Annotated in this window: 40 protein-coding genes and 1 riboswitch (1 of these 41 running past the window's edge); of the genes, 15 read left to right on the top strand and 25 right to left on the bottom strand. The window is 71.1% G+C overall.

Annotated elements, in window-relative coordinates; genetic code table 11:
* From sph to ABZ434_RS19665, 6 genes are all read right to left on the bottom strand, one after another.
* Positions 1 to 862, bottom strand: the 5' portion of a protein-coding gene (gene sph / locus ABZ434_RS19690) for a sphingomyelin phosphodiesterase (protein WP_359138112.1). Its footprint begins 122 nt before the window's first position; the window shows 862 of its 984 coding nt (coding positions 1-862); the start codon lies at positions 860 to 862; its stop codon lies off the left edge, out of view.
* A 416-nt stretch (positions 863 to 1278) separates the two neighbouring features.
* Positions 1279 to 1923, bottom strand: coding sequence for a class F sortase (locus ABZ434_RS19685; protein WP_359138108.1), 645 nt, complete (start codon positions 1921 to 1923; stop codon positions 1279 to 1281).
* Between the two features lie 89 nt (positions 1924 to 2012).
* A complete protein-coding gene (locus tag ABZ434_RS19680) occupies positions 2013 to 2423 on the bottom strand; it encodes a sortase-dependent protein (RefSeq protein ID WP_359138106.1) in 411 nt (136 codons plus the stop codon).
* 258 nt (positions 2424 to 2681) lie between these two features.
* Positions 2682 to 3236: a hypothetical protein gene (locus tag ABZ434_RS19675; protein WP_359138103.1), complete on the bottom strand. Its 555-nt coding sequence runs from the start codon at positions 3234 to 3236 to the stop codon at positions 2682 to 2684.
* A gap of 4 nt (positions 3237 to 3240) precedes the next feature.
* Complete coding sequence (locus ABZ434_RS19670) at positions 3241 to 5301, bottom strand: ATP-binding protein (protein WP_359138308.1); 2061 nt, start codon at positions 5299 to 5301, stop codon at positions 3241 to 3243.
* 70 nt (positions 5302 to 5371) lie between these two features.
* Positions 5372 to 6106, bottom strand: coding sequence for a response regulator transcription factor (locus tag ABZ434_RS19665; protein ID WP_359138100.1), 735 nt, complete (start codon positions 6104 to 6106; stop codon positions 5372 to 5374).
* A gap of 136 nt (positions 6107 to 6242) precedes the next feature.
* On the opposite strand from ABZ434_RS19665, the gene ABZ434_RS19660 reads away from it, so the two are divergent.
* Positions 6243 to 7064, top strand: coding sequence for a maleylpyruvate isomerase family mycothiol-dependent enzyme (locus tag ABZ434_RS19660; protein WP_359138096.1), 822 nt, complete (start codon positions 6243 to 6245; stop codon positions 7062 to 7064).
* A 17-nt stretch (positions 7065 to 7081) separates the two neighbouring features.
* Here the strand turns inward: ABZ434_RS19660 and ABZ434_RS19655 are convergent, their stop codons facing one another.
* From ABZ434_RS19655 to ABZ434_RS19635, 5 genes are all read right to left on the bottom strand, one after another.
* The gene (locus tag ABZ434_RS19655; RefSeq protein WP_359138093.1) at positions 7082 to 8863 is read right to left on the bottom strand and encodes an AAA family ATPase; all 1782 of its coding nucleotides are present in this window, start codon (positions 8861 to 8863) and stop codon (positions 7082 to 7084) included.
* A 357-nt stretch (positions 8864 to 9220) separates the two neighbouring features.
* Positions 9221 to 11392: a hypothetical protein gene (locus ABZ434_RS19650; protein ID WP_359138090.1), complete on the bottom strand. Its 2172-nt coding sequence runs from the start codon at positions 11390 to 11392 to the stop codon at positions 9221 to 9223.
* A 55-nt stretch (positions 11393 to 11447) separates the two neighbouring features.
* Positions 11448 to 11927, bottom strand: coding sequence for a hypothetical protein (locus ABZ434_RS19645; RefSeq protein ID WP_359138087.1), 480 nt, complete (start codon positions 11925 to 11927; stop codon positions 11448 to 11450).
* Positions 11928 to 12418: 491 nt separating this feature from the next.
* The gene (locus ABZ434_RS19640; protein ID WP_359138084.1) at positions 12419 to 14371 is read right to left on the bottom strand and encodes a DUF262 domain-containing protein; all 1953 of its coding nucleotides are present in this window, start codon (positions 14369 to 14371) and stop codon (positions 12419 to 12421) included.
* Positions 14372 to 14667: 296 nt separating this feature from the next.
* Positions 14668 to 16248: an FAD-dependent monooxygenase gene (locus tag ABZ434_RS19635; protein WP_359138081.1), complete on the bottom strand. Its 1581-nt coding sequence runs from the start codon at positions 16246 to 16248 to the stop codon at positions 14668 to 14670.
* 56 nt (positions 16249 to 16304) lie between these two features.
* Between ABZ434_RS19635 and ABZ434_RS19630 the strand changes: the two genes are divergently transcribed.
* The 9 genes from ABZ434_RS19630 (at position 16305) to ABZ434_RS19590 (ending at position 29124) form a co-directional block, all read left to right on the top strand.
* Positions 16305 to 17009, top strand: a complete 705-nt coding sequence (locus ABZ434_RS19630; RefSeq protein ID WP_359138077.1) for a TetR/AcrR family transcriptional regulator C-terminal domain-containing protein — start codon at positions 16305 to 16307, stop codon at positions 17007 to 17009.
* Positions 17010 to 17244: 235 nt separating this feature from the next.
* Complete coding sequence (locus ABZ434_RS19625; protein ID WP_359138074.1) at positions 17245 to 19311, top strand: phosphocholine-specific phospholipase C; 2067 nt, start codon at positions 17245 to 17247, stop codon at positions 19309 to 19311.
* A 111-nt stretch (positions 19312 to 19422) separates the two neighbouring features.
* A riboswitch (SAM riboswitch) is annotated at positions 19423 to 19532 on the top strand.
* Positions 19533 to 19579: 47 nt separating this feature from the next.
* Entirely contained in the window at positions 19580 to 20020 is a 441-nt protein-coding gene (locus ABZ434_RS19620; protein WP_359138071.1) for a hypothetical protein, read from the top strand.
* Between the two features lie 201 nt (positions 20021 to 20221).
* A complete protein-coding gene (locus tag ABZ434_RS19615) occupies positions 20222 to 21520 on the top strand; it encodes a cytochrome P450 (RefSeq protein WP_359138066.1) in 1299 nt (432 codons plus the stop codon).
* Positions 21517 to 22761: a cytochrome P450 gene (locus ABZ434_RS19610; RefSeq protein WP_359138062.1), complete on the top strand. Its 1245-nt coding sequence runs from the start codon at positions 21517 to 21519 to the stop codon at positions 22759 to 22761. Before ABZ434_RS19615 ends, ABZ434_RS19610 begins: the two co-directional genes overlap by 4 nt.
* Positions 22762 to 23250: 489 nt before the next feature.
* Positions 23251 to 24225, top strand: coding sequence for an arabinan endo-1,5-alpha-L-arabinosidase (locus ABZ434_RS19605; RefSeq protein WP_359138059.1), 975 nt, complete (start codon positions 23251 to 23253; stop codon positions 24223 to 24225).
* Entirely contained in the window at positions 24207 to 25658 is a 1452-nt protein-coding gene (locus tag ABZ434_RS19600) for a family 43 glycosylhydrolase (protein ID WP_359138056.1), read from the top strand. The genes ABZ434_RS19605 and ABZ434_RS19600 overlap by 19 nt, the downstream gene beginning before the upstream one ends.
* A 122-nt stretch (positions 25659 to 25780) precedes the next feature.
* On the top strand, positions 25781 to 27844 hold the full coding sequence (locus ABZ434_RS19595; RefSeq protein ID WP_359138054.1) for a pectinesterase family protein: 2064 nt from the start codon (positions 25781 to 25783) through the stop codon (positions 27842 to 27844).
* A gap of 269 nt (positions 27845 to 28113) precedes the next feature.
* Positions 28114 to 29124, top strand: coding sequence for a LacI family DNA-binding transcriptional regulator (locus ABZ434_RS19590; RefSeq protein WP_359138051.1), 1011 nt, complete (start codon positions 28114 to 28116; stop codon positions 29122 to 29124).
* Positions 29125 to 29208: 84 nt separating this feature from the next.
* Here the strand turns inward: ABZ434_RS19590 and ABZ434_RS19585 are convergent, their stop codons facing one another.
* From ABZ434_RS19585 to ABZ434_RS19555, 7 genes are all read right to left on the bottom strand, one after another.
* The gene (locus tag ABZ434_RS19585) at positions 29209 to 29922 is read right to left on the bottom strand and encodes a hypothetical protein (RefSeq protein ID WP_359138048.1); all 714 of its coding nucleotides are present in this window, start codon (positions 29920 to 29922) and stop codon (positions 29209 to 29211) included.
* A 40-nt stretch (positions 29923 to 29962) separates the two neighbouring features.
* Positions 29963 to 32215 carry a glycoside hydrolase N-terminal domain-containing protein gene (locus tag ABZ434_RS19580; RefSeq protein WP_359138045.1) on the bottom strand — a complete coding sequence of 751 codons (2253 nt, stop codon included), beginning with the start codon at positions 32213 to 32215 and terminating at the stop codon, positions 29963 to 29965.
* The gene (locus tag ABZ434_RS19575; RefSeq protein WP_359138042.1) at positions 32212 to 34188 is read right to left on the bottom strand and encodes a beta-galactosidase; all 1977 of its coding nucleotides are present in this window, start codon (positions 34186 to 34188) and stop codon (positions 32212 to 32214) included. Before ABZ434_RS19575 ends, ABZ434_RS19580 begins: the two co-directional genes overlap by 4 nt.
* A 22-nt stretch (positions 34189 to 34210) precedes the next feature.
* The gene (locus ABZ434_RS19570) at positions 34211 to 36457 is read right to left on the bottom strand and encodes a 1,4-beta-glucanase (RefSeq protein ID WP_359138039.1); all 2247 of its coding nucleotides are present in this window, start codon (positions 36455 to 36457) and stop codon (positions 34211 to 34213) included.
* 57 nt (positions 36458 to 36514) lie between these two features.
* Positions 36515 to 37486, bottom strand: a complete 972-nt coding sequence (locus tag ABZ434_RS19565; RefSeq protein ID WP_359138036.1) for a carbohydrate ABC transporter permease — start codon at positions 37484 to 37486, stop codon at positions 36515 to 36517.
* A complete protein-coding gene (locus ABZ434_RS19560; protein WP_359138033.1) occupies positions 37483 to 38592 on the bottom strand; it encodes an ABC transporter permease subunit in 1110 nt (369 codons plus the stop codon). Before ABZ434_RS19560 ends, ABZ434_RS19565 begins: the two co-directional genes overlap by 4 nt.
* Positions 38593 to 38692: 100 nt before the next feature.
* Complete coding sequence (locus tag ABZ434_RS19555; protein WP_359138030.1) at positions 38693 to 40366, bottom strand: extracellular solute-binding protein; 1674 nt, start codon at positions 40364 to 40366, stop codon at positions 38693 to 38695.
* 457 nt (positions 40367 to 40823) lie between these two features.
* On the opposite strand from ABZ434_RS19555, the gene ABZ434_RS19550 reads away from it, so the two are divergent.
* Complete coding sequence (locus ABZ434_RS19550) at positions 40824 to 43697, top strand: glycoside hydrolase family 3 C-terminal domain-containing protein (RefSeq protein ID WP_359138026.1); 2874 nt, start codon at positions 40824 to 40826, stop codon at positions 43695 to 43697.
* Positions 43698 to 43764: 67 nt separating this feature from the next.
* Positions 43765 to 46035, top strand: a complete 2271-nt coding sequence (gene yicI / locus ABZ434_RS19545; protein WP_359138023.1) for an alpha-xylosidase — start codon at positions 43765 to 43767, stop codon at positions 46033 to 46035.
* Positions 46036 to 46099: 64 nt separating this feature from the next.
* On the opposite strand, the gene ABZ434_RS19540 is transcribed toward yicI, so the two are convergent.
* The 3 genes from ABZ434_RS19540 to ABZ434_RS19530 form a co-directional block, all read right to left on the bottom strand.
* A complete protein-coding gene (locus ABZ434_RS19540) occupies positions 46100 to 46636 on the bottom strand; it encodes a DUF4232 domain-containing protein (RefSeq protein WP_359138021.1) in 537 nt (178 codons plus the stop codon).
* Positions 46637 to 46851: 215 nt separating this feature from the next.
* Positions 46852 to 47094: a hypothetical protein gene (locus ABZ434_RS19535; RefSeq protein WP_359138018.1), complete on the bottom strand. Its 243-nt coding sequence runs from the start codon at positions 47092 to 47094 to the stop codon at positions 46852 to 46854.
* 163 nt (positions 47095 to 47257) lie between these two features.
* Complete coding sequence (locus ABZ434_RS19530) at positions 47258 to 48625, bottom strand: cytochrome P450 (RefSeq protein ID WP_359138016.1); 1368 nt, start codon at positions 48623 to 48625, stop codon at positions 47258 to 47260.
* Between the two features lie 368 nt (positions 48626 to 48993).
* Between ABZ434_RS19530 and ABZ434_RS19525 the strand changes: the two genes are divergently transcribed.
* Positions 48994 to 49563, top strand: a complete 570-nt coding sequence (locus tag ABZ434_RS19525; RefSeq protein WP_359138013.1) for a WHG domain-containing protein — start codon at positions 48994 to 48996, stop codon at positions 49561 to 49563.
* A gap of 49 nt (positions 49564 to 49612) precedes the next feature.
* The gene (locus tag ABZ434_RS19520; RefSeq protein WP_359138011.1) at positions 49613 to 50788 is read left to right on the top strand and encodes a GDSL-type esterase/lipase family protein; all 1176 of its coding nucleotides are present in this window, start codon (positions 49613 to 49615) and stop codon (positions 50786 to 50788) included.
* Between the two features lie 270 nt (positions 50789 to 51058).
* Here the strand turns inward: ABZ434_RS19520 and ABZ434_RS19515 are convergent, their stop codons facing one another.
* The 3 genes from ABZ434_RS19515 to xylB all read right to left on the bottom strand — a co-directional run bounded on the left by ABZ434_RS19515 (position 51059) and on the right by xylB (position 54742).
* A complete protein-coding gene (locus ABZ434_RS19515) occupies positions 51059 to 51883 on the bottom strand; it encodes a hypothetical protein (RefSeq protein ID WP_359138008.1) in 825 nt (274 codons plus the stop codon).
* On the bottom strand, positions 51883 to 53157 hold the full coding sequence (locus ABZ434_RS19510) for a VWA domain-containing protein (RefSeq protein WP_359138005.1): 1275 nt from the start codon (positions 53155 to 53157) through the stop codon (positions 51883 to 51885). The genes ABZ434_RS19515 and ABZ434_RS19510 overlap by 1 nt, the downstream gene beginning before the upstream one ends.
* 94 nt (positions 53158 to 53251) lie before the next feature.
* On the bottom strand, positions 53252 to 54742 hold the full coding sequence (gene xylB, locus ABZ434_RS19505) for a xylulokinase (RefSeq protein ID WP_359138002.1): 1491 nt from the start codon (positions 54740 to 54742) through the stop codon (positions 53252 to 53254).
* A 256-nt stretch (positions 54743 to 54998) separates the two neighbouring features.
* On the opposite strand from xylB, the gene xylA reads away from it, so the two are divergent.
* Positions 54999 to 56168 (top strand): xylose isomerase, encoded by a 1170-nt coding sequence (xylA, locus tag ABZ434_RS19500; protein WP_359137999.1) that lies wholly within the window; start codon positions 54999 to 55001, stop codon positions 56166 to 56168.
* Positions 56169 to 56256: 88 nt separating this feature from the next.
* Here xylA and ABZ434_RS19495 read toward each other — a convergent pair whose 3' ends face one another.
* Positions 56257 to 57501, bottom strand: coding sequence for an ROK family protein (locus ABZ434_RS19495; protein ID WP_359137996.1), 1245 nt, complete (start codon positions 57499 to 57501; stop codon positions 56257 to 56259).
* Positions 57502 to 57671 lie beyond the last annotated feature (170 nt).

Raw genomic sequence — 57671 nt, 5'->3', positions numbered from 1 at the left:
CCGGCTTCGCATGGCCCGTACGGTGCAGGACGTGGTCGAGGTCCTCGCGCGGGTCGTCGGGGTAGCGGTCCGCGGCGATCGAGTTGTCCTGTGTGTCGAAGGAGTACGGGTGGCCGCTGCGGGCGTCCGCCCCGGTCAGCCCGGCGTTCGCGAGCAGCGACGCGTACTCGGGGGAGTGGGAGTCGACGTTGAGGTCACCGGCGACGATGACCTGCTCGGACGCCGGGATGTTCTTGGCGTCGAGGAACGCGTCGATCTGGCGGAACTGCCGGCCCCGGATCTCTGCCGCCTCGCCCGCGCCGCACCCCGGGTCCGTCGACTGGGTGTGGGTGCCGACGATGTGCACCCGGGCGCCGTTCACCTTCAGTTCGGCGTAGGCGAATCCCTTGTTGGACCACCAGTCGCTGCCGCAGGCGTCCTTGTAGATGTGCTGCTCCTGCCGGACGATCGGCCACTTGCTGAGGACGGTGACGCCGCCGTCCTCCGGCGTCGCGGCGGAGTAGGAGCCGCTGGTGGCGTCCCATCCGCTCCTGCTCCGGCCGACCACCGGGGTGTGGAACGGGTACTGGGCCGACGCGTCGGCCGTCAGCGCATCCGAGGTGGCGTTGTCGAAGGCCTCCTGGAGCACGACGACGTCATTGCCACGGAAGAACGCGGTCTTCGGTATCTCCGCCGCCCGGTGGGCCTGGCCCCAGTTCGGGTAGAGGGTCGTGCTCATCAGGAACGTGTTGTACGTGAGCACCCGCAGGGACGGGGTGCCGGCGGCGGCCGACGCGTGCGGGGCGCCGACGGTCAGGGTGACGGCGGCGAGTGCGGCGGAGAGGGTCACGCCGGAGATACGGCGAAGAGCGGAGTGGGGCACCTGGACTCCTGTTTCTGCTGCTGCAGTTGGGGGGCGGTGAGGTACGAGCCCCATGAAAGCAGGGGGAGTTACCCGTGGGTAGACGGTGGGTGCCGGGAGTCCCTCCGGCCGTCGTCCATCAGGTGCCGGCCGGTGCGCGGACTCGCTCGCCCCCGGACCGGCGTCACCGCGTCACCCGGAGGCGCGGATGGTCGGACCACTCCGGGTCCCCGTACACCTGCGTCGTGCAGCCGCGGCCGATCGCGACCATGGTGGGGCCTTGGGAGAGCGGACACCGGGGCGCTCCTCCTGTGACGGCTGCTCCTGCGGACACCGACCCCGGGACGTGCGGGCCGATGTCGACGGGGCGGGGCGGAGTCGTACGGGACAGGGGCGAACGCCACGTCCGCCTCTGACAGCGGCCGCCGCAGTGTCCGTCACCGCCGCGTCGCGTACACGATGAGGTTGTCGACGGGGTGGCCCTGGGCGTCGAACGCGCCGTCGCAGGTGATCAGTCGCAGGGCCCGGTCGTCGGTGGGGCCGTAGACGCGAGCGGTGGGGAACGCGGTCTTGCTCGCCGTCTCACGGCCGGTGACCTCGAAGCGGACCTCGGTGCCCTTCTCGTCCCGGACGGTGATGTCCGCACCCTTGACGATCTTCTTCAGGTCGTGGAAGACGGCCCGGCCGAAGCGGGTGTCGTTGTGGCCGATCAGTACGGCCGGCCCCGGTTCGCCGGGCATCGAGCCGCCCGTGTACCAGCCGACCGTCATGCCCTTCTCGGCAGGCGGCACTTCGACCGTGCCGTCGCTGTTGAGGCCGAGGCGCATGATGTCGCTGTCGATGCCCAGGGAGGGGATCGAGACGTGGACGGGGGGCTGGACGCGGGCCTTCGCCGAGGGCGTTCCCGTGGCTCCGGGGTCGGGCCGGCCGGCCGTCGGGGAGGCGTGTGCCGCGGCGGCCGGGGACTTCGGCGGTGAGGCGTCCGAGCAGCCCGCCAGCGCGGGAAGGGCGGCCAGTGCGAGGCAGGCGTACACCGGAAGAGCGGTGCGGACGCGCAAAAGGGACGAGGACGTACGGGACATGGGAACGGACTCCGGAAGGGATCGGCCGACGGCAGTGGCGCCGCCCGGTGAAGGACGACGCCACTGCGGGCTGTTCGGGTAGGGGTGGGTCAGCCGTTGCGGCGGCCGGTGTGGCGGCGGCGCAGGACGACCGTCCCGGCACCGGCGACCAGAAGGGCCGCCACGGCGGACCCGGTGACGGCGGCGGTGTTGCCGCCCGACGTACCGCCGGGCTCCTCGCCCGCCGCGACGCCGCCTCGGGGTGCCTCCGAGGGGGCGGCCGACGGGGTGGCCACCGGGGTCGGGTTGTCGCCCGCGGCCACGCCACCACGCGGCAGTTCGGAGGGGGTGGCGGTGGACGGCGCCCGGCTCGGCTCGGCGCTCGGTGAGGCCGGCGCGGCCGACGGCGTGGCGGTGGGTGTGGGGGAGGAGTCGGCGAAGGCCGCGGTGGCGGGGACGCAGACCGCGCCGAGCGCGACCGCGGTGAGGACGGCGGTACGCAGAGACGTACGCAGGGGCATGAACATGGCTCCGTTCCAGGTCGGCCTCGACGGCGCCGCGGTGCGGAGGCGCACCACGGGGCGAGGCGTACCGACAGGCTGGCGCGAAGTTATGAAGAAGCTGTCAGAACGCTGTGGTCATCGCATCAGGGCCGCTCGGCGTGGGCCGACGGAGAGGCTGCGGGGCCGCCGGTCCGGGGCGCGCAGTTGCCGTGTCCTCGGGCCGACGCGCTGGCCACGGTCCGGTGCGGGAGCGGCCGGAGGGATGTGCCCGGCGACTCATCCTCCTCCCCACACGGGGTTCGCGGCTCGGTTCTTCGCGATGTTCCGTATCTTCCTGGTGCTGCCCGATTCGGCGAGCAGGGCGAGTACCGCCGGCGCTGTCGACTCCTCGGCGACGAGACGCTGCATCCAGTTCGTGACCTTCGCGCACTCGTCCGCCGACGGTACGTGGCCGTCCTGGAGGGACAGGTGGAACAGCCAGTCGTGGATGCGGCGGTGGACGAACATGCGGCAGCCCTCGTCCTGGAGCCGGTCGATTTCGGGCAGCAGTCCGGCCGACCACTGCCGGAAGCCGGCAGGACCCGTCACCTTCAGCGCGATGGCGTCCACGAGGGCGACCACCGCCGTCCTGGAGCCCAACTCGTGGGGATCACGCAGGATCGTGGCCACCATCGCGCGGTCTCCGGCGCGGCTCGGCGAGGAAGCGGCCACCGAGACGACGCGTCGGTACGCGGAGGTCCGGACGTGCTCATCCGCGAGGGCGTCGTCGATGTCCACGTCGTGGATGCCGGCCCCCGCGAGCAGGCCGGCCAGGTCGTCACGCAAGGTCATTGCTTCACTCCTGGCCGCCCGGTGGGATCGTCCCGCTTTCGTGCCGCTCCGGATCAGCCTCTTCCTCCGCGGTCAGCGGAGCGGCCGGCCGGCCGTCACCGGCAGGGAGCCTCTTCACCGTTACGGCGGCCGGCAGGCACAGGGTGAACACCGACCCCTCGCCGGGTACGCTCCCCGCCGTCGCCGTCCCGCCGTGCGCCTCCACGAGTTTCCGTACAATCGCCAGCCCGAGCCCGCTGCCTCCGGTGCGGCGGCTGCGGGACTTCTCGCCGCGCCAGAAGCGGTCGAAGACATGGACGAGGTCCTCGGCCGGGATACCGGTGCCGGTGTCCGAGACCTCCACCGTGACCGTGTCGCCCGGCTCGGAGCCGTACGCGTGCAGGGTGACTTTCCCGCCGGGCGGGGTGTGGCGGATCGCGTTCGACACCAGATTGCCGATGGCCTGGCGGAGCCGGACGGGATCGGCCGTCAGCCCCGGCACAGGTCGGTCCGGCGCTGACGGCGGCACCGTCAGCGCCACGCCGGCCGTCTCGGCGCGGGCCTGATGCGCGGCGGCGACCTGGCCCAGCAGCTCTTCGATCCGTACCGGCTCGGCGCGCAGTCTCAGCGCGCCCGCATCGGCCTGCGCCAGGTCCTGGAGGTCGTCGATGATGTGCTGCAACTGCACGGCCTCCTCGTGCAGGGAGGCGATGAAGGCGCCGTCGGCATCGGCCACCCCGTCCTGTGCGGCTTCCAGCCAGCCGCGGATGTTGCTGAGCGGGGTGCGCAGTTCATGGGCGACATCGCTGACCATGGCCTTGCGCTGGGCCTCCAGCCGTGCGCGGTGGGCGGACATGTCGTTGAACGTGGCGGCGAGCCGCCCGATCTCGTTGTCCGCGGTGACCAGCACGGGCGCGGTGTCCTCCCCGTCACGCATCCGCTGGGCGGCACCCGTCAGGGCGCGCAGGGGGCGGACGAGCCGGGCGCCGACGAGCACCGACGCGCCGACGGTGAGGGCCAGGACGAGTGCGGCCGCGCCGGCGATTCGCGCGGTGTTGGCCGGGGAGAGGTCGAAACCCGGGACGGTGGCGCCGCCGGTGTCGCTGATGAAGAGCAGGGCGGGCGAGGCGACGTACGAGCTGAGCTGTTCACGACGTGCCGTGCCCACGCAGGAGGCGATGGCCCGGTCGTCCTCGCCGGTACCGGCGGTGGGTGCGGGGGCGGTGCTCGGCATGGCACTGGGCGTCTCGGTCGGCGCCGCGCTCGGCGCGGGCTCCGGTTCGATGCCGGGTGCGGCGCCGGGCACGTCGCTCGGCGGCACGGTGGGGACCGCCGTGGGCACGGGTTCCGCGCTCTGCCCCCAGGACAGGTCGAGCTTCAGGTGCACGCCGTCGCGGTCCTGGCGCTTCAGACAGGCGTCCGTCAGCTGGTTGAGTGCCTTGAGCGCGCGCTTCTCCGTGGCCGTCGGGGTGTCGAGGGCGTCGGTCGTGCACCGGGTTCCCTGAAGCCGTTCGGGGTCGTTGCCCACGACCTGGATCACCGGGCGTCCGCTCTCGGTGCGGACGACGTCCGAGGCGATTCCGGAATCGCCGAGGCAGGCCACGCCCCGGTCCGCGATCTGCCGCAACGCCGTCCGTTCCGCGGCCGGCAGCCGGAACGGCCCGACGGCGCGCGGATCGACCCGGTCCGCCGGGGTGCCGGAAGGCCCGGCGTTCTCGGCCGCCAGCGCGGTGTCCACGGACAGCGGGTCCACGATGGCCGAGGCCTGCGCCGGGAGAGCGGCGGCCTTCTCAGGGGCGGCGGAGTCGGCGAGCGGCGCGCGCTGCTCGGTGGTCAGCGCGATCCGCCGGCCGGACTGCTCGGCCAGGTCGCGCACGGTCTCGTCGACACCGTCCCAGGTGGGATGAGCCGCCGCGTAGCCGAGCAGACTGTGGTAGATCCGGGCGTCAGCGGTGAGGTTCTGCCCCTGTTCCTGAAGGATCGCGCCGGAGGTCGTCTGAACCGCGATCCAGGCCGTGGCGGCCACCGAACACGCCGCCACCAGTGCCGATACGGCAAGCAGCCGGGCGAGCAGGCTCTTGCGCAACGGCAGTCGCGCCCGCGAAGCCCCGGGCTCCGGCGCGGCACCGCGCGTACGTCCGAGGAGACCCGGCGTGTCACGACGACGCACGTGCCGCCGCCTTCGCCGGGTCGGTCAGTTTGTAGCCGACACCGAACACGGTGAGCAGCCGGGCGGGCCGCCTCGGTGCCGGTTCGATCTTCTTGCGGAGGTTCATGACGTGCACGTCGACCGTGCGGTCGCTGATGTACCGGTCGAAGCCGTGCAGTTCCGCGAGCAGTTGCTGCCGGGTGAAGACCCGGTCGGGCTCGGCCGCGAGAGCGGCGAGGATCCTGAACTCCCCCGGGGTGCACTCCACGGCCTCGCCGTCGACCGACACCACGTGCCGGGTGGGATCGACCACCAGCGCCCCCACCGTCAGGACGTCCGCATCCGCAGGACCGGCCTCGGCGGCGCCTGCGGCGTGCCGGCTGCGGCGCAGCAGCGTGCGCACCCGGGCCATCAGTTCGCGCGGGCTGTACGGCTTCGTCACGTAGTCGTCCGCACCGAGGTCGAGGCCCAGCAGCAGATCGTCCTCCGTGGAGCGGGCCGTCAGCATCAGCACCGGCAACTCGCGGCTCTCGGCGCGCAGCACACGCACCACGTCCAGACCGTCGGCCCGGGGCATCATCACATCGAGGACGAGCAGGTCCGGCTCCCGGTGGCGGACCGCGTCGAGAGCCGCGAGGCCGTCGACGACGACGGTGACGGCATGGCCCTCCCGTTCGAGGTAGCGGCGGAGAAGTTCCGCCTGTTTCTCGTCGTCCTCGGCGATGATCACATTTGCGCACACGCGCTCGATCGTAGAGGGGTTCGAACGCCGGGCGTCGACCTCTTGCCGGGAAGGCATGCGAGCTGCTCTTCTGTACCCGCAGGTAACAGCAGCGGACAGCAGACGCCCGGGCGGCGTTCACGAGGACGGTGGCGGAGTGGAGTCAGCGGCAGGGCAGGAGGTACGTGGCGTGCTGCCCGAGGGACTGGCCGAGGCGATACGTACGACGGCCGAGGACATCGCGGAACTGTTGCGCGCCGCCCCCGACACCGGTGCTCCCGTACCGGGACTGACGTGGACGGTGGGCGAGGTGGCCGCTCATCTGGCGCAGGCCAACGCCCTGATGGCCGACGTGGCGGCCGGGCGTCAGCGATCCCACGGCGACGGAACCCCGCAGGGCATCGCCGCGGCCAACGAGGAGGCACTCGCGGCCTTCGGTGAGCGTACGGCGGAGCCGCTGGCAACGATGATCGTCGCGCAGGCAGCCGCCTGCCTGGACGCGGTGTCCGGACATCCGGCGGACGAGACGCTGATGACGCCGATGGGTCCGATGAACCGCGTGGTGCTCGGCTCGTACCTCCTGACACACATGCTGGGCCACGGCTACGACCTGGCCCGCGCGCTGAGGCGCCCGCACATGGTCGACCCCGCCCGGGTCCGTCTGGCGCTCCCGTTCATGGTCCAGGCCATGCCCCGGGTGACCGATGCCATCGCGACCGCAGGGCTGAACACCCGCTACGCGGTACGTCTGTGGGGAGGCGGCCGCTTCGGGGTGACGTTCACCGACGGGGCGGCCGCCGTGGGCCACGAACTGCCGGACCGCCCGGACTGCACGATCTCCATCGAGCCGGTCACGTTCCTGCTGATGGCGCTCGGCCGCAGCTCGCCGGTGGGTGCGATGGCCCGGGGACGCGTCTTCGCCTGGGGCCGCAAGCCGTGGATGGGGCCCCGGTTCCCGGCGTACTTCAAGGCGCCCTGAACGGGAAGGGCCTTCGGCTACGCGCCGCTCCCGCTTCCGTGGGACTCCATGAGTTCCTGGTGCGCGGCGGCCACGTCCTCGGCGAGCACGGTCACCATCTCCTCACGGGTGGGTGTGCTGTCGGTGTGCGTGGCGTACAGCCGCAGATCGCGTTGCGCGGAGGCCTTCTGGCAGAGCTCTCGCGCGAACCGGGCATTGCCCACCATGTCGGCCTTGCCGCCGTCCACGATCGCCGTGCAGAAGGCTTCCAGGACCTCCACCGCCCCCGCGTCGGGTTCGTCGCCCTGGGCGCCCAGGACGGAGCGGGCGATGAGGACCAGCTCCTGCGCGGAGTAGGAGGGGAAGTCGACGCGCGTGGTGAAGCGGGACACGAGCCCCGGGTTGGCGGCGAGCAGGCCGACCATCTCGTCGCGGTAGCCGGCGAGTACGACGACGAGCCGGTCCCGGTCGTCCTCGGCCCGCTTCAGGAGCACCTGCAGGGCCTCGTCCCCGAACGCGTCGCCGCCGCTGTACCCGCTGTTGGACAGCGCGTACGCCTCGTCGATGAACAGCACCCCGTTCAGCGCCGAGTCGATGACCTTGCTGGTCTTGATGGCCGTGGACCCGAGGTGCTGCCCGACCAGGTCGACGCGCTGGGCCTCGATGACATGCCCCGAACTCAGCAGCCCGAGCCCTGCGAAGACCTTGCCGATGATGCGGGCGACGGTCGTCTTGCCCGTACCGGGCGGCCCCGCGAAGACGAAGTGCCGGGGCCGTGCGCCGCCGGGAAGCCCCTGCTCTGCGCGGAGCGCGGCCATGCGCAACTGGGCGATGAGCGTGAGTACCTGGCGTTTCACGGGTTCGAGCCCGATCATGCCGTCGAGGGACTTCTGCGCCTCGGCGAGCAGCCGGGCCCTGGTCTCGGCATCGGGCTGGGCGCTGTCGGTGTCCCCCGAAGACGGCTGGGCCGGTGCCGGGACGGTGGGTGAGGGGGAGGGCACGGCCGGCTGCTCGGGGCGCGGCGTGACCAGGTCCTGAGCGGTGGGAGCGGGGGCGGAAGGAGCGGGAGCCGGCCGGGCCTGGGCACGGGCATCGACGTCGAAGAGCCCCGGCGCGCAGCGGAAGGCGTACTGATACCGCTTCAACGCCTCCTCCTTGCGCCCCAGTTCCTCCAGAGAACGCCCCATGAAGTACTTGCACTCGGCGTCGAACCGGCTGCCCGTCTCCAGCTTCCGTGGCAGCGGCGCCAGGACGTTCAGTGCCTCGTGGTGGACGCCTTGGGCGAAGAGTGCGGCACCGACGTACAACTGCGCCTCGTCCTGCAGGAACGCGTCACCGATACCGGTGGCGAACCTCAGGACGAGGGCCCAGTCCTCCTTGACGAAGGCGTAGCGCGTACAGACGAACTTGGTCTCGTCGCAGTCGAGTTGCGCGGTCGCGAGCCCGGCCCACGCCTCGTCCACCTGCTTCTTGTCCAGCAACGAGGACATGGCCGCCAGCCACAGGTCGCGCGCGTTCTCCAGCCGGAAGGTGACGTAGTGGCCGATCTGGAACGTGGACCGCAGCGGCAGCCCGAACTTCGTCCGCAGCGCACCGAAGGCCCCGGAGGACCGGAGCATTCCCGCCAGTGCCTCCTGCTGCCGCTGACCGGTCGCGTGCAGCCCCAGCCACGCGTCGGCGGCAGAGGGATCGTGGGTCGTGGCGAGCGTGAACTGGATGCCGGCGGCCGTGGTGTCCCCGCGCTGCATCAGCGCCATCGCCTGGCTCCACGCCTGCTCGGCCTTCCTGACCGAACCCCGGCTCGCGGCTGGACCCTGCACGTGCTCTCCCCTCGACGGGCGCGCGGCCCGAGCCGGCGGCCGACGGGGCACACCGTGATGACCTGGAACGGTGGTCAGGATAACAACGTGCGCGCGTCGGGTTCCTGCGCGTGTCCGTCGCGCGCGGGGCAGGCACACGCCGCCCGGTCCGGCTGTGACGGTGCCGTACGGGTCCAGGAGCGGAGAGGCCGTCCCCGCTGCGGGCAGCGGGGCGGAAAACGATGCGGGCGGCGCTCGCGCGGTGAACGCGGACGCCGCCCGGAGCGATGTCGAGGGCCGGGAAAGCGAAGGAACTCGGTGTCAGAGAGGAGTGAGAAGGAAGCCCCTTCATGGCCTGGCCGTGGCCAACGCTAGCACTCAGCCCGGGATCAAGTCGCGCAGATTCTCGGGGGTGATGACCAGGGAGTCCGGGTGCAGTCCTTCGGGGCGTTCGAGGCCGATGTACGTCACCGGCTCCTCCGGAGGCGGCCCGGCGTCCCACAGATCCACGGCCGGGGAGCCGGCCGGCCTCAGGCCGATCAGATACCTCACGGTCAGGTACTCGCGCTCCACGACGGCGCGCACCACCTTGGACACCGACACCTGGTTCTCCTCGACCCGGTTGGCCGACGAGATGCCCCTCAGGTACAGGTGCAGCCACTTCGCACGCCAGCGGCCGTCGTCCTCGCGCCGGAACACCAGGGGCAGTGCCACCCGGCCCGCACCGCGGAGGTCCGACTTCATGCGTACCGTGCGCGGCTCGAACGGCCGGCCCTTCTGCTCGCCGTCGCGCAGCATGAAGCCGAAGAACGACTCCTCGACCTCCTCGAAGTTCTCGCCGGAGAAGATGTTGACCTGCGGAACGATGCAGGCGCTGCGTACCCGGTCCAGGGACAGGCTGATGAATTCCGAGGCCCCCTCGGGCGCCTCGGTGACATCGCCCGAGTGCTCGCCCCCGACAGCCGTGAGAGAGGTGTAGGAGAGCCAGGAGTCGGTGCTGTAGTCGGTGTGGAGGAGCAGCGCCGAGAGGTCGTAGTCGGTCCGGTTCCCGGTCTCCTTCCAATACACGAAGAAGCGCAACTGGTCGCCGTCGACCGCCGAGACCGAACCGCGCGGCAGCACGCCGAGGCCGCCCGCGGTCGCTCTGCCGCTGAGCGGCAGCGCCACGTCGAACACGGCGGGGTCGACCAGCAGCCGGCCCGGCGCAGGGAGCCGGCGGCGTATCTCGGCGTCGAGCGCGGCGATCAGACGATCGCGGTCGGCTGCGGGGACCGGGGGCCGGAAATCGGGAGCGACCCAGCCGCCGCCCCGGCGGTTGACGAAGATCCGGGGCGCGTCGGTCTCACCTGTCCGGTTCTGGAAGTGCTCACGGACCGAGAGCACGACCCGCCCGGACACCTCGGGAGCGACCTGGACCGCGAGGGCTGTCACCGCGTCCCGTTCCTCCTGGTCGGCGGCGATGCGCAGCAGGAGGTCCAGGGTGCGGAACAGCTTGCCGGGAGCGGAGCTCAGCAGTCGTGCCGCGCCGAGGACGTCGTACTCGTCGAGGAGTTCCTCGACACGGCTGTCGAAGGTCCGCGCCTCCTTCTCTCCCCGCGCCACCGCGAACACCTCGGCGGCGTGCGGCCAGCGCGGGTACTCGTGCGGATGGAGACGTTCACCGAGGCGCTTGAAGGGCTCGCGGTACGCGTGCACATCGGCCAGCTTCGCGGGGTTCGCCGCGATCACGGCATCCAGGCCCGCGAGCAGGGCACGGCGGACCGGCCGCGACAGGGAGCGGAAGCGCGTCGGCTGCTGGAGCGTCACGTCGCCGTCCGACAGTGCGCAGGCCAGCCGCAGCACATCAACAACGGTGTCCAGGAGAAGGCCGGCGCCCACGGAGAGACGGGCCTCGTTGACGACCGCCCGGTTCTCCCGGACCGGGATCGCCTCCGGCTGGGGGCCGGGTGCGCACTGCCCGGCGAGCGCCCGGAGGTCGAGCAGGTGCTCCTCGCCCAGCGGTGTCGTGCTGCCTGCCAGGGACAGGTAGAGGGCCGTGAGTTCGTCCTCCAGGTCCCGCCCGGGGTGCAGAACGGTCACCCGGTCACCCGCCGACGCGATCAGCTCGGGCTGCGCCGCGAGCATCTCCTCGTAGGTGTGCTGGTAGCGGCCGTACGAGGGGAGGCTGAGCAGGTTCAACGCCCCGTGCGCCAACTGCGTCAGCACACTCTCGCGCGAGCGGTCGTCGCTCAGCGCCTTCGTCACGCACGACATCCAGAACTCTTCGGTGTCCGGCACGTTCGCGGGAAAGTCGATGAAGTAGGGGTTGTGCCGGACGTGGTCGCCGGCCATCTCGCTCACGGTGTGCAGCGTCTGCCCGGCGATGCGTACGACTGTGGGCTCCGACAGCCCCGACAGCCGCTCCAGGAGCTCCGCCGACAGCTTGAAGCCCGCGAACGTCAGCGCCGCGTCCAACCTGCGTGCGGCGCTGCTTCCTTCGCCGGCGGGGCCCTCGGGCAGGGGGAGTCGGTGGGTGTGGCGGATGACCAGCGATTCGAGACTGTGGGACATCCGTGGATGGTCGCAGACGTGTGCGAGCCGGCGCGCGGGAGTTTCTGCGCGCCGCTCAGGCAGCCATGGCCACGGACGCCTTGCCGAACGACGCCTTCCGCGTCCCGCCCGCCTTGCGCTCCCCGAAGACCACCACCCGCAGCAGCGCGAACCGTCCGGCGCCGGCGATCGCCGACGCCGACAGGTAGACACTCTGCTGAACGAGAGCCGATGGCTCGGACCGGACCGCGTACAGGCAGAACAGCGCCCCGGTCGTGAAGGCGTAGCTCACCGCGACGGTGAGCCCGGACTGAAGATGGACGCCCCACCCCCTGCGGTCGCTGCGGAACGAGACGCGACTGTGCAGTTCGGTCGCGATCACGGTGGAGACGACGGTGACGAGAGCGTTGGCGACGACCAGCGGAATCCGGTCGTTGAGGAGAACCAGCACACCGCTGGAGGCAACCCCGACCCCGCCACCGCAGATCACAAAGCGCACGAAGGCCGCGAGGGCCGGGTGAAGCGTGCGCGTCGGCTGGAGCGAAGGGGCGGTCACGAGTGGGCCTCCGAAGGCTGGTTGATGCGGTGTGCTCATTCCACTCCAGAACCTACGGACCCGGCGTCCTCCGGACGACCCGGTTTCTCCCCGACGTTTCTGGGGGTTGTCCCCCAGGGGAAGGTGGGGGTGCCATCAGTGCTGATGGATCCGGCTTCCGCCACCGGCCGGCCGGAGGAGAAGGCGCGGCGTGACCTTGGTGCCCGGTCGTCGACGGACGTGGCATCGTGACGGCCGACCGGTCCGCAGCCTCCTCACGGCCTCCTCCGCCGCAGGCCGTCCTGGAAATGGCGCGACAGCCGGATGCCGTGGTGGTTTCCATGGAGGACCTGACCCGGTCCCGGGCCCCCATCCCTGGGTGACGGAGGCCGGACGTTCCGTGAAGCAGGCCCGAGTCGAGTGGAACCGGTTCCGTGTACGGCCAGTTGGGCCGACCAGGGCCCCGGCACGCGCAGAAGCCGGGGGACCTGGGACGCCGGGCAGGGCAGCCGTCAGGACGCGGTCTGCTCCGCTCGCAGGTGGCCGATGTAGCGCCGCAGCGCATCGGTGCTGTGGAACACGCGGTAGTTGCCGGCCTCGAGCGCCGCCAGCTCGTCGGCAGTGGTCTCCGGAGCGAGGACGACCGGAATCCCTACTTCCTCCTGGAGCCCCTGGGGCCAGTAGGCGGCGGCGACGACGATGGCTGCACCCGTGCGCAGGTCGTTGACCTCGCAGTCCAGTTCCGGGGCCGCGAGGTCGGCATCCGTCAGCTCGGTGAGGAGACCGGCCAGACCCGGCACCTCGTCCTCGTCGCGTGATGCGGTGGCGGGCGCGGACGCCTGGGCGGGGATGAGTGCCCTCGCTGTCTGGAGTTCCACGGGGGACGGGCCGTCGTGGAGGGCCTGGAGAAAGCCGTTCGCGGCTTCTGCCAGGAGCTCACGGCGGGCCGCCAGGAACTCCGGGTACTTCTCGATCCGCCAGAGGTCGCGGTCCATCGGAACCCACTGGGTGGCCAGCGTGCCCGGCATCCGGTCCTCGACCTCCTGCAGATACTCGGCCGGGTCCTTGGCGCCGATGTGCAGGTTGCTGTCCTGGGTGAGGAAGCAGAAGTTGGCCACCGCGTTCACCTCGGCGCGGCTGTGACCGTGCTTGTAGAGGCGGGCCTTGGGGAAGATGTGGTGGACCTGCAGAGAGCTCAGCCGGCCGAGCATGCCGTCCTTCAGCGGCACTCCGCTCACGAAGTCCTGGGCTCCGTACACCCGCGTCAGCAGGTAGAGCAGGGGATAGAAGCGCGAGCCCATGCTGGACCCGATGAAGTCATCCGCGCGCACATCGAGCCGGCCACCGCGGCTTCGCCGCAGCACGTCGATCAGTCGGTCGATTCCGCCGTCGTCCAGTGCCTGGAGGTCCTGGTTCAAGGCCGTTTCGGTGGCTCCCGTGTGACGGCCCCAGAGGAAGCTGTGCACGTACCAGTGGAAGAGGCGGTCGCGGGTCATGGCATCGGGGAACCGCCCGCCGTGCCGGTGAAGCAGCCGGCTCATGACGGGGAACGCGGCGGTCCGGCCGTTCAGCACCCGTCCGTGGTCCAGGCCGAGCCTGCCACCGAGCGCGTCGAGCAGGTACGAGACCGAGTCGATGGTTTCCGTCAGGCCGGTCCGGAACTCCGGCACGCTCACCTTGTCGAGCTTGGAGAACTGCGCCTCGCCGGTGAGTACCGCGTTGGCGTTGCGCAGGAGCCAGTCGAGCTTGAAGTCGTACCCGGCCGCAGACCAGTGGGCCAGAGCCCGGTTCATCGTCGGGCGTGCTTCGGGCCATGCCGCACAGATGGCTGCCAACGCCAGATCGCCCTTGGAGAGTTTGGTCCCACCGGAGTTCACGCGGTTGAAGATCTCGACGACGACGTCGATGGTCTTGTCCTCACCGGTGACCTCGTCGATGTGAACGATGCGTTCCTTGATCTGTGTGATGCGATTGAGGCGCTCGATGTACGTCGACTGGAGTGCCGTGTCGCCTTCGGCGAGTTGTGTGACAGCCAGCAGCTGACTGCCCAGCCCGCCCTGGCACAGGGCCGTGACGTCCACCCAGACGGGATTGCCCTTCATCTTCGTCGGCGCGTAGAACTCGAACGTCTCGTCCTGCAGATTGAAGTGCAGGCCCGTCAACGTGGAGGGGTTGCCCTCGAAGAAGCGGGGCGGCCGGCCACGCGTCACCCCGTACAGGGTGGTAACCCGCTGCTGCCCGTCCAGCAGCAACTGGATGGTGCCGTCCTTCCCCGACGACTCCCCTCGCGTGTCGGCACTCTCTGCCTTCGTGCTCCAGGTGAGGAAGCCGCCGATGGGGTAGCCGCGATACAGGGACTGGAAGAATCCGCGTACCTGGTCGCGGGTCCACACATACCCGCGCTGGAACTCGGGGAGGGCGATGTCGCCGGCGTCGACCTTGTCCAGGATCTGTGAGATTTGCACGTACGCAGCCCGCCCTCTCGACCCGACGGCACCCCCGCCGGGACCAACACGTGATCAGTCGCAAAATTATCAGTGTTGGTCCCGGTGCCGGATCGGAGCGAAGTGGGGCCCTGAGTGGTCCTGTGCGTTGCGACGCCCGTGGAACTGCCTGAACTCAGCGCGGTGGAGGGGTCAAAGCCGCCGAAGCGTTGGCCCTCCACCGATGGCGACCGCGTACCGGGCGGAGGGCGCCGCCAGGGCGGTCTCTGCCCGGCCGCCGGGCCGCCGGCTTCCGCCCTCGTCCAGGGCGCCGTCCCTCAAGCGCTCGGCACCCGGGCCGGCCTGGCCAGCACCTGGTCCAGGGCCTCGGTGAGGCAGCGCACCGGATCCGTCGCCGGCGCCGTGGCTCGCATCGCGACGATTGCGTCCGGACGGACGAGCAGCGCCCCTTCGTCGGGGAGCCACGGGGCCGCGACGTGATGTGCGGGGAGTCCGGTCTCCGCCCCGGCGGCGAGCCAGGTATCGCCGGCGACGCCCACCAACAGGGTCCACCGGGACGCCACCAGGTCGAGCGTGGACACCCCGTCGACCCACGCGTGGGGCACCCGTGAGCCCGGTGACCCGTCCAGGACGAGGTCCACGGTGGACGGAAGTTCCGGCCGGGGGCCGATGACAGCGGCCGAGTCGTACCGCTGGCCGAGGTGTACGACCGGCGCCGCCCACACCCCCGCCGCCGCCCTGGCGGCGTCGGCCTCGGGTCCGCGCCCCCAGTGCAGCTGTGGGTCGGCCATCCGGCGCATCGCCTGGTCCAGCGTCGCCGCGGCGACCGGCTCACGCTCCCGCGCGTAGGTGTCGAGCAGTCCGGCACCGGCCTCGCCGTGGTGGACGGCGGCCAGCTTCCACGCCAGGTTGTGCGCGTCGGCGACCCCGGTGTTGAGGCCGAACGCGCCCATGGGCGGCACGGTATGCGCGGCGTCGCCGACGAGGAAGACGCGGCCGACCATGAAACGCTCGGCCGCTGCGCTCCGGGGCCGCCACGGGAGCACGCTGCGCACCTCGACATCGAGGTCGGGATCACCGACCGCCAGCCGGACAATTGCTGCGCAGCGCTCGTGAGTGAAGTCCTCGGGGCGTTCTCCGGCATCGACGTCACACGCGACGTGGAAGACCCAGTTCGTCTCACCGTCCACGGTGGCCAGCAGGCCGGGCGCCTGAGGCGTGGTGATCGTGCAGGTGGCGAAGGACATCCCCCGCAGGTGTGGCCGGAGGTCGGCACGGAACAGGATGTTGACCTTCGACGTGCCCAGGTCGCCCGGCCCGGAGATGCCCACGCCGAGTGCCGTCCGCACGGTGCTGTGCGTGCCGTCGGCTGCGACCACGCGCGCACACCGCAGGGAGTAGCGGCCGTCGGGCCCCTCCAGTTCGACGTCGACCCCGTCGGCGTCCTGTGCGATGCCGACCAGACGGGTCGACCAGCGCAGGTCCGCTCCGCGGCGTGCCAGGTCGGCTGCCACGACGGCGTCGAGCCGGTCCTGGGCGCAGACGCCGCGCAGTCTGAACGGAGTCACGTCCAGCCCGTCCGCGGACGGGGTCGGCATGGGCACGGTCACGACGTCGCCCGCACCCATCGCGACGACGGTAGGTGCCACCGCCTTGCCCGCGGCGCCCCGGAGGTCGACCGCGGCCGCGTCGACGGCGGCGTCGAGTCCGAGCTCGCGGAGCACCTCGACGGAGCGCGGCCCGATGCCGGTGGCACGTGGGTGCACCGACGGCCCGGACCGGCGTTCGACGAGTACAGCGGGGACGCCGTGGTGGGCGAGCAGCGCCGCGGTCAAAAGGCCGACGCTGCCGCCTCCGACCACGAGCACGGGGACGTTTGGGTACGCCGTAGCTGTCATGGCTACACCGTAGCCAGAAGATAGGATGGGGGTCAACGAGGAAAGGAGCCGCCCCGATGACCGAACCCGTTCCCTCGTCGGTGTGGACCCGGCCGCGCCCCGAGCCGCGTCGACGCGCGCCCGGGGTGGACCAGTACGTGGCCGCCGCGCTGGCCGTCGCGGACTCGGAGGGACTCGCGGCGGTGTCGATGCGGCGGGTCGCGGGTGACCTCGGTTCCGGGACCGCCACGCTCTACCGGTACATCACCAACCGCGACGAGCTGGTGGACCTGATGGTCGACGCGGCACAGGGCGAGGACCCGCTGCCCGAAGCCGCCGGGGACTGGCGTGCCGGTCTGGCGGCGGTCGCGCACGCGTCCCGCGCGACACTGCTGCGGCACCCCTGGCTGGCGGGCGAACTGACGGGGAGACCGGCGCTCGGCCCCAACTCTTTGCGGCGCTCCGAGTCCGCACTGCGGGCCGCCGTCGCGCTCACGCCCGACATCAACCTGGCCGCGCAGGCGCTCGGCGCCGTGCACGCCTACGTGCTGGGATCGGTCGCCGCCCAGCAGGCCCTCCGGCGCACGGAGCAGCGCACCGGGCTCAGCGAGGAGGAGTGGCAGCGCAGCGTCGGCCCGTACATCAGCGAGGTTCTCGCGGCAGGTGAGCATCCGATGCTCGCCCGCCGTGTCCTCGAGGCGGAGGAACCCGACCCCGACGTCGAGTTCGCGTTCGGCCTGGACTGCGTGCTCGACGGGCTCGCGGCCCGGCTGGGGCGCTGAGCGACCGGCACGCGTGGATGCCGGGACGGACCCGGCCCACGGCCGGGGTTCCGGCCAGGACCCTCGCAGGCGAGGCGTGGCGGACGGGATCGTGGTCCGTTCCGTTCCGTCGCCGGCTGTTCGGCCGATCGCCATCGCGTGCACACTGCACGGGTCTTCCGCAGGACGTGCCGGTTCTGGGACACTCCAGTCGCTTTCGTCGCCATATCCCCTCACCCCACAGAGGCCCCCACCCATGGCAGAACTCAACCGTCGCCGCCTCCTGCAACTCGCGGGAGGCACGGCCGCGTACACCGCCTTGTCGAGCAGCATCGCCCGCGCCGCGTCCCTGCCCGCGCGGGGTCGTACGGGCTCGCTCCAGGACGTGGAGCACATCGTGGTCCTGATGCAGGAGAACCGTTCCTTCGACCACTACTTCGGCACCATGAACGGCGTACGCGGCTTCGGTGATCCGCGGCCCGTCACGCTGCCCAGCGGGAAGCCGGTCTGGCACCAGAAGGACGGGCTCGGCAAGGAGGTGCTGCCGTTCCGGCCGCCCGCCGACAGGCTCGGGATGCAGTTCCTGCGCGACCTCAACCACGACTGGGCAGGCGGGCACCGGGCGTTCAACAAGGGTGCGTACGACCAGTGGGTGCCGGCCAAGACCGCGACGACGATGGCTCACCTCACTCGTGAGGACATACCGTTCCACTACGCCCTCGCCGACGCGTTCACCGTCTGCGACGCGTACCACTGCTCGTTCATCGGCAGCACCGACCCGAACCGCTACTACCTGTGGACCGGATACACGGGTAACGACGGCTCCGGTGGCGGTCCCGTGCTCGGCAACGACGAGGCGGGGTACGGCTGGACCACCTACCCCGAGCGGCTCGAGCAGGCCGGGGTGTCGTGGAAGGTGTACCAGGACATCGGGGACGGGCTCGACGCCGCCGGGTCATGGGGGTGGATCGCTGATGCGTACAGGGGTACGTACGGCGACAACTCGCTGCTCTACTTCAACAGTTACCGCAACGCCGAGCCCGGGGATCCGCTCTACGACAAGGCGCGCACCGGCACCGACCTCAAGAGCGGTGGCGGGCTCCTCGACGACCTGAAGGCCGATGTCCGGGCCGGGACGCTGCCGAAGGTCTCGTGGATCGTCTCTCCGGAGGCATACAGCGAACACCCCAACTGGCCCGCCAACTACGGTGCCTGGTACATCTCGCAGGTACTGGACGCGCTGACGGCCGATCCCGAGGTCTGGGGGCGGACCGCCCTCTTCATCACCTACGACGAGAACGACGGCTTCTTCGACCACGTCGTCCCGCCCTTCGTGCCGTCCGGGCCTGCGCAGGGGTTGTCCACCGTGGACACCTCGGCCGACTACTTCCCCGGTGACATCCGGTACACCGCCGGGCCGTACGGGCTCGGCCAGCGGGTTCCCATGCTGGTGGTCTCCCCCTGGAGCACCGGCGGGTTCGCGTGTTCCGAGGTCTTCGACCACACCTCCGTCATCCGGTTCATGGAACAGCGCTTCGGCGTGCACGAGCCCCATATCTCGCCCTGGCGGCGCGCCGTCTGCGGTGATCTCACCTCCGCCTTCGACTTCGGGCGTACGGACACCTCGGACACCCCGCTGCCGTCGACCGACGCCTACGAGCCGCCGGACCGCCTCCGGCACCCCGACTACGTCCCCGTGCCGCCCACCACAGGCAGCGTGCCCAAGCAGGAGAAGGGGGCCCGGCCCACCCGGCCGCTGCGCTACGCGCCCTTCGTCGACGGGGCCGCCGACACGTCCACCGGGAAGTACCGCCTCACCTTCAGTGGGGGCGCCGCCGCCGGCGCGCAGTTCCTGGTGACCTCGGCGAACCGCACCGACGGGCCCTGGACCTACACCACCGAGGCCGGAAAGTCCCTCTCGGACAGTTGGAACACCACCTACTCCAAGGGAGTGACCGACCTCACCGTGCATGGCCCCAACGGCTTCCTGCGCAGCTTCCGAGCCGGTGGGAAAGTGACGGGGCCCGAGGTGACGGCCCGTCACGACGCCTCCGCCGGCAGCCTTCAGCTGACCTTCGTCAACGGTGGATCCGCGACCGTGAGGCTGACCGTACGCAGTGCCGTCGGATACGGGGGAGGGGTGCAGACCCTCGCGGTCCGAGCGGGCGAGACCGTGAAGCACACGCTTGACCTGCGAGGAAGCAAGTACTGGTACGACCTCACTGTCGTCTCCGACACGGACGCCACCTTCCTGCGGCGCTTCGCCGGACACGTCGAGACAGGCCGCGCCGGTACGAGTGACCCGGGTCTCGTCACCGGCTAGGGGCCTCGGCCCGACGGGTCGTCCGGGAGGGCGCGGTGCCCGTGGCCGGGCGCCGCGCCCTCCTGATCACCCGTCGGGTCGCGTGGTCCGCTTGGGCTAGAGTCCTGTACGGGTCATGAGTTCCAGTGTGCAGCCCCGGCTTGCTGGACGGCACCCCGCTCCGCTGCGGGTGCTCCGGGTGACGACCCGCCCCGTGCGCAGGGTACGGGGAACAGCGGACCGCGGTGCAGGCGCTCGGGGTCCTCGTCCCGGAAGGCCAACCCCCCTCATGCTGCGTCATCTCACCCAGAACGACTCCGTGCGGAGCGGCGAGTGCTCCCGCTACGCCGCGGGCCACCGCGTGCACTGGATCCACGCCAAGAAGTGCAGGCAGGAGCCGGGGCAGGCCGTCGAGGTCCTGCTCACCTCCGGTGATGTCCGTGAGGACGGATGGCTCGAACTGCGGGCCGCTTTCGACTATGCGGGTGACCTCCCCGCGGTCTGGACGCACACCCCCGGCGCGCTGCGGGAGGCCCTCGCCGGTCACCGTGGGCGTGTGTACTGGCTGGCGCGCTGGCATGCGCTGAAGCTGGAGTACGGCGATGGTGCGGGTGACGGAACGGGGCGGGCTGCCGGGCTGGTCAACGTGGCGATCGAGGGCGGTCAGCTCTGTGAGTCCGAGGGGCAGAGCGAGGCCGGTTGCGCCGGAGGCCGCACCTCGTCGGCGTAGTGGGGGACTGCGCCGTCCTGTGCGGCCGTGCGGTACATCGCGATGCTCATCAAATGTGTTGAGTTGTCGACCTGTTGTTCCGTTCAGGGTGTGGGATTGATCGCTGTTGACCGTTCCGGCGACACACAAAATCCTTATAGTGAACATGCGTTGATCGCATGATCTTGACGCGTGCAGCCTTCGCCACAGGAGTCAGGACTCATGACGACGCGCCCTTCTTCCACAGAGCCCGCGCTGGCCTCTCCTCCTCCACCCCCCGGCTGCCCGGCACACACCGGGGCGGTGCCGCTCGGCGGGCCCGGGTTCCAGACCGAGCCGCAGGCCGTCTACCGCGCCATGCGGCGTGACCACGGGCCCGTCGTGCCCGTGGAGCTGCCGGGTGGGTTCCCCTCCTGGCTCGTCATCGGGTACCGCGAGCTCCATCAGGTCACCAGCGACGCGGAGCTGTTCCCCCGCGACGTGGGCCTGTGGAACCAGTGGCCCCACATCCCCGACGACTGGCCCCTGCTGCCGATGGTGGGGCGCCCCCTGCCCTCCATCTACTTCAGCGCGGGGGAGGAGCACCGACGGCACGCCCGTATGGTGGGGCCGGCCCTCGAAGGCGCCGATCCCTTCGAGATCCGCAGCCACTGCGAGCAGTTGGCCGACCGGCTGATCGACGACGTGTGCAGCCGCGGCACGGCCGACCTGGTCGCGGACTTCTGCGAGCCCCTCCCCGTCCTCGTCCTCGCCCGCCTGGTCGGTTTCCCCGACGCCGAAGGCGCGGACATCGCACAGGTGTTGAAGGACCTGGCCGACGGCGGGCCGGACGCGCAGAGCGCCCATCTGCGGTTCGGGGAACACATGGCCCGGCTGGTGGCCGCGAAGAGGGCGGCACCCGGGGACGACGTGACCTCCCGCATGCTGGCCTTCCCCGAGGCGTTCACCGACGAGGAGTACATGCTCGACCTGATGGCCGTCACGGCCGCCGGGCACCTCACCACCGCGGACTGGGTCAGCAACTCCCTGCGGCTGATGCTCACCGAGGACACGTTCGCCGACTCCATGGCCCGTGGCCGGCGCAGCATCGGCGAGGCCATGAACGAGGTGCTCTGGGAGGACACGCCCACCCAGATCCTCGCCGGACGGTGGGCCGCACGCGACACGCAGCTCGGCGGACAGCGGATCAAGGCCGGGGACATGCTGCTGCTCGGGCTCGGCGCCGCCAACACCGACCCGCTCATCCGTCAGGACCTGGCCGGCTCCGGAGCGCCCGCACAGGGCGGCAACGGTGCCCATCTCGCGTTCAGTCACGGCGAGTACCGGTGTCCGTTCCCCGCACAGGAGATCGCCGAGATCATCGCCCGTACGGGCATCGAGGTCCTGCTCGACCGGCTCCCCGATCTCCAGCTCGCCGTCGCCGTCGACGACCTCGTACGACGGCCCTCCGCGTTCCTGCGTGGCACCACTTCGCTCCCCGTTCGGTTCACCCCCGTTCGTACGACAGGAGACCTCTCGTGAACTGTCCTCACGCCGCCGCCTCGAACGGTGCGACCGTCGTCATCGACCCGATGGTCCAGGACCTGGACGGAGAGACCGCGCGGCTGCGCGACGCCGGACCGCTGGCCCGGATCGAGCTCCTCGGCGTACCGGCATGGGCCCTCACCCGGCACGCCGACGCACGGCAGCTCCTGCTCGATCCGCGACTGGTGAAGGACCTCGACGCCTGGGGGCTGTGGCAGAGCGGTGAGGTGACGCACGCGTGGCCGCTCATCGGGATGATCGACGCCGGCCGGTCCATGTTCACCGTCGACGGCGAAGAGCACCGCCGGCTGCGGACCAAGACCTCCCAGGCGCTCACGCCCCGCCGGCTGGAGGCGATACGCCCCGAGATCGAGAAGTTCACCGAGGAACTGCTGGACGCGCTCGCGGAGGGTGGCAGGGACGGGGCCGTCGTCGACCTCAAGTCCGTGTTCGCCCAGCCACTGCCCATGCGCGTCGTCGGCATGCTGATGGGTGTCGACCCCGCGTCGAACGCCATGCTGACCCGCCAGTACAAGGCCTTCTTCTCGATGCTCACCCCGCAGGACGAACGCCTGGCTCTCCTTGCCGACCTGGACGTCTTCTATGCCGGACTCGTACGCGAGAAGACCGCGCAGCCGACCGACGATCTGACCTCCGCGCTCATCCTCGCCGACGAGGGCGGCAAGCCGCTGACCGAGGAGGAGGTGATCGGCAACCTCAAGGCGATGGTCGCGGCCGGGCACGAGACCACGATCGGACTCATCCTCAACGCCGTACGCGCCCTGCTGGCCCACCCCGACCAGCTGCGCCTGGTCCTCGACGGGGAGGTCTCCTGGGAGACCGTGATCGAGGAGACCCTGCGGTGGGACACCCCGACCACACACCTCCTGATGCGGTTCGCCACCGAGGACATCCAGGTCGGTGACGGCGTCATCGCCAAGGGCGAGGGCGTGGTCATCTCCTATCGCGTGATCGGCCGCGACCCCGAGCAGCACGGCCCCGACGCCGAGGCGTTCGACATCACCCGCGCCACCCCCATCCGGCACATGACGTTCGGTCACGGTCCGCACATCTGTCCCGGTGCGGCGCTCTCCCGCGTCGAGGCGGGCATCGCCCTGCCGGCGCTCTTCGGGCGCTTCCCGGATCTGCGGCTCGCGGTGCCGGACGCGGAGATCCGCAAGCTGCCGGTGATGACGCAGAACGACATGGAGGCGTTTCCCGTTCTGCTCGGCATCTGAAGGCAACGCTCCACCCCGCTCACCGATCTCCCGCGCATCCACCCCTGACGCGGGAGCGCCTTACCGCGCCCCGGCCACGCGCGCCGGCCCTGCCCTTCGGTCTTCTGAGCACCAGGTGCTGCCCGACGCCGACTCCGTACGCGCTCGCGCGGGCGACAGCGCTGGAGGCCCGGCACGGCGCGAGGTCCAGACGCTCGGCGGCGAGCGTCGGACAGTAGCCGGACCTCCGTCCGCGGTCCTCGGCGCCGTGCTGCGCCCATCGCCTTGCTTCCTGCCGCGGGCGCGCGCGACCCGTTGACGCACGGGCCGTTGGGCCCTACGTTCCGTTCGAGGTTGCGGGCGGCATTCGATATGTCGAACACGGTGGCGTTCTGTCGAGTCGGCGAATCTCCCTCAATCTGGCATGGGCATGGCAACCATTCGTACCGCGGTGGCGACTGCCGTACGAGCCCCACGCTCCTCCCGTAACCGGACACAGGAGGTCCCCTCATGAGTCGCACCACCCGCCGAAGGACCCTCGCGGTACTTCCCGCCGCACTGCTCCTCGCCCTCGTTCCGGGCAGCGCGTCCGCCTACCCCAACCCCGGCACGGTCACCGGTGACATCGTCGTCCACGACCCGTCCATGGTCCGGACGTCCTCGGGGCAGTACCTGCTCTACTCGACCGGCGACAAGCTGCAACTGCGCACCTCCACCGACCGCACGGCGTTCGGCCGCTCGGGATCGGCCTTCGGCACCCCGCCGGGCTGGTGGAAGAACTACTCATCGGCGTCCGACCCCTGGGCGCCCGACATCTCGTTCCACGGCGGCAAGTACCTGATGTACTACGCCGTCTCGTCCTTCGGCTCGAACACCTCGGCCATCGGGCTGGCCGGCTCCACCACCGGGCAGCCGGGCAGCTGGACCGACTACGGCACGGTGTACACCTCGAGTTCGTCCAGCGACTACAACGCCATCGACCCCAACCTCTTCGTGGACGACGACGGGAAGTGGTGGCTGTCCTTCGGCTCCTGGTGGACCGGGATCAAGATGATCCGGATCGACCCCGCCTCCGGGAAGCAGTACGCCGGTGACACGGCGCGCCGTTCGCTGGCCTCCCGCCCCACGGGGACCAAGGCCGTGGAGGCGCCGACCGTGGTGAAGCGGAACGGCTACTACTACCTGTTCGCCTCGTACGACACCTGCTGCGCGGGCACGAGCTCCACGTACAAGGTCAAGGTGGGCCGCGCCGCGAGCGTGACCGGGCCGTACAAGGACCGCAACGGTGTGAGCATGCTCAGCAACGGCGGGACGCCGGTGCTGGAGTCGCACGGCAGGTACATCGGGCCCGGCGGGCAGTCGGTGCTCGCCGACTCCGACGGCGACCTGCTCGTGTACCACTACTACGACGGGCAGGACAACGGGACCCCGAAGCTCGGAGTCAACCTCCTGAACTGGAGCAGCGGATGGCCCGTCGCCTACTGACCCTGCTGAGCGCCCTCCTCCTCGCCCTGGTACTTGCGCAGCCGGCACCCGCGTCGGCGGCCGAGGGGCGTCCTTATGCCAACCCGGTCAAGGCGCAGAAGGGTGCCGACCCCTGGATCTCGTACCACGACGGCAACTACTACCTGGTGACGACGAGTTGGACCGACGTCATCACCATGCGCAAGTCGCCCACGCTGGCCGGTCTCGCGGCCGCCCCGAGCGTGCAGGTCTGGCAGGGCGACGCGGCCTCCCGCTGCTGCAACATCTGGGCGCCCGAACTGCACTACTCGGGCGGGCGCTGGTACCTGTACTACGTCGCGGGGCAGAACATCGCCGACTACAACCCGACCCAGCGCGTCCATGTCCTGGAGAGCGCCGGTACGGACCCGATGGGGCCGTACACGTACAGGGGCCGGCTGGGCGGTGACTGGATGCTCGATCCGAGCGTGCTCACCGTGAACGGCAAGCTGTACCTCCTCGGCAGCGCGAGCGGCGGCGGCACCCAGAACCTGGTGATCGCGCCGATGTCGAACCCGTACACACTGAGCGGGTCCTTCTCGACGATCTCGACGCCCGTGTACGGCTGGGAGAAGTCCGGGGCGGCCGTCAACGAGGGGCCGGAAGTGCTGCAGCGGGGCGGGAGGACGTACCTCGTCTACTCCGCCAGCGGCTGCTGGACCCCCGACTACAAGCTCGGGTTGCTCACGCTCGCCGGTTCCGATCCGCTGTCCGCGTCCTCGTGGACGAAGAAGGCGGATCCCGTGTTCCAGCGCAAGGACTCGGCGGGGGTCTACGGGCCGGGGCACAACGGCTTCTTCACCTCGCCCGACGGGACGGAGAGCTGGATCGTCTACCACGCCAACGACGCCGCCTCGGACGGCTGCGACAACGGGCGTACGGCCCGGGCCCAGAAGTTCACCTGGAACGCCGACGGCACCCCGAACCTCGGTACACCCGTCGCGCTCGGCACCACGACTCCCGGGCCCGCCGGGGAGACGGCAGCCACCCCCACCGCCTACACCGTCGTCAACCGGGCCACCGGGAAGTGCATGGACGTGGCCGCCGGTTCGGACGGTGACGGGGCCGGCGTCCTCCAGAGCACGTGCGACGGCGGCAGCCGGCAGCGATGGCGCGTCGAGGACCGGGGCGACGACACCAGCCGGCTCGTCAACGCCGCCACCGGGAAGGTCCTGGACACCGCGGACTGTTCCGCGGCCGACGGAGCCGACCTGCGGCTGTGGTCCTGGCTGGACAACACCTGCCAGCGCTTCAGGTTCCTGGTCACGGGGCCGGGCGGCTGGGTGCGCATCGTCAACCAGGCGTCGGGGAAGGTCGCCGACGTGGCCGACTGCTCGACGGCCGACGGGGCGGAGATCCGGCAGTGGTCATGGCTCAACAACCAATGCCAGCAATGGCGGTTGAAGCCCGTCTGAACGGGTGCGGGCAGCAACCTTTCGGCCGGGCGGCGGCAACCCATACCTGAACGGCATCCTTCCTCGACGGAATGGTTCAGGTCATGACAGCGGAACGCCGAACGGCGCAGCACACCCCCCACATGCCCGCAGGCACAAGCCACCGCAATCGCAGCCGCCGGGCGCGGCTGGGTGTGGCGACAGCGGTCAGCACGGCCCTGGTGGCCGGATTCGCCGCCACCGCGGCGAACGGTGCGACAGAGCCACGGAGCACCCCCTACCCCGCCTCGTCGGCCGCCTCCCCGGTCCGGGCCGACGAGGCGGCCGACGGCTTCGCCTCGGTCGACGCGCTGGGGCAGGACGGGACGTACGGAGGGCGCGGCGGCGCGACCGTCACCGTGCGCACCCTCGCCGACCTGGAGAAGTACGCGACGGCGACGCAGCCCTACGTCATCGTCGTCGCGGCGGCCATCACCATGGATCCCAAGGGCAAGGAGATCAAGGTCGCCTCCGACAAGACGATCATCGGCTCCGGCACCTCCGGGCACATCGTCGGCGGAGGCTTCTTCCTCGGCCAGGGCGTGCACAACGTCATCATCCGCAATCTGACGATCCGGGACTCGTACGCCGGGACCTGGAACGACAAGGAGCACGACTGGGACGCCATCCAGATGGACGGCGCCCACCACGTGTGGATCGACCACAACGACCTGCGGAACATGGCCGACGGGCTGATCGACAGCCGCAAGGACACCACCTACCTGACGGTGTCGTGGAACCGGCTCCAGCACGACAACAAGGCGTTCGGCATCGGCTGGACCGAGAACACCACCGCCGACATCACCATCCATCACAACTGGTTCCACGAGACCGAACAGCGCAACCCCTCGACCGACAACGTGGCCCACGCCCACCTGTACAACAACTTCCTCCAGGACGACCCGGGCACCGACATCACCAGCAGTTACGGCAACTACGCCCGCGGCCACACGAACATGGTCCTGGAGAACAGCTACTTCGACGGGCTGAACAACCCCGTCACCCGGGACAGCACCGCCACCCTCGTCCAGCGCGGCAGCATCTTCGCCGGCACGAGTGGGCGCAACGAGAGCGGCGGCGGGACGTCGTTCGACCCGCACAGCTACTACGCCTACACGCTCGACGACGCCGCGGCCGTGCCCGCGCTGGTGAAGGCGGGCGCGGGTCCGCGCGCCGGTGTCGCAACGGCGGCCCCGACCGTCGCAGCCGCCGCCACGCTGACCGTGGCCAAGGACGGCAGCGGCCAGTACAGCAGCGTGCAGGCCGCCGTGAACGCGGTGCCCGCGGGCAACACGGCCCGGACCGTCATCGCCATCGCGCCCGGCACGTACCGCGAGCTGGTGAAGATCCCCTCGACCAAGCAGAACGTCACCCTCCAGGGCACCGGCCCCAGCCGCAAGAGCGCCGTCATCGTGTACGGCAACGCCTCGGGCACGCAGAAGCCCGACGGATCGGGGACGTACGGGACGAGCGGCAGCGCGACCGTCGCCGCCGAGGGGGACGGATTCCAGGCCCGCAACCTCACCATCGCCAACGACTTCGACGAAGCCGCGCACCAGGACATGAGCGGTCTGCAGGCAGTCGCGCTGCGCACCGCGGCCGACAAGGTGTTCCTCGACTCGATCATCACCGAGGGCGATCAGGACACCCTGCTGCTCGACACCGCGGCCAAGGACAGGCTCGGCCGTGTCTACATGAAGAACTCCTATGTCGTCGGCAACGTCGACTTCATCTTCGGCCGGGCGAGCGCCGTCATCGACTCCTCGGTCATCACGCTGAAGAAGCGGTGGAACGGCAGCTCCGCCGGCTATGTCACCGCCCCGAGCACGGCCGCCGGACGCAAGGGCTTCCTCATCAACAACTCCACGGTCAACGGTGACGTCTCCGCTGCCACCTTCTACCTCGGCCGCCCCTGGCACGCCGGCGGCGACGCCACGCTCGACCCGATGACCACCGTCCGCGACAGCACCCTGAGCGCCGCGATCCGGTCGGCGCCGTGGACCGACATGAGCGGCTTCTCCTGGAAGGACGACCGGTTCGCCGAGTACCGCAACGACGGGCCGGGCGCCGGAACGGCGAGCGGTGACCGACCCCAGCTCGGCGACGACGGGGCGGCCGGGCAGGAGGTCGCCGACTGGCTGGAGGGCTGGACCCCGTCGGCGTCCTGAACCGTGCAGCGGGTGCGGTCCCGCTGATGTTCCGGGCCCGGCGACAGGCATATCGTGGCAGTAGCCGGAACAGCTGACGCGACACCCCGAGTCGAAGCGCTTCGATAGTGGTCTAGACACTCCGTGCGGGCAGGTCTAGGCTCGCATCATCCGTGCATGTCATAGGTGAAGCGGATGAAGTCGAAGCGCTTCGCCACGTCCGGCCGACACTGCGGGTCCAGGCCGGTCCCCGCGCCGGTGTCCGACGACGTTCCTTGATGGAGAGCTGAATGGTCACCCTTGCCGAGGTCGCGCAGCACGCCGGAGTCTCCGCGAGCACGGTGAGCTATGTCCTCAGCGGCAAGCGGTCCATCTCGGTGTCCACCCGGGAGCGGGTGGAGCTGAGCATCCAGCAGCTCGGCTACCACCCCAACGCCGGCGCGCGGGCGCTCGCCAGCAGCCGGTCGAACATCATCGCGCTCATGGTGCCGCTGCGCACCGACATGTATGTCCCCGTGATGATGGAGATCGCCATCGCGGTCGCCACCACGGCCCGCACCCACGGTTACGACGTCCTTCTCCTCACCGGGGAGGAGGGGCCCGCCGCGGTGCGGCGCATCGCCGGGAGTTCGCTCGCCGACGCGATGATCCTCATGGACGTCGAACTCCACGACGAACGGCTGCCGCTGCTGCGCGAAACCGACCGGGCCGCCGTGCTCATCGGACTGCCCGCCGACACGGAGGGGCTGACGTGTGTCGACCTCGACTTCGAGGCGACCGGGGCGCTCTGCGTGGACCACCTCGCCGGCCTCGGTCACCGTGAGGTCGCAGTGATCGGCGAGGCGGCCGCGGTGTACGAGCGCCACACCGGATTCGCGGAGCGGACGGTCGACGGCATACGCGCCAAGGCGCAGGAGGCCGGTGTGCGGGTGCTGCACCGCCCCTGCGAGGGTGGCTACCCGGCAATGGCGCAGACCCTGTCGAGGATCTTCGACGAGCGCCCCGGCACCACCGGGTTCATCGTGCAGAACGAGTCGGCGGTGGAGCCGCTGCTCAATCTCCTGCGGCAGCAGGGCCGGGCGGTGCCCGAGGACGTGTCGGTGGTCGCGATCTGCCCGGAGCAGGTGGCCTCCCAGGCCTCGGTGCGGCTCACCTCCGTGGCCATCCCCGCGCAGGAGATGGGGCGCCGCTCGGTCGAGCAGGTCGTCGCCAAGCTCTCCGGCCGCGGGACGGACGAAGTCGAGCTCCTGGCACCCGAGTTGACGGTACGGGAGAGCACCGGGCCCGCCCCGGGACAGTAGCGGGCGGCGGCAGCGCACGCACGAGCCGGCCCCCGCGCGGGGGCCGGCTCCTTGTGCGTACGGCTCAGCCGGAGGAGGAACCGTTCAGCTGGACGAGACGCCGAATCCGTTGGTCCGGAAGTCCAGACCGCCCGCCGACGACGTGATCTCGTAGCCGAACTGGACGTCGCCGATGGTCTCGTTGCCCCACCAGCCCTTCGTGTCCTTGATCCACTTCAGGATCGGCAGGATGTTCACCGTGCCCGACGCGGAGTCCGAGGTGCGCAGGAACGAGAAGACCTGGTTGGCGCCGTTGTCGCCCTTGTAGACGGTCCAGGTGTGGCCGCCGAGCGTCACGTTCCCCTGCGACGTGCCCAGGGGGCCGACGGCGCCGTTGTAGTTGACCCAGAGCATGACCTCGTAGTCGTAGTCGCTGTCCCAGATGTCGTACGAGGTGTTGTACGCACCGGACGACGGGACGGTGACGTTGTACGTGCTGGTGAGCGACGACAACGAGGTGATGGACTTCCCGACGACCTTCTTGGCGTTGGGATACGACTTGATGCCGCCCGTGTTCGGGTGGTCGGCCCAGACGCCCCAGTTGCTGGACGAGTTGGCCCAGATGGACTGCCCACCTGCGCCGGAACCCCAGATGTTGTTGTAGAGGGTGTAGCCGTCGGAGGTGGTGTAGTTGCCCCACTGGTCCGAGGAGGACCAGATCGCGGCCTGGGCGGGGGCGGCGGCGAAGCCGATGAGGGCCGCCACTGCCGTTGCCGGGGCCAGTACGAACCTGCTGAGGGTGCGGGTACGTCGTGCCATGGTTGTCCCTTCCATGGTGGGGGGATGGGTGGGGGGAGTGCTACCGCGCCCCCAGTTCGAGGACGCGGTCCACGCCGGCCGTCAGCTCCAACGGGGCCGAGAGGGTTCCGGCGGAGGTCTCGGTGAAAGTGCGCCCTTCGCCCGTACGGACGTCGATCCGGGCGTCACGGGTGGGGTGCAGCACCGCGATCGCGGTGCCGTCGGCGGACCAGCGCAGATCCAGCCCGGCACCGAACCTCGTGCGCACACCGCGCAGTTCGCCGCTCGGGCAGCCGGTCAGCGGTGCGGGGAGCAGGACCAGCCGGTGCGGTGTCGACTGGACGAGCGACTCGATGACCGCCGCGGGCAGTGCGTGGGCGGCGTCCGCGTTGTACACGTTGCGGGACGGATAGTGGGCGCTCATCAGTGAGTCGTGGAAGAAGTCACCCGCCAGTACGGCATCCAGCGCCGCCGAGACACGTGCGCCGTCCCGCAACCGTGCGGCGATCAGCGCATGGTGCAGGTGCCCGTGGGCGGAGTCGTTCTCGGATCCGCGCAGTTCCAGTGCTCGGTACGCGGCGGCCGCGAGCTCCGGGGTGTCGTACGGATTGATCGCGTCCAGCGGCCACACCGGATAGAGGTGGCTGAGGTGGCGGTGGTCGTACGTCTCCTCCAGGCCCGGCCACGCCCACTCGGCGAGTGCGCCGTCCTCGTTGACCAGGTACGCGGGGAGCCGGTCCGCGAGTGCCCGGCGCCGGGCGGACGACGGGGCCGTGGGGGAGCGGGCGGCCGAGGCGGTCAGCGCGTGGCGGGCCGCCGCGAGGTCCATCGTCGCGTTCACCGTCCCCCAGCTCGCGTTGGCCGGACGGTTCTCCGGTGAGTACGAGGGCACCACGGCCACGGTGCCGTCGGGTGCCGTGCGGGTCAGGAAGTCCTCGTAGAACTGCGCGGTTTCGTGCAGTGCGCCGACCAGCCGGGGGTCCGTCGTCCCGCTCGTCTCGGCGTGCTCGATCAGCGGTTCCAGGAGCCAGTCCGCACCGGCGGACCACAGGTGCAACGGGTAGGCGCGCTGGTAGTGGCGGGTGTGGCCGGACTCGCCGTCGGTGTGGGAAGGGGCGACGATGCCGCGAGCCCCGAAGAGTGCCCGGGCGTTGTCCCGCCAGTCGGCCAACTGCCCGTACACGAGGGCCGCATGCGCCTCGGACACCTCGGGCAGTGCGGCGGCCGCAGCCGAGGCGATCTGGAGGTTCAGATTGGCGTTGGTGGTGAACGCCCCGGACCAGGCGGTGTCCCAGTCGCCCGTCCACAGGCCGGTCAGCCGTGGTGGCAGCACGCCGGAGGACGAGTACAGGTGGTAGCGCCCCGCCGCGAACAGTCGCTCCAGCAGAGCGGGGCTTCCCGTACGGCGTAGCAGGCTGCTGCCCGGCAGGACGCGTTCGGCCGGGTCGGCGGCCAGCGTCAGGGAGGCTCGCTGGAAGGCCGGCGTGTGCAGCCGGCGGTGCCGGGCGAGCAGCGTCGCGTAGCCGTCCGTCGGCAGGGCGGCGCACTCCGCCGCGAGGTCCAGACTGCCCGCATGGCGCCGCACCCGGGTGAGCAGCAGCAGGCTCCGTGCCCCCTCGATCCGGATGCCTTCGCCCGCGACGGACACCTTGCCGCCGTCCGCCCGGACCACGGTCAGCCCGCTGTAGGCGAGTTCACTGTCCGGGTAGCCCACCCGCAGCGACAGCCGTCCGCCGCCGGGTGTCAGTACGGTGCTGCGGCCGACTGCCAGACGCGCCGGGGCGCCGGGCAGCGCATGATCGAGGACCAGGTCCACGGCGAGCCCGGGCCCGGTGACGTACTGGACGATCACGTCATCGGCGCGCGAGACGAAGACCTGACTGCGCCGGCCCTCGCACACGGCCGTGATCTCACCCGTGGCGAAGTCGACCGTCCGGCGGTAACCCGGGGGCGGTTCCGTGCCGTCGGAGCCGGGTGACGCGTCGGGGACGGGACGGATCCTGGTCTGGAAAGCCGGATGGAAGGGCTGCACCCACGCCAGCGGCCGGCCCGCGCCGAACCGCTCGGCGGCCGTGGTGTCCCCGGCCAGGAGCGCGCTCTGCAACCGGTGCAGGCGGTCCGCGAGCTCGGGCGGACGCAGGTGCTCGCTGCCGTTGGGCCGGACCAGGGTGTGGTGGTTGACGATGACCCGGTCGTCGGCCGGGTCCCCGTACACCATCGCCCCGTGTCGGCCGTTGCCGCCGAGGAAGGCGTCCTCCCAGCGGGCGGCGGGGCGCGGTTCCCAGGTGCCGTCGATGTGGGTGCGGGCGGTCATGGAGCGGCGCTCCGCAACACGGCCACGCCGTGCCGGCCGAGCTCCACACGCCCGTCGGCCCTCCGGCCGGTCAGCAGGTCCTCGTAGGTGCCCGGCACGTCCACGGTGACGGAGTCGCGCCCGTGATGGAGCAGGAAGAGCAGGTCGCCGCGGCGGACGGCCTCCACACCGTCGGGCAGACCGGCCAGGACCGGCGTCACGCCCGCTTCCCGCACCACGTCACCGAGCAGCCGGCGCAGCGCCGCCGGCGAGGGCAGCGTCGACAGATACCGGGCCCGGCCCCTGCGCAGCACCGCGGGCAGCCCGGCCAGTTCGCCGTCGCGGTACGCGGCCACCACCTCGGTGCCCTCCGAAACCTCCAGCTCCTCCGACCACAGGGTGCCGTCGAAGCCGTCGCACGCCACGGTCGAGCCCGCGTCCAGCGGCCACCACTCGTGGAGCGTGCGGATCCCGAACAGTTCGCGCAGCCGGGCGTCCATGCCGCCCGGCCTGATGCGGTCGTCCACGTCCGCGATCCCGCTGAAGAAGCCGCACACCAGCGTGCCGCCGCCCTGCGCATACGCCACGAGATTGTCGATCGAGGCGTCGTCGAGCAGGTACAGATGGGGTACGACGACGGCCTTGAACCGGCTCAGACCGGCATCAGGGCGGGCGAACTCGGTGACGACGCCGTTCTCCCACAGGGCCCGGTGCCAGCGCTGCACGACCTCCGTGTAGTCGAGCAGCGAGGACGGCCTGCCCTCCTGCGCTCCCGCCCACCACGAGTCCCAGTCGTGCAGGACGGCCACGTCGGCCGGTACGTCACTGCCGCCGACGGCCGGGCCGAGCACGGCGAGTTCCGCTCCCAGCCGCTTGATCTCCCGGAAGGTGCGGCCCTGTTCGCCGGCATGGGTGAGCATCCCGGAGTGGAACTTCTCCGAGCCCTGCCGCGACTGCCGCCACTGGAAGTAGCAGATGGCATCGGCGCCGCGTGCCACGGCCTGCAGCGACCACAGCCGGTTCAGGCCTTCGGGCTTGGGGTGGTTGACGCCACGCCAGTTGACCGGGCCGGCCGCCTGTTCCATCAGCATCCACGGGCCTGCGGCCTGAGAGCGCGTCATGTCGGCGAGCATCGCGTTGTACTGGCCGCCCTGCGGGTCCCGGGGGTCCGGATAGATGTCGACGGAGACGATGTCCTCCTGCGCCGACCAGGCCCAGGCATCCTGGCCCGACCACAGCGGCATGAAGTTCGTCGTCACCGGGATGCGCGGGGTGTGCCGGGCGACGATGTCGCGCTCGGCGACGTAGCACTCCATCAGCGCGTCGGAGGTGAACCGTTTGAAGTCCAGCACCTGCGCCGGGTTCTTCATGTACTGCGCCTTGCGCGGCGGCAGGATCTCCGTCCAGGAGTCGTAGCGCTGGCTCCAGAACGCTGTCCCCCACGCCTCGTTGAGCGCGTCGACCGTGACGTACCGGGTGCGCAGCCAACGGCGGAAGTGCGCGGCCGTCTCGTCGCACCAGCAGTGCGTGCAGTACTCGTTGTTGATGTGCCACACGGTGAGCGCGGGATGGTCCGCGTACCGTGCCGCCAGGTCCTCGGTGAGGGCTGCGGCGTAGCGCCGGTACACGGGGGAGCTGGCGCAGAACTGCTGGCGCGAGCCGTACCAGACGACGGCGCCGTCCTCCGTGCGCGGCAGGGTCTCCGGGTGCCGCGCCCCCATCCACGGCGGCGGGGACGCGGTCGGGGTGGCGAGCACGACGCCGATGCCGTGCGCGTGCATCAGATCCATCAGCCGGTCCAGCCAGCCGAACTCCCGGGCGCCCGGGCGTGGTTCGATCTTCGCCCAGGAGAAGACCCCGAGGGTGACGGAGTTGACCCCGGCCTCCTTCATCAGCCGGGCGTCGTCCTCCCACACCTCCTCGGGCCACTGCTCGGGGTTGTAGTCGCCTCCGAAGAGGATGCGGCCACGGGCTGCGTCGCGCAGGGACGGCATGGCGTCTCTCGTTCCTTCTTGCTTATGCGGGTTCTGCGTACTGGATGCCGCGGCCGTTGGTGCCCAGATAGACGCGGCCGTGGACACGGGGGTCGCCGGTGATCACTTCGCCGGTCCAGCCCCACTGGTGGGAGTCGTCGTTGATCCGGACCCAGGTGGCGCCCGCGTCGTCCGAGCGCAGCACCGCCACCGCGTCGTGCGTCGCGGAGACGCGGCCCGTCTGGAAGACCGCCGGGTAACCGGCGCCGGGGCGCTTGCGGCCCCTGACCGGCGCGGCCTTGCCGAAGCCCAGGGCGTGCGAGGCCTGGCATCCGGCCACCGGCGTGAACGTCAGTCCGCCGTCCGTCGAGCGGAACAGTCCGTTGTCCTTCGCGGAGAGCCACAGGTCGCCGCTGCGTCCGGGCGCCGCCACCACTTTGAACTGCACATCGCCCGAGGGGAGTTCGGCCGCGCCGCGGGTGAACGTCACTCCGCCGTCCGAGGAGTGGAAGACCGCTCCGGTGTCGGTGTCGTAGACGTAGAAGCGCCGGGGGTCGATCGGGTCGGCGACCGGGGCGCCGCCCTTGGGGAAGGTGCCGACCTCGCTCCAGCTCGTCCCGCCGTCGGTGGAGCGGTGCGCCGGGTACTTGGTGCCGTCCCAGTGGACGAACGACCAGAGCAGGACCGCTCCGTCGGCGGAGACCGCGACAGGCCCGGGAGCGGAGGCGGCGATCTCCGGCTGGGTGGCGAACGGCTTCCAGGTCCTGCCGCCGTCGTCCGAGGAAGCCCCGGCGGAGGCGGAGCCCGACGGCCAGCCGGTCCGTACGACGTACGAGGGCTTGAGCGCGGCCATGGCGAGGCCGGTGGCCGTGCCGAAGACCGGGTTCGTCGCCATGCCGCGCGACGGGGAGGCGGTGAGCGAGTCGTGGTACATGACCCCGATGTCGCCGAGGCCGCTGAGGAGGCGGCCGTCCTTGCCGGGCGGGGCGACCAGGAACCGTACCGACGTCTCCTCCAGGCCCCGGATCTCCGGGGCCCAGTGGACGAGGTCGCGGGTACCGAAGAGCGTCGCGCCGGTCCCGTACACGATGTGCCGCGAGTCGAACGGGTCGACGGCCACGGCCTGGATCCACCACCCGAACTTGGCCGACTCACCGCCCCAGCGCAGATAGGGGGTCTCCGCGACATCGAGGACCGCCGTGTCCTTCAGCGAGGTCCAGGTGACGCCGGCGTCGGTGGAGCGGAACACCGTGTCGATCTGCGCCCAGCGGTTGTTGGTCGTGACCACGAGTGTGCCGGCGCGGCGCGCGTCGACCGCGACACCGCCGTAGCCGAAGCCGTCACCGGCCGTGGCGTCGGGCTTCACCGGGGTCACCTCGGTCCAGGCACCGGTTACCGTGTCGAGCCGGTGGACCGCCCCGTCGGACTGCCCGTTGGGGCCCGGGGCGTCCGCGTAGGTGACGTACAGTGCCCGGCCGCGACCGTCGTACGCGGCCCTGACCGGCACCTTCGTCGCCGCACTCCCGGACGGCTGCCCGGGCACGGCCTCCCAGCCGCCGGAACCGTCCGTACGGTAGAGCGCGCTGCCGCCGTCGCCCCAGCCCGCGTACACCGTCCGGCCGGCCGCGGCGAGGAACATCACGCCCTGGCCGCTTGCCGACGCGGTCGCGGGGAAGTCGACGGACGCCCAGGTCGCACCCCGGTCGGTGGAGCGCAGCAGCCCGTCGTGCCGGGTGCCGAGCCACAGCGTGTCGCTGTCCCGGGGGTCCACGAGCAGCCGCTCTCCGGCGCCGCGCCCGTCCTCGTTGGCGCCCAGACGAACCGTCAGGTCGGCTCGCTGCCAGGTCGCACCCCGGTCCTCGGAACGGAGCACCGCGCCGGGGCTCGCCCACGACTGGGCGTAGGTGCCGCAGGCCAGGTAGAGGCGGTCCGGGTGCGCCGGATCGACGGCCAGGGCCTCGATGCCGAGCAGGTTCCAGTCGTCCCAGCCGAGGTGGTCGGTGAGCGCGGTCCAGCGGGCCTTCCGGTCGTCCCAGCGGTAGGCGCCGCCGATGTCGGTCCGGGCGTAGGCCAGGCCCTTGACCGACGGGTGGAACAGCACTCCGGTGATGAACCCCGTCCCGCCGATCGCGGCGGTCCGCCAGCGGTGCGGTTCGGCGGTGCTGTCCCCGTGCCCCCGCGAGGACGCGGTGGCGGTGCCCGCGGCCGGCAGGGCGACGGCCGTGGCGGCGACGGCCGCCGATGCGAGCACGGTTCTGCGGCTGGGCGTGGGCGCGGACGAAGCGCGCATGGCGAACACCTTCCGGTCAGGGAGGAGAGGATGAACAAGCGGGGGCCGTGCTGCGGATCAGCCCTTCACGGCGCCGGTGAGCATGCCCTTCTGGAAGTGCTTCTGGACGAACGGCGACAGGATCGCGACCGGGATCAGCGCGAGGATCATGACCGCCATCTGTACGGCCAGGCTGTTGATCGAGCCGTTGCTGACCGCCGCGCCCATGGCCCCCGGAGGCACCTGGTGCTGGAGGACCAGCTGGCGCAGGATCATCTGCAGCGGGTACTTGTCGCTGTCCTGGATGTACAGCATCGCGTTGAACCACTGGCTCCAGTAGCCGACCGCGTAGAACAGTGAGATCACGGCGATCACGGCACGCGACAGCGGCATGATGATCTGGAGCAGGATGCGCCACTCCCCGGCGCCGTCGATGCGGGCCGCGTCGATGAGTTCGGGTGCGGTGTCCATGAAGAAGCCGCGCAGGACCAGCACGTTGAAGACGCTGATCGCACTGGGCAGGATCATCGACCAGTAGCTGTTGCTCAGCCCGATGCCCGTGACCAGGAGGTACGTGGGGATGAGGCCGGCGCCGAAGAACATCGTCGCCATGAGGGTCATCAGCAGCGGGCGGTGGGCGTAGGAGTCGCGCCGGCTCAGCCCGTACGCGCACAGGATCGAGACCACCATGCTGACCACCGTGCCGACGACCGTGAGGCCGACGCTCACGGCCGCCGCGCGGGTCACCGCGCCACCGCTGAGGAGCTCCTTGTACGCGACGAAGGTGATGCTCTTGGGCCAGACGACCAGGCCGCCCGCGTCGTTGATGGCCTTGGTGTCGGAGAGGCTGGTGACGAGCACCACCCAGATCGGGATGATCACGATCGCGCAGATCGCGACGAGTCCGATTCCCTTGAAGGCGAGACCCGCCTTGGTCGGTTCCTCCTCCCACACGGGGCGGGGTTCCATCCGCAGAGCGCGCTGGAGCGGAGTCTCGGCGCGCGGAGCGGGCTCTGCCGGGTCCTTCTCAAGTTCCAGGAGAGTTGTCATTTCTTGGAGTACACCCCCTGCTCGCCCAGCATGTGGGCGACCTTGTTGGCACCCAGCACCATGGCGACGCTGAACAGCCCCTTGAAGACGCCGGCGGCGGCCGCGTAGCCGAAGTCGCCGGTCTTGATGCCTGTCCACCAGATGTAGGTGTCCAGGATTTCCGAAGCCCCGGCGCCGACCTGGTCGCGCTGGAGCAGGATCTGCTCGAAGTCGAGGTTCAGCGCGCTGCCCACCCGCAGGACGAGCAGGAGTGCGATGACGGGTCGCAGCGCGGGGAGGGTGACGTGCCACATCCGGCGCCAGCGGCCCGCGCCGTCGACGGCCGCGGCCTCGTACAGATCGGTGTTGACGGCTGCGAGCGCGGCGAGGAAGACGATCACGCCCCAGCCGGCGTCCTTCCACACGGCCTGGGCGGAGACCAGGAACTTGAAGAAGCCCGGGTTGGTCATCAGGTCGAAGCCCTCGTGACCGTGTTCGCGCAGCCACTGGGCGACGAGTCCCGCGCCGCCGAACATCTGCTGGAAGACGGTGACGACGAGCACCCACGAGAAGAAGTGGGGGAGGTAGACGACCGCCTGGACCCAGGCCCGGACCCGCGCGCTCATGATCGTGTTGAGGAGCAGCGCGATGGCGATCGGGATGGGGAAGAAGAGGACGAGCTGGGTGACGAAGATGACCAGGGTGTTGACGAGGACTTCCCAGAAACGGTAGTCCTCGAAGATCCGGGTGAAGTTGTCGAAGCCGACGAAGGGGCTGCCGGTGATGCCCAGGTCGTACACGTCGTAGTCCTGGAAGGCCACGATGTTCCCGAGCAACGGGATGTAGTTGAAGATCAGCAGCAGCGCGATGGCCGGTACCGTCATGAGCACCAGGGTGCGGTCGCGGTACAGCCGCTGGCGCCACGTGATGCCGTTCAGCTGCGGTCCGGCTTCGGCCGGTCTGCTCTTCGGTGTGCGGATACGGCCGGTGCCGATCGCCCGCGACCTGCCCGTCCGTCCGCCGCTTCCGTCCTTGCCCTCACCGTCACCGTGACCGCCGCCGGCCGGGACATCGGCCCCGTCGGCGGTGCGGTCCGGGTCGGTCGTGACCGTGGCCCGTGGCTTCACCGTGTGCTCCCCATGTCGTGCTCTCCGCCCCGGCCGCCGGGGTTCGTGCGCCCGGCGGCCCTCGTGCTGTGCTGCGTACGGTCGGTGCGCGTCGTACGCGTCAGACGCCGGAGCCGTTCTTGTCGAGAATGTCCTGGTACCAGTCGCGCAGCTTGTCGCCGCCGCTCTTCTTCCAGGTGTTCACGGCCTCCTCGACGTCGCTGACCTTCTTGCGGCCGCGGCGGATGTCCTTCTGCAGGTCGTCGAAGGGCGTGTAGAGGGAGGCGTACCGCTGGGGCTCGACGACCTGCATGCCGAAGAAGAGAGGCTTCTTGATGTGCGGGGCCTGGCGTGCCATCCAGGCGGCGTAGTCCTTCGCCAGCTGCGGCTGGTCCGGGTACGCGATCGAGGTGGGCGGCGAGGCGAGGAACAGGAAGGTGGAGGGCTGGGCCTCCTCGACCCCCTGCGGGGTGTAGGTCGGGGCGCCGTCCTTGATCGTGTAGTGGGTGCCCTTCACGCCGTAGTTGGTGAGCATGAACTCCTCGGTGCCGAACGGCGCGGCCGCGTAGTCGGCGATCGCCAGGAACTCCTCGATCTGCGCCTTGGAGAGCTTCTTGCTGAGGAAGGTGAAGATGCCCGCCGGGTCGTCCTGCCACAGGACCGGCTTGCCGCCGTCGTGGCTGAAGAAGTCGAGCGCCTGCATGTCGAACTTCGGGTTGGCGGACTGCTGTTCGGTGACCATGCCCTTCCAGCCGCCGGTGCCGTCGTTGTACATCACGACGTGCCCGCTGGTGAAGCGGATCTTGGCGTCGGCGTCCTTGCCGGCGTCGGCGTCCGGGTGGACGTACCCGCCGTCGTGGAGCTTGCGGGCGAAGGCGAGTGCCTCGCGGTACGCCTTCGTCTCGATCTTGTGGACGAGCTTGCCGTCCTCCAACTGCCAGTAGTGCGGCGCGTCGGGCAGCAGGCCGTAGATCTTCTGGATACAGGTCCAGAGGTCGTCGAAGGCCCACACCTTCTGCTTGGGAGCCGTGTGCTCCTTGCCGAAGGCGAGCAGGTCGTCCGCGGAGGCGGGCACGGCGCCGGAGCCGATCAGGTCCTTGCGGTAGAAGATCGCGTTGCCGATGATCGGCGTCGGCATGGGGAGCCCGCGCAGCTTGCCGCCGAAGACGGAGTACTGCCAGGCGCCCGTCGGTATGTTCGCCAGGTTCGGGTACTTCTTGACGGCGTCGCCCGCCAGGTAGGGCGTCAGGTCAGCGAACTTGGCGCTGATCGCGTTGCGGATCTGTCCCTGCATGTTCCAGCCGGGGATGGTCATGACGTCCGGGATGTCCGAGCCGGCGAGGACCGCGCCGATCTTGTCCTGGTACGTGTTGCCGTCCTGCGGGTCGAAGTTGAGCGTCGCGCCGACCGCCTTGTCGACCGCCGTGTAGTACGGGTTGTTCTTCTTCGGGACGGTGCCCCACAGCGGCGTCATGACCCGGAACTTCGAGCCCTTGCCCGGGACCGACTTCACGGAGACGACCAGCGGGTCGGGCAGCTTGGTGAAGCCGGGACTCGAACCGTTGACGCTCGCGACGTCGGGCTGGACCAGGTTCAGCGGAGCGTAGGACGGCACAACCTTCTTGAGCGCCTTGCCCGTTGTCGTCCCCTCCTTGTCCTTGGATCCGGAACCGGAGCCGCCGCACGCGGCGAGCAGCGGTACCCCGCCGGCCACGGCGACAGCGGCGACCGCGCCCGTGGCGAGGAAGCTTCTCCGGCTCGGAGCCGTGGAGGAGGGGGTGGAATTCGGCGTCATTGCGTCAACCCTTCGAGGCGCACCAGGACGACACGTGGCGGGCGACCGCCGTTCGGTTCCTGTGTCTGAGGTGGAGCGTTGCTGACTGAGCCGGCGTGACCGGCCGCAGGTGAAGCGGTTCAACAGGGAAGCGGCAGAACCTGTCGCCGTCCCGGGCGGATCAAGGGCGCCGGGCGCCCCATCGAAGCTCTGTCGAAGCGCTTCGATGTTGCAGCGAGGTTAAGTGAAGGGCCCCGGCCGCACAAGAGCCCGTTTCCAGATTCCTCCGACCTGTTTCCGAACCGTTTCCTGGCCCAATGAGGGGTTGTCGCGTACGGAGGTCGGAGTCGGCCCCTTGACACTGGCGGGGTCGGCCACCGAGCATCGAAGCGCTTCGAAAGATCTTCCGACGCCCCTCAGGCCCTCGTACGAGGCGCAGGCACCGGAATACCTCCCACCTCTCCAAGGGGACCCGCACGTGACGGAACAACCGCAGCCCTTCCGCGACCCGCAGCTGCCCTTCGCCGAGCGCGTCGACGATCTGCTTCAGCGGCTCACCCTCGACGAGCGCATCGCGATGCTGCACCAGTTCGCACCGGCGGTGGACCGGCTCGGCCTCGATGCCTTCCGGACCGGCCAGGAGGCGCTCCACGGCGTGGCCTGGATGGGCCCGGCCACGGTGTTCCCGCAGGCCGTGGGGCTCGGCGCCACCTGGAACGGTGACCTGGTGCGCCGGGTCGGCGAAGCAGTCGGCAACGAGGTCCGTGCCAAGCGCGCCCAGGACGACCGCGTCGGCCTCAACGTCTGGGCCCCGACCGTGAATCTGCTGCGCAACCCGCTGTGGGGGCGCGGCGAGGAGGGGTACTCCGAGGACGCCGCACTGACCTCCGCCATCGCCGTCGCGTACACCCGGGGACTGCGAGGCGACCACCCGCTCTACTGGCGGACCGCCCCCGTCCTCAAGCACTGGCTCGCCCACAACAACGAGACCGACCGCGACACCACCTCCTCCTCGGTCCGCCCGCGGGTCCTGCACGAGTACGACCTCAGGGCCTTCCGCGACGCGGTGCGGGCGGGCGCGGTGGCCGGTGTCATGCCGGCGTACAACCTGGTCAACGGACGCCCCAACCACGTGTCGCCGCTCCTGTCCCAGCAGCTGCGCAGCTGGACCGACCGGTCGCTGGTGGTCTGCTCCGACGCCGGGGCGCCGTCCAACCTCGTCGACTCCGAGCACTACTTCGACACCCATGAGGAGGCGACAGCCGCTTCCCTGCGCGCCGGTGTCGACAGCTTCACCGACCACGGCCAGGACTCCTCCGTCATGACCGGCCGCATCCGCGGCGCCCTGGAGCAGGGTCTCCTCGACGAGCACGACATCGACACCGCCGTCCGGCGCTTGCTCGAACTCCGCTTCTCGCTCGGGGAGTTCGACCCTCAGCTCGACCCGTACGCGAACACCACCGACTTCGACACCGAGGGCCACCGGGCGCTCGCCCTGGAAGCTGCCGAACAGGCCGTCGTCCTGCTCAAGAACGACGGGCTGCTGCCGCTGGACCCCGCCGCCGGGAAGACCGTCGCCGTCGTCGGGCTCCTCGCGGACGCCTGCAAGCTCGACTGGTACAGCGGCACCCTCATCCACCGCTCCACCCCGCTCGACGGACTGCGGGAACGCTTCGGCGCGGAACACATCGTGCACGCGGAGGGCGTCGACCTGGTCCGGCTGAGGTGCGCGGACGGCTGGCTGCGGATTCCCGCGGCGGACACGGACCAGGAAGCCGCGCGGGGCGCGGAGGGCGCCCTCGACCCGGCGCTGCTCGCGGGCCGCACCGATCTGCCCCCGCTGACGTGCGGCGACACCCCGTCCGAGCTGGCGCTCGTCGACTGGGGCAACGGCGTGATCACGCTGCGGGAACCTGACGGCCGCTACCTGTCCGTCGCCGACGACGGCTATCTGCGCGCTTCGGCGGACGAGCCGGGCGGCTGGATCGTCCAGGAGACGTTCCGCTGGGAGGCGGTGGAGAGTCATGCCGGCGGTCACCGCCTTCTGCACGTGGGAACGGGTAGGTATGTCTCTGTTGCCGCCGACGGCGTAAAGGTTGCCGCTCCCGCGGAGGAAATCTCCGGCACCGCGGAAGCCGCCGGAACCGTCTTCGAGATGGAGGTGACCGAGCGCGGCGAGGACACCGTCGCCCGCGTGGCAGCCGCCGCCGACGCCGTGATCGTCGTGGCCGGAAACGACCCGCACATCAACGGCCGCGAGACCGAGGACCGCGCCACCCTCGACCTCCCCGCCCAGCAGGAACGCCTGTGGCGGGCCGCCCACGCCGCCAACCCGCGCACCGTCCTCGCTGTCACCTCCGCCTATCCGTACGCCCTCGCCGACGCGGCGGCCACGCTCCCCGCACTCGTGTGGACCGCGCACGGCGGGCAGGCCGCCGGAACCGCGCTGGCCCGCGTCCTGGCCGGTGACGTATCCCCGGCGGGCCGGCTGCCGCAGACCTGGTACGCCTCCGACGCGGAACTGCCCGGACTGCTGGACTACGACATCATCGGCTCCCGCCAGACGTACCTCTACTACGAGGGCACCCCGCTCTACCCGTTCGGCCACGGTCTCTCGTACAGCCGGTTCACCTACAGCGCCCTGAGCGCCGTGCGCGACGGCGACCTGGTGCGCGTGTCACTGACCGTCACCAACACCGGAGCCGTCGCCGCCGACGAGGTCGCCCAGCTGTACGTGCGGGCGGTGTCGCCGTCCGTCGTCCGGCCGCTGCGCGAGCTGGCCGGGCACCGCAGGCTGCATCTGGCGGCCGGCGACGCCGAGCGCGTCGACTTCGTCGTCCCCGTTGCCGAGCTCGGTCACTGGGACGTGGCACACGGCCGGTGGACCGTCGACCCCGGCACGTACGAGATCCAGGCAGGCGCATCGAGCGCGGACATCCGGCTCATCGCGGTCGTCACGCTCGACGGCGAACCGTCCGGACCGCGACCCGTCCTCGTCCGGGGCCTGGAGGCGGCCGACTACGACGAGCAGCTGGGCACCGAGATCGTCGACCGGACGAAGTCGGACGGTGACGCGGTCACGGCCGTCGCCGAAAGCAACGAACTCCTGTACCGCCGCTGCAACTTCGCCGCCGGAGTGCGAGGAGCCGAAGTGCTGGCGGCGGGGGAGGGGGCCGTACTGATCACCGTCGGCGCCAGCACGGTCGCCGTCCCGGTCCCCGCCACCGACGGACCGTACGACTACCGCACCGTCCAGGCCGCCCTCCTCGCTTCCGGCACCGAAGACCTGCGCATCACCCTGCGCGGCTCGGTGCGCCTGGCCCGGATCACCTTCACCGGGGACGGCGAGTGAACCGGACCGCTCCGCGCCACCCCGTACCCGCCCCTCCCCGACCAGTTGCCCCCGGCAAGGAGTCCGCATGAAGTTCACCGACGGCTTCTGGCTCATGCGTGAGGGCGTACGCGCCTCCTACGCGACCGAGATCCGCGATCTGCACGTGGGCGCCGACCAGTTCACCGCCTACGCCTCGGTCAAGCACGTCGCCGCACGCGGCGACACCCTCAACACCCCGCTCATCACGGTCGAGTGCTTCTCACCGGCCGAGGGCATCATCGGCGTGCGGACCACCCACCACGCGGGAAGGGTGAATCGAGGGCCCGACTTCGTCTTCCCCGGACTCGACCCCGCAGCCGCGGGGGCCCGCACCCGGCGGGACGGGGCGGTCACCGAACTGACCAGCGGGCCGCTGACCCTGCGCATGGACGGCGACGGCCCCTGGGGCCTGACCTTCCTCGACGCCGACGGCCGGCCCCTCACCGGAGTCGACTCCAAGGGCACAGCCTTCGCCACCACGCCGGACGGCACCCACCACATGCTCGCCCAACTCGCTCTGGACGTCGGCGAGAACGTCTACGGCCTTGGCGAGCGGTTCACCCCGTACGTCAAGAACGGCCAGACCGTCGACATCTGGCAGGCGGACGGCGGCACCAGCAGCGAACTGGCCTACAAGAACATCCCGTTCTACCTCTCCTCGCGCGGCTACGGCGTCTTCGTCAACCATCCGGGCAAGGTCTCCTTCGAGGTCGGCTCGGAGTCCGTCGGCCAGGTGCAGTTCAGCGTCGAGGACCAGTCGCTGGAGTACTACATCGTGGCCGGACCCACGCCCAAGGAGGTCCTCGCCCGCTACACCGCGCTCACCGGCCGCCCCGCGCTGCCGCCGGCCTGGTCCTTCGGCCTCTGGCTCACCACGTCGTTCTGCACCTCGTACGACGAGGACACCGTCACCTCGTTCGTCGACGGCATGGCCGAGCGCGACATCCCGCTCTCCGTCTTCCACTTCGACTGCTTCTGGATGCGCGAGTACCAGTGGTCGGACTTCCTCTGGGACCCGGACGTCTTCCCCGACCCCGAAGGCATGCTGGCCCGGCTCAGGGAACGCGGGCTGCGGATCAGCATGTGGATCAACCCCTACATCGCGCAGAAGTCCGCACTGTTCGCGGAGGGTGCCGAACTCGGACACCTGGTGCGCCGGGCCAACGGTGACATCTGGCAGTGGGACCTGTGGCAGCCCGGCATGGCCCTGGTCGACTTCACCAACCCCGCGGCACGCGAGTGGTACAACAGCAAACTCCGCGTCCTGCTCGACCAGGGGGTCGACTGCTTCAAGACGGACTTCGGCGAGCGCATCCCCACGGACGTCGTCTGGCACGACGGTTCCGACCCGGAGCGCATGCACAACTACTACGCGCAGATCTACAACCGCACGGTCTTCGAACTCCTGGAGAAGGAGCGGGGCCACGGCGAGGCCGTGCTCTTCGCCCGGTCCGCCACCGCCGGCGGCCAGCAGTTCCCCGTGCACTGGGGCGGCGACTGCTTCGCCTCGTTCACGGCGATGGCCGAATCGCTGCGCGGCGGCCTCTCCCTGTCGCTGTCCGGCTTCGGCTTCTGGAGCCACGACATCGGCGGCTTCGAGGGCACCCCCGACCCGGCGGTCTTCAAGCGCTGGCTCGCCTTCGGTCTGATGTCCTCGCACAGCCGGCTGCACGGCAACGTCTCCTACCGCGTGCCGTGGGCGTTCGGCGAGGAGGCGGTGGACGTCGCCCGCAAGTTCACCCTGCTCAAGCACCGGCTGATGCCGTACCTGTACGGAGCGGCGGCCACCGCACACCGCACCGGCCTGCCGATGATGCGCCCCATGCTGCTGGAGTTCCCCGGCGACCCGACGACCCGGATGCTGGACCGTCAGTACATGCTCGGACCGGACCTGCTCGTCGCGCCGGTCTTCACGGAGGACGGGCAGGTCGAGTACTACGTCCCCGAGGGCACCTGGACCGTCCTGCTGACCGGCGAGACCGTCACCGGACCGGTCTGGCGACACGAGACCCACGGCTTCGACAGCCTGCCGGTCCTGGTACGCCCGGGCGCGGTGCTCCCCTGGGGTGCCGACGACCAGCGCCCCGACGGCGACTGGCTGGACGGCCTCACGCTGCGGGTCTTCGAAGGGGTGCCCGCCGGTGAGGGCACGTCCGTCACGGTGCCGGACCTGACGGGCGAGACCGCCGCCGAGTTCCGGGTGGTGCGGGACGGGGAGACCCTGACCGTCACCTCCGAGGGCACGGACCGCCCGTACCGCGTGGTCGTGGAGACGACGGGAGCCACGGCGGAGGGAACGGGCACGGTGACGCTGTAGCGGTCTGCGGTGCGGGGAGCGACAGCCGTCGCGGCGGTGGCTCCCCGTACCGCTTCTCCGTGGCTCAGCGCGTCGCTGCGGCCAGGGCGCGGTCCGCCGCGCCTCGCGAGGTGTGCCAGAGCGTGGTCACCGGCTCCCACACCCGGATCCCGCGGTCCATGCCCACGGCGGCCGCACCGAAGGTGACCCCGTAGTGCGCCGGGTCCGCCGCCACGGACAGGCTTCGGACGACATGACCCCGGCGGGAGCCGCGCTCCGCCGTGCGCACGGCGGCGTAGCCGCGCTCGCCCGGCGAGAGCACGTACGAACCGCTGGTGGCGGGCGGAACGGGCTGCGCCGAGCCGTCGAGCCCCCGGAACGTGATCGTCGGGATGCGGTCCACGACGCAGGCGCGGCCACCCCGGTTGGTGACGGCGATCCGAGCCACGTTGCGGTGCCCGCCCGGTGAGGCGGAGATCCTCAGGGCCTTCTCCTGGCAGTGGGCGGGACGGACCGAGGCCCCCTGGGTGGCGGCGCCGGCGGTGGCCGACGCCCCGGTGGCCGTCAGGGCCAGAGCGGCCGCCGCGGTGAGGGCGGCGGTGAGAGTGGAGCTCGGACGCATGATGTGTCTCCCCTGGATCGACAGCCTGCGGTGTGGCCGGAGGGCCCGACGGCCGGTACGGCCGACAGGGACATTCTGAACGTAATGCCCGGTTAGTGGCGATAGATCGGACATATCGGTTCAGCATCTGTCGCGGGTGCGGTGGGGCCGTGGCCCGTTGCGCGCCCGCAGCCCGTCCCGAAGGGCAGTCTGCGGGCGCGGCGCCGGGACCTTCGTCAGTCGCCGATCTCGGCGAACGTGATGGTGACCGGCGTCTGCTGGATGCCGGTGTTGCCCACGTGGAACGCGTGGCCCAGGAACGCGGAGTCGGAGACCGTGTTGTCGCTGATGGTCTGCGTCGCGGTCGTGCCGTCACCGTTGCCGTTCCCGGCGTCGCCGTCCGCCGCGGCCGTGCCGGCCAGGCCGACGACCGCGATGACGGTGAGGGCGGGAAGTGCGAGAGCGGTACGCATGCGCATGGCTGCTGTCCTTAGCTGCGGGGGGTGGGGTTGCTGCCCGGCCAGCAAAGCGACCGGGCAGCGGAATCGCCCGCCATTCACCCGTACCGTGGCGCGCCGCTGCCGGCCCCCGGTGCAGACGGCGCAATCCCGCCCGCGGCCGGCATGACGCTCCGCAACGGCGCTACCGTGCCCGGACCGTGGCCATCACCTCGCGGTCCGGCTGCAGCGTCAGTGTCGGCACGGGGTTGACCGTGCCCGGATCGACGTCCAGTTCGAAGCGTCGCGCGAGCACTGCCAGGATCAGCACCGCCTCGACCATCGCGAACCGCGTGCCCAGGCAGACCCGGGGGCCGCCGCCGAACGGGAACCAGGCGTACTCGGCGATCTCGTCGGCCGCCTCCGCGTCCCACCGCTCGGGGCGGAACTCCTCCGGCTCGGGGAACCACCGCTCGTCCCGCTGTGTGGCCCACTGGCTGCTCCACACTCTGGTGCCCTCCGGGACCGGCAGGCCCCCGATCCGCGCACCCTCCTTCGCGACGCCGGTGACCAGCCAGATCGTCGGGTACAGGCGCAGCGTCTCCTTGACCACGGACTGGGCGTACGTGAGCTGCGCGTAGTCGTCGAATCCCGGCTCGCGGTCACCGAGGACCCGGTCCAGCTCGTCGGCCAGTGCGGCCCGCGCCCCAGGATTGCGGGAGAGGAGGTACCAGGCCCACACCAGCGTCGAGCTGGTCGTCTCGTGGCCGCCGATGTACAGCGTGACCGTCTCGTCGCGGATCTCCCGGTCGTCGAGCTTCGCTCCCGTCTCGTCCACGGCGGTGAGGAGCCGGCTGAGCAGGTCGGGGCGTTCGTCACCCCCGTCGCGGTGGCGGGCGACGACCCGGCCCACCTCGGCATCGATGACGGCGGCGGCCTTCCTGATCCTGGCCCGTCCCGGCGTCGGCACCCAGTCCGGCAGGAGCGCGCCGATGCCCGCGAACTCCCTGCCGATCTCCGTCTGGGCCACGTCCATGGCCCGGCCCATCGCGTCGGCGTCGGCGGGGGTGTCGACGCCGAAGATCGTGCGCACGGCGATCTTCTGCGTCAGAGCGGCCATCTCCCGCTTGATGTCGATGCGTTCGCCGCCCGACCAGGTGTCGGCGAGCTCCACCGTGCTGGCTGCCATGGTCGCCGCGTAAGACCGTACCTGCTTGGGGCGTACGGACGGCTGGACGAGCGACCGCTTGCGCCGCCACTCGGTACCGCGGGCCACCACGACGCCGTTGCCCATCACGGTGCGGAAGGCGACGCCGAGGGCGGGCTGGTCGAAGGTGCGCTCGGTCTCGGTGAGCAGTTCCCCTATGCACTCCGGGTCGGCCACGAACAGGCAGGAGTTGGGGCCGAATCGCCACTGGACCAGGTCGCCGTGCGCGCGCAGCAGCTCGAAGAAGGCCAGGGGGTTCTTCGCGAATTGCCGCATGTTCCCGAGGAAGGGAAGCCCCTTCGGACCCGGAACGATCCGGTGGCCGCGCGGCCCGGCATCGACGGCCGGGCCGGTCTCCGTGGACATGAAAGTCTCCGCTCTGACGGTCCGGCCGGTCGGTATCGCCCGTCACCGGCCTTGTGGAGTAAGTGAGTTGTCGAGGGTAGCCGTGCCGGGTGCCAGGACACGAGGCGGCCGTGCGGCCGGTGTCCGGTACTGGTTCCAAAGCCGCCGTACGGGAAGAGGCGCGTCCGGCGGACGCCGGCCGGCCCGGCGGGAGCTGCGTGAGGCGCCCGGGGCCGGTGGTGGGACAGGGGTTCGCTGCGGGGCTCCTCGACCGCTCCGGCGATGCGCCCGGTCCCGGAGGCGCGCTGCGGTGGTTCGGTCCGATCCGCTCATTTGCCTAAGGGTATTAGGCATCTGCATAATGGCTGATGCCGAACAGGGAGATGAGCATGGTGCGCGTGGGGCTGACCACGGAACGCCTGGTCGAGGCCGGAGCGGAGCTGGCCGACGAGGTCGGCTTCGATCAGCTGACCGTCTCGGCACTCGCCCGGCGATTCGACGTCAAGGTCGCGAGCCTGTACTCGCATCTGAGGAACTCCCACGACCTCAAGACCCGAATCGCCCTCCTCGCGCTGGAGGAGCTCGCCGACCGTGGGGCGGCTTCACTGGCCGGCCGGGCCGGCAAGGACGCCTTGAGCGCCTTCGCGGATGTCTACCGCGATTACGCCCGTGAGCATCCGGGACGTTACGCCGCGGCCCAGTACCGGCTCGACCCGGAGGCGGCCGCCGCCAGCGCCGGCGGCCGGCACGCGCAGATGACCCGGGCGATCCTGCGCGGCTACGACCTGAGCGAACCGGACCAGACCCACGCCGTCCGGCTGCTGGGCAGCGTCTTCCACGGCTACGTCAGCCTGGAGATGCAGGGTGGGTTCAGTCACAGCGCCCCCGACTCGCAGACATCCTGGTCACGCATCGTGGACGCGCTCGACGCCCTGCTGCGCAACTGGCCCGCGCCCTGACCCCGGCCCGGTGAGACCGAACTTCACGTCACGAGCAGCAGGCGGAGACATGCACACTGAGCGCCATTGGACCACCACGCCGATCACCGAAGCCCTTCTGCGCGGTGCACTCGACCTCGAACGCACCGAGCACGGGCTGCGCCCGCACCGCCTCCCCGCGTGGGCCCGCGCCCAGTGTGCCGACGGCCAGTTGGCCATGGCGGAGGCACAGCCGGCGGGGGTGCGGCTGGTCTTCCGTACCCGTGCGACCACGATCGAGCTGGACGCTCTGCGGACCAGGACGGCCTACGTGGGCGCACCGCCCCGGCCGGACGGCGTGTACGACCTGGTCGTGGACGGCCGCCTCGCCGGACAGGCGGCCGCCACCGGCGGGAACGTCCTCACGGTGGACATGACCACCGGATCCGCGGAGACCCGGCCGGGCCCGGTCGGCACCGTCCGGTTCTCCGGACTGCCCGAGGCTGCCAAGGACATCGAGATCTGGCTGCCGTACAACGAGACCACCGAGCTCGTCGCCCTGCGCACCGACGCCCCGGTCGCCCCCGCACCGGACCGTGGCCGCAAGGTGTGGCTGCATCACGGGAGTTCGATCAGTCACGGCTCCAACGGGGCGAGCCCGACGTCCACCTGGCCCGCACGCGCCGCCTCGCTCGGCGGGGTGGAGCTGATCAACCTGGGCCTGGGCGGCAGCGCGCTGCTCGACCCGTTCACGGCCCGCACCATGCGCGACACCCCCGCGGACCTGATCAGTGTCAAGATCGGCATTAACCTCGTCAACGCCGACCTGATGCGGCTGCGCGCCTTCTCCCCGGCGGTGCACGGCTTCCTCGACACCATCCGCGAGGGGCACCCGGACACCCCGCTGCTGGTCGTCTCACCCATCCTGTGCCCCATCCACGAGGACACTCCCGGCCCCAGTGCCCCCGACTTCAGCGAACTCGGCGAGGGCACGCTCCGGTTCGTGGCCATGGGCGACCCCGCCGAACGGGCCGCGGGGAAGCTCACGCTCACCGTCATCCGGGACGAACTGAGCCGCCTCGTGGAGCGGCGCGCGGCCGACGATCCGCATCTGCACCACCTCGACGGCAGGGAGCTGTACGGCCAGGAGGACTGCGCCGAACGCCCCCTGCCCGACCAGCTCCACCCGGACGCCGCCACGCACCTGCGTATGGGCGAACGCTTCGCCGGGCTGGTGTTCACCGCGGACGGCCCGTTCGCCGCCTGACCGTCCGGCGTTTCCGGCAGCGGCGTAAGCCGGCGGACCGGGCCGACCCCCTCCCGGCCTGGTGCGGCTGCTGCCCGTCCCCCCGCTGAAGCCGAGGTGGAGGCGCCCGGGATGGCCCGCGACCGCATGACGTCCCGGAGCGGGGACAGGGCGGCTGCCACTCAGGAGCGCCTGACGGTGCTCCGCCGCGCGGCCGGCCGAGCGGTCAGGAGGGGCTTGGGCTCCGCGCTGCCGAGCGGGCCACCCGGCCCGCCCGGCAGCGACGCGTCGTCAGACGCCCGGCGGGACCCGGGACGGGCGGCCGCCGCCGCGCGTCAGCGAGTAGCCGAAGACGGCCGCGAACGCGCCGAGCACCCCGCCGCCGACCGTCCACAGCCAACGGTCGGTCCACCAGCCGGAGGACCAGCCGTCCTCCGGCTCACCGGCGAGGGCGACCGGGGCGGCCGACGCGCCGTCGGCGGCCTGCTCGACCGAGGACACACCGGGAACCAGCGGCTCGGAGAGGCTGCCGTCGACATCCGCGGCGCCGCCCTTGTCGGCCGCTGTGACCTCGACCTCGGTCCGCACCGGCAGTCCGAGGTCCGCCGAGGGCAGATCGACGACCGTGAGGCGGACGTAGTAGCTGCCGGGCAGCGGGTCGTCGGCCCACGGCTCGGACCAGGCCCTGACGGTACGCAGCACACAGGTGAGCTCGACCGTCGCGGCTTCGGCCGCGGCCTTGCCCGTCTGCTTCCCGTACATGCAGGCCTGACGGCGGCGCAGACCGTCGTAGACGTCGACCTGCCAGGTCGAGGCGCCGTGCCGGGTGGCGGCCTCGGGCAGGGTGACCTTCGCCCTGACCGTGGCCCGCTGTCCGGCATCGGCCGGGAAGACCCAGTACAGGTAGTCGCCGGTCGACGCCCCGGCGGTGGCGGTCCGGTCCTGCTGGATCGCCGTGGCGGTGCGGAAGGTGGTGCCCGCCTCCGTGGGGGCCGACCCGTCTCCGGAGGCGCTCGGGCTCGGCGAAGGGTCGTCCGCGACGGCGGCACCCGCCCCGGTCAGCAGGGCGAGACCGGTCAGCAGCGCGCCCGCGAGCACACGTCTCGTACGGAACATCAGTGGGTCCTCCAGACGGCGAAGCGCCAGCGCGAGATCCAGCCGGTCAGCAGACCCGCGATCAGTCCGGTCAGGACGAGCACGCCCAGCAGCCACCAGCCGCGGCCGAGACCGAACGCCGCGGCGTCGGCAGACGCGTCGGGGGCGTCCACCAGGTCGATCGTCAGCTCGACCGGCATGCCGGGAGCGGTCTTCACCGAGGCGGGGGCGGAGAAGGAGTTGGAGACCTGGAGGCAGACGGTCTCAGCGGCCGGCTTGACGTCCCCGTCCGTGTCCTCTTCGGGCTTCGGGTAGCGCAGCCCGGAGGAGATAGCGTCGGTGCGTCCGGTGCCGGACTCCGAGCCTCTGACGATCTCCCGGCCGTGCACGGTCAGCGCACGCAGCAGCATGCCGTAGTCGTTGTTCACGGCGCGGTCGGCGAACACGCTCACCGAGGCGCGCAGTTCCTGGCCGGGCAGCACGTCGACCCGGTACCAGCGGTGCTCGGCGAACTTCTCGCGGTCGGTGTAGAGGCCCGCCTTCAGCTGCGGGGCGTCGGTGCAGCTCGCGGCACCCTCGGTCGCGACCGGGGTGACGACGGGTGCGGCCGCCCGGTCCACCAACTGCTTGACGCGGCCGGAGAGTTCATCGGTGTGCTGGACGGCGGTGTAGGTGCCGCCGGTGGCCTCCGCGATGCAGGTGAGCTGTTGGCGGATCTTGGCGTTCGGCACCAGGCCGAGGGTGTCGATGACCAGATGGATGCCGCGTGCCGCGATGTCACGGGCGACCTCGCACGGGTCGAGCGGACCGCAGGTGTCCTCGCCGTCGCTGATCAGCACGATCCGGCGGGTGGAGTCGCCGCCCTCCAGGTCGTCGGCGGCGCCCAGCAGGGCCGGGCCGATCGGGGTCCACCCGGTGGGCGCCAGCGTGGCGACCGCGGTCTTGGCCTCGGTACGGTCCAGCGGGCCGACCGGGTAGAGCTGCTTGGTGTCCTTGCAGCCCACCTTCCGGTCGTCGCCCGGGTAGTCGGCGCCGAGGGTGCGTATGCCGAGCTGTACCTGCTCGGGCACCGCGTCCAGGACCTCGTTGAACGCCTGCTTCGCCGCGGTCATCCGCGACTGGCCGTCGATGTCGCGGGTCCGCATGGAGCCACTGACGTCGAGCACCAGCTCGACCTTGGGGGAGGCGTTGGTGGGGGTTTCATCGGCCGAGGCGGGCAGCGCCGAGCCGAGCCCGGCGGTCAGGGTGGCGAGCAGAATGCCCACCCCGACCGTCAGCCTTCTTCTTATGATCATCGCCGGATAGTAGTGAACATCAGTTCGCTATCCAAAACGGCCGCTGCCCGTCGCGCGCGCTTGTGTGTGGCGTGCGACGGGACATGACAGCGGGTCAGCTCGAGCGGTCCGCCCCCAGCAGGGGGCCGGCCGCCCGTTCCAGTACCGAACCGACCCGCTCCCAGGTGGCCAGGTCCCTGTCGACGGCGTCCAGACGCACCTCTTCACCCGTGTCCCAGCCGCCGGCGATCGCGACCGCGTCCGCGCCCGTGGCCGCCGCTGCGGCCAGTGCGGCCGCGCCCAGCGCGACCAGCTCCCCGCTGGAGGGCACGGTCACCGGCCGCCCGGAGAGACGGCGCACGGTCTCCACCCACACGCGCCCCTGGGCGCCTCCGCCGATCAGCAGGAGCGGCCGGCTCGACACCCCGGGGTCGTCCGGGTCGAGGCCGCAGGCCCGCAGCAGTTCGTCGAGCGCGCGCAGCACGGTGACGACCGCGCCCTCGTAGGCGGCCCCGAGGAGTTGCTGGGGGGTGGTGTCGTGGCGCAGGCCGGTGAGGAGGCCGGAGGACGTGGGCAGATCCGGGGTGCGTTCGCCGTCCAGGTAGGGGAGGAGCACGGCTTCGCCGCCGGGGACGGCGTCATTGCGGTCCAGGCCCAGCAGCGCGGCCACCTTGTCCACGGCGAGCGTGCAGTTGAGGGTGCAGGCCAGCGGCAGGTACGTACCGTCGGCGGCGGCGAAGCCCGCGAGCGCCGGGGAGGCCGGCCGGGCCCGGGAGGCGGTGAACACCGTCCCCGAGGTGCCGAGGCTGAGGACCGGGTGGTCGAGGAGCCCCGCGCCGCCGAGCCCGAGGCCGACGGCGGCGCTCATGTTGTCACCGGTGCCCGCGGCGACGGCGATTCCGGCAGGCAGGCCGAGTGCCTCGGCGGCCTCGGCCGTCAGCGAACCGGCGCGCGCCGCCCCGCTCGACGCCACCTCCGGCAGCAACGACGGGTCGATGGAGAGGAGTTCGAGAAGCTCTGGATCGTAGGACCCGGTAGCGGTGGAGTACCAGCAGGTGCCGGACGCGTCGCCCGGGTCGGTGACGGCCCGCCCGGAGAGGCGCTCGGTCAGGAAGTCGTGGGGGAGCCGGATCGCGGCGGTCGCGGCGGCGGTCTCCGGCTCGTTCTCCCGTAGCCACTGCCACTTCGACGCGGTCATCGAGGCCACGGGGACCGAACCGGTGCGCGCGGTCCAGGCGTCGGCTCCGCCCAGTGCCGCGGTGAGCGCGGCTGCCTGCGGGGCGGACCGGGTGTCGTTCCAGAGGAGAGCGGGGCGCAGCGGGCGGCCCTCGCCGTCGAGGACGACCAGCCCGTGCTGCTGCCCGGCGACGGCGATCCCGGTGATGTCGGCGGCGGCGACGCCGGACTCCTTCAGCCCGGCGGCGACCGCGTCGCGCAGCGCCTGCCACCACACCTCGGGGTCCGTCTCACGGGCCCCGCCCTCGCCGGTGACGACGTGCGGGGCACGGCCGACGGCGAGCAGCCGGCCGGTGGCGGTGTCGACGAACGCGGCCTTGGTGGACTGGGTGGAACTGTCCACACCGATGACGACCTCATGCGGCGGCATGGCTGACCTCAATCTCTGGCTCAGGGTTCCCGGGCGGTGGCCCCTCGTCCTGCGGGCTCTCGCGGCGTCGGGATTTGATCGTACGGTAAACAAATTACGCGATGGAACCCGTCCGGAACAGGGGTCGCCCCGGATTTTCCAGGACGAGGGGTTCCGTCGGAGGGGTGGTCCGTGCATGATTAGTCATGACAGTGAACAAATTGAGGTTCGGCCGCTCGACCGGCTGCGGACCCAGGGCACCGAAGGTGGCTGGACCATGACGGAACGCTTCACTCCCACCCCGCAGGACAAGTTCACCTTCGGCCTGTGGACCGTGGGCTGGCAGGGCCGTGACCCGTTCGGGGACGCGACCCGGGAGGCGATCGACCCGGTCGAGTCCGTCCAGCGCCTCGCGGAGCTGGGTGCGTACGGTGTGACGTTCCACGACGACGACCTGATCCCGTTCGGCTCCACGGACGCCGAGCGCGAAGGCATCGTGAAGCGGTTCCGGCAGTCGTTGGACGCGGCCGGACTCGTCGTGCCGATGGCGACGACGAACCTCTTCACCCACCCCGTCTTCAAGGACGGCGCGTTCACCGCCAACGACCGCGACGTCCGTCGCTACGCCCTGCGCAAGACGCTCCGCAACATCGATCTCGCCGTCGAGCTCGGCGCCACCACCTACGTCGCCTGGGGCGGCCGCGAGGGCTCCGAGTCGGGCGCCGCCAAGGACATCCGCGTCGCGCTCGACCGCATGAAGGAGGCCTTCGACCTGCTGGGCGACTACGTCACCGAGCAGGGCTACGACCTCAAGTTCGCCATCGAGCCCAAGCCGAACGAGCCGCGCGGCGACATCCTGCTCCCCACCATCGGCCACGCCCTCGCGTTCATCGAGCGCCTGGAGCGCCCCGAGATGGTGGGCGTCAACCCGGAGGTCGGCCACGAGCAGATGGCCGGGCTGAACTTCGCGCACGGCATCGCGCAGGCGCTGTGGGCGGGCAAGCTCTTCCACATCGACCTCAACGGCCAGTCCGGCATCAAGTACGACCAGGACCTCCGCTTCGGCGCCGGCGACCTGCGCCAGGCCTTCTGGCTCGTCGACCTGCTGGAGAACTCGGACTACGCGGGCCCGCGACACTTCGACTTCAAGCCGCCGCGGACCGAGGACTACGACGGTGTCTGGGCCTCGGCCGCGGGATGCATGCGCAACTACCTGATCCTCAAGGAGCGCGCCGCCGCGTTCCGCGCCGACCCCGCGGTCCAGGAGGCGCTGCGCGCCTCCCGCCTGGACGAGCTGGCGCAGCGCACCGCCGAGGACGGCGTGGCGGGCCTGCTCGCGGACCGCTCGGCCTTCGAGGACTTCGATGTGACCGCGGCAGCCGAGCGCGGCATGGCGTTCGAGGCGCTGGACCAGCTGGCGATGGACCACCTGCTCGGCGTCCGCTGACCCGGCGGGCCGACCGGCAGCGGTGACACGAGGGGGACGGACGCGCTCGGCGCGGCCGTCCCCCTCGTGGCCTGCCCCGGCCGTTCGTTCAGACCCGGGCCCGGCCCGCGTACGCCACCGGGTCGGCCAGCACATCCGTCATCACCAGTGCCGCCGCACCCCTGGCCGCGTCACCCGCGACGGACGAGGCGCGCAGCCGGGCGCTGCCCGGTGACCACAGCCCCGACACCACTCGGCCCGTCAGCTCCTCGTCGGCCGACGGTGCCAGCCATGGCATCAGGTTGCGGTAGATCCCGCCGAGCACCACCGCGTCGGGGTCCAGCAGGTTCACCGCCCCCGACAGCACCCGGCCCAGCTTCCGGCCGGCCTCGGCGACCGCCGCCACCGCCCGCTCGTCCCCGGCCCGGGTGCGCCGCTCCAGCTCCGCGACCCCGATCCCGCTGCCGGTCTCCTCGATCCCGGCGGCCCGCAACAGCGCCGCCTGTCCCGCGTACTGCTCCAGACAGCCGCGCGAGCCGCAGCGGCACTGCGGACCCGCTGTGTCCACCACCACGTGCCCGATCTCCCCGGCGAAACCGTGCGCGCCGCGCAGCAGTTCGCCGTTGACGACCAGGGCGCCGCCGACACCGATCTCACCGGTCAGATAGAGGAAGCTCCGCACCCGGCCGAGGCCCCCGAACCACAGCTCGGCCAGCGCCGCGAGATTCGCCTCGTTCTCCGAGCTCACCGTGAGCGCCGCGTGACCGGGGCGTTCGGCAGCCAGCGCGGCGGCGAACAGCTCCTCCGCCGGCACCTGGTTCCAGCCCAGGTTCGGGGCCTGACGCACCGAACCGCCGGAGACCAGCCCGGGCAGGGCCAGGGCGACGCCGACCGGGAACAGCTCCTGCTCACGCGCCGACTCCAGGGTGCGCGCGGCGATCCTGGCCGCCCGGGCCAGCACCTCCGCAGGTGGCGCGCCGCGGTTGTCGAGATGCTCGGTGAGGCGGACCCGGCCGGTCCCGGCCAGGTCGACGACACAGACCGACACATAGTCGATGTTGACCTCGACGCCGAGCCCGGCCGGACCCGTACGGGCCGTCTTGAGCGCGGTTCCGGGCCGGCCTGCCTGGCCGCTGAACGTCTTGCCCGACTCCGTGAGGAACCCGCTGTCGAGCAGCTGCTCGACCAGCGAGGAGACGGCGGCCCGGGTCAGCCCCACCCGTGCGGCGACGCCCGCCCGGGTCGCCTCGCCCTCGCCCTCGTCACGGACGGCCCGCAGCACGAGGCTGAGGTTGCTGCGCCGGACGGTGTCCTTGTCGGCCTTGGGCCCCAGCGGCGTGAGGTTGCTCTTCATATCGGTCCCGAGCCTATGCGATCCCGTACGTCAGTACGGTCGCGGTGCGGGGTCGGACGGGATCCGTCCCGCCCCCCCGCCGCCGCCGCGGGCCCGAGACGCCCGGCCCGGGCCGCGCGCCCGCCCCCCACGCGTCCCGCAAGGCCACCTGAGCGGACAACACACGTGCG

It is taken from the genome of Streptomyces sp. NPDC005761 (assembly GCF_040630635.1).
GTDB lineage: Bacteria > Actinomycetota > Actinomycetes > Streptomycetales > Streptomycetaceae > Streptomyces.
Note: the sequence above shows the minus strand (reverse complement) of the source record. Positions and strands in the feature narration are given on the sequence as shown.

Coding starts and splice junctions, on each gene's coding strand:
- ABZ434_RS19675 (WP_359138103.1), bottom strand. CDS start 3,236: ATGACCTTGCGTGACGACCTGGCCGGCCTGCTCGCGGGGGCCGGCATC.
- ABZ434_RS19615 (WP_359138066.1), top strand. CDS start 20,222: ATGACGACGCGCCCTTCTTCCACAGAGCCCGCGCTGGCCTCTCCTCCT.
- ABZ434_RS19620 (WP_359138071.1), top strand. CDS start 19,580: ATGCTGCGTCATCTCACCCAGAACGACTCCGTGCGGAGCGGCGAGTGC.
- ABZ434_RS19515 (WP_359138008.1), bottom strand. CDS start 51,883: ATGTTCCGTACGAGACGTGTGCTCGCGGGCGCGCTGCTGACCGGTCTC.
- ABZ434_RS19635 (WP_359138081.1), bottom strand. CDS start 16,248: ATGACAGCTACGGCGTACCCAAACGTCCCCGTGCTCGTGGTCGGAGGC.
- ABZ434_RS19585 (WP_359138048.1), bottom strand. CDS start 29,922: ATGGCACGACGTACCCGCACCCTCAGCAGGTTCGTACTGGCCCCGGCA.
- ABZ434_RS19580 (WP_359138045.1), bottom strand. CDS start 32,215: ATGACCGCCCGCACCCACATCGACGGCACCTGGGAACCGCGCCCCGCC.
- ABZ434_RS19510 (WP_359138005.1), bottom strand. CDS start 53,157: ATGATCATAAGAAGAAGGCTGACGGTCGGGGTGGGCATTCTGCTCGCC.
- ABZ434_RS19555 (WP_359138030.1), bottom strand. CDS start 40,366: ATGACGCCGAATTCCACCCCCTCCTCCACGGCTCCGAGCCGGAGAAGC.
- ABZ434_RS19530 (WP_359138016.1), bottom strand. CDS start 48,625: ATGTCCACGGAGACCGGCCCGGCCGTCGATGCCGGGCCGCGCGGCCAC.
- ABZ434_RS19595 (WP_359138054.1), top strand. CDS start 25,781: ATGCCCGCAGGCACAAGCCACCGCAATCGCAGCCGCCGGGCGCGGCTG.
- ABZ434_RS19625 (WP_359138074.1), top strand. CDS start 17,245: ATGGCAGAACTCAACCGTCGCCGCCTCCTGCAACTCGCGGGAGGCACG.
- ABZ434_RS19650 (WP_359138090.1), bottom strand. CDS start 11,392: ATGTCCCACAGTCTCGAATCGCTGGTCATCCGCCACACCCACCGACTC.
- ABZ434_RS19680 (WP_359138106.1), bottom strand. CDS start 2,423: ATGCCCCTGCGTACGTCTCTGCGTACCGCCGTCCTCACCGCGGTCGCG.
- ABZ434_RS19600 (WP_359138056.1), top strand. CDS start 24,207: ATGGCCCGTCGCCTACTGACCCTGCTGAGCGCCCTCCTCCTCGCCCTG.
- xylB (WP_359138002.1), bottom strand. CDS start 54,742: ATGCCGCCGCATGAGGTCGTCATCGGTGTGGACAGTTCCACCCAGTCC.
- ABZ434_RS19570 (WP_359138039.1), bottom strand. CDS start 36,457: ATGCGCGCTTCGTCCGCGCCCACGCCCAGCCGCAGAACCGTGCTCGCA.
- ABZ434_RS19525 (WP_359138013.1), top strand. CDS start 48,994: ATGGTGCGCGTGGGGCTGACCACGGAACGCCTGGTCGAGGCCGGAGCG.
- ABZ434_RS19495 (WP_359137996.1), bottom strand. CDS start 57,501: ATGAAGAGCAACCTCACGCCGCTGGGGCCCAAGGCCGACAAGGACACC.
- xylA (WP_359137999.1), top strand. CDS start 54,999: ATGACGGAACGCTTCACTCCCACCCCGCAGGACAAGTTCACCTTCGGC.
- ABZ434_RS19575 (WP_359138042.1), bottom strand. CDS start 34,188: ATGCCGTCCCTGCGCGACGCAGCCCGTGGCCGCATCCTCTTCGGAGGC.
- ABZ434_RS19590 (WP_359138051.1), top strand. CDS start 28,114: ATGGTCACCCTTGCCGAGGTCGCGCAGCACGCCGGAGTCTCCGCGAGC.
- ABZ434_RS19685 (WP_359138108.1), bottom strand. CDS start 1,923: ATGTCCCGTACGTCCTCGTCCCTTTTGCGCGTCCGCACCGCTCTTCCG.
- ABZ434_RS19630 (WP_359138077.1), top strand. CDS start 16,305: ATGACCGAACCCGTTCCCTCGTCGGTGTGGACCCGGCCGCGCCCCGAG.
- ABZ434_RS19540 (WP_359138021.1), bottom strand. CDS start 46,636: ATGCGTCCGAGCTCCACTCTCACCGCCGCCCTCACCGCGGCGGCCGCT.
- ABZ434_RS19535 (WP_359138018.1), bottom strand. CDS start 47,094: ATGCGCATGCGTACCGCTCTCGCACTTCCCGCCCTCACCGTCATCGCG.
- yicI (WP_359138023.1), top strand. CDS start 43,765: ATGAAGTTCACCGACGGCTTCTGGCTCATGCGTGAGGGCGTACGCGCC.
- ABZ434_RS19605 (WP_359138059.1), top strand. CDS start 23,251: ATGAGTCGCACCACCCGCCGAAGGACCCTCGCGGTACTTCCCGCCGCA.
- ABZ434_RS19520 (WP_359138011.1), top strand. CDS start 49,613: ATGCACACTGAGCGCCATTGGACCACCACGCCGATCACCGAAGCCCTT.
- ABZ434_RS19565 (WP_359138036.1), bottom strand. CDS start 37,486: ATGACAACTCTCCTGGAACTTGAGAAGGACCCGGCAGAGCCCGCTCCG.